Raw genomic sequence first — 57,671 nt, 5'->3', positions numbered from 1 at the left:
CAAAACGTATTCGCGGCGATTGAAGCGTCTGAAAAATCAACAGAACGTATTATTGAATCAAGTAAAATGTTTGTAAAAGAACTAGACACGTTCAACGATGAAATGAAAAAGAAGCTCATTCAGCGGTAGTCTAAATAGACTGCAATAGAGGAGGTGAAAACATGGGTTTCTTTGAATTTATTTTGTTACTTATCGGCATAGTCCTTTTGATAGGACTTACAGCAGTAATTTTACTTGCTTATTTTGGCCGGAAATTTTATGTATCATGGACAAAACCGTATAAACGAGCGACAGACTCAATGGAGCGTTTATCGCACAGCACAGTACCTTTCTTGCAAGAATTCACACAGCATCCGTTGTTTTACCGCTGGATTCGTACAGAAGGAAGCAGTAGTCAAAAAGCGTTCACCGTTCTTTTTTGTACAACTAACGCGCGCACAAAAGAACAAGTTTTTTCCATGCTACCGAAGGAAAAACAGAAAAAACTTCACTACACTGTAAAAACAACAAAGCAAGTTACAAGTGAAGATATGGAAATGACAACGATGAAAGTAAAAGAATTCTTGAAGCGAGAATTACAGCAGCCATCCAAACCACAAGATTTCTCGTTTTACAAGTTGTACTTTTATGACCGTTATCCAGATGCATTAAAACGTATTGAAATGTATAAACGTTCCGTAAATCCATCATTGCAAAGAAGTATTGATGATGTGACAATCTCTGTGCTGCAAGCGATTCCGTACTATCAAGAAAATCGTATGTTTGAACAGCAACATAAACTCGAAACTTTCTTAATGAAAGACTTAGTAGATATGTTATCACTCATTGCGCAAATACCACCGGCGCAGCGTTCAGAGAAAGAAGAAGAACTTACGATCTATCTAAAAGGATTTCAAAAAGAAATGGAAGCAGTAGAACGAAACATTCGCAACGCTGTCGATCACGATTTACAAGTGAAGATGCGAGCGGCTAAAGAAAAATTTAAGAACTAAAGAATCGAGCATTGATATGTCAATGCTCGATTCTTTAGTTTAGAAGCAAAAAAAATGTAAAATTTCATATACCGTAATGATGGTTAAATTTAAAAAACTACAGGTCACTTTAAAACTTTTACTGAAATAAAGTAAGGAGAAGATTTTCTATGGAGTATAGCCAACATTGCGGTAATGTATAAAATTCTGCATGTTTTATAATATCGGAGAGTGAGTGAATCCCTTGTTATAAAAGGATTCTAGACGATATTCAATTTTTTATTATGTTACGTTATGTCAACTTTACGTGAATATGATATTCATCAATCTTTTCTTTCATTAACCATGATAAAATTGTATTAAAAAGATATCGGAGGGATTTTATGAAACTAGTAGGGAAACAAATATATCTTCGACTTTACAAGATATCTGACGCCAGCGAGTTAGCTAAATTACATACCAGAAATCGCGAGTTTTTCCAACGAGTTTGCCCATTACTCCCAGAAGTCTTTTATACAGAAGAACATCAAAAAATACGCCTTGAACAGGCATTAAAAAAGACAGATGAAGGGCAAGTATATCCTTTTGGAATCTTTTTAAAAGCAACTGATAAACTTATCGGAGACATTTCATTAACTCAAATCGCTAGAGGAGACGTCCAAAGCTGTAATACGGGATTTACTTTAGATAAGGCGTATAATGCAAATGGCTATACAACAGAAGCCCTTCAACTTGTTGTAGACTTTGCCTTTAGAGAATTAAAATTACATAGAATTGAAGCAGGAGCTATGCCTGACAATATAGCATCTATTCGTGTATTAGAAAAAGTAGGGTTTAAAAAAGAAGAGATAGCTAAAGAAAATGTAAAGATTAATGGCAAATGGACAGATCATCAAATGTTAGCTATCATCAACAGTTTGGATGTGTAAGCTCATTCCACTTCCAACAATGGTACCTTATGTTAACCTCAAATAAATATGATATACAATGATGAAATAGAGATTAGAATTATTATGAGGGAGAATTTTTATGGGGAAAAATATAGCGTTCATAACAGATATACATGGAAATGCTGTAGCATTACAGGCTGTCCTACAGGAAATAGACAAACGAGAAGATATAGAACACATATACTGTCTAGGCGATATGATTGGTATTGGCCATCAAACAAACGAGGTTTTAGAAGCGCTATTTTCTCGCAATGATACCTCAATGATTACAGGTAATCATGATGAAGCTATATTGGCCTTAATTAACGGTGAGCAATATCCGGAAAGTCATAATATTGGGGAATTACGTAATCATCATGAATGGATTGCGCAAGATCTAGATAAATCCTTTGTTCTTAAATTAAATAAACTTTCAAGATATATACAAACAACCATTGAACAAACACCTACAGCATTAATTCACTACCATATTAACCATAACAAACTATCTGAACATATAAGTAAAGATCCTTTCAGTCAAATTGTTCAGCCGACGCAAGAACATCTTTTAGACTTATTTCATGACTATGGAGAAAAACTAATTTGTTTTGGGCATCATCATCCTGTTCATTTTTTTCAAGCAATGGACAAAACTTTTTTAAATCCAGGCTCACTAGGATGTAACCATGAACCATTCGCTCAATACGGTATTGTTAATTTTGATGCTGGGCAATTCTCTGTTGAATTGAAAAAAGTACCATATGATAACGAAAACTTTATAAATCAATACTTAAAGTTACAAATTCCAGATTATAAAACCATTTTAAAGATTTTTTATGACAAGAACATATAAGCTGATTAAACTAGGAGATTCATTGACTTCTGAGTTCACTGATTATATAAAAGGAACTAAGATTTTGCACTATCCATAAAGCAAAAAAGACGTTATCCTTTCTGTAGAATTATAGGAAAGGATGGCGTTTTTTTATGGGTCTTTCGATTCTTGACGAACTTTAATCGATTGCCGAAGAATTACAACGACATATGTTTCCTCATGCTCTAGAACACCTAGCTAAAGAAAAAAGATTCGTTCAGCAAAAGAAATAATTCATCAATATGCCACGGCCTTTAAACACATTCGGATTCTAGATTCTACAACATTTCAGCTTCCAGATAAGTTTTCTTCACATTATCAAGATTCAGGTGGAAGTAGCCATACGGCAGGAGTCAAAATTCAATTAGAGTATACCTTTACAGACATAATTGGTAAAATTATAATATTATCAGTCTTTGCAGAAAAGGAGCCAATTGATATTAAACAACGTCAAGCTGAAGGAATTGCTCTTGCCAGGAAGCAAGGTAAACGTTTAGGACGTCCGCCTGTCGAAATAACAGAAGAATTTATGGATGCTTACAAGGAATGGAAATCTGGTTCAATTACAGCCGTAGGAGCTATGAAAAAGTATGGCATCAAACGTTCCTCATTTTATAAACTTGCCAAACAGTATGAGGAAAATTAAATTGTATATGTTTTGACATATTTATTTTAAAATGTGGATGGGACCCCTTTTAACAAAACCGGAGTGGAAATGATGAGTATAAATAGTTTTGTGAGATTGATAAAGGACGAATTATTAAAAGAGGTAAGCATAAGAAGTGAGGATGAATTCGAGCCTGTAGTAGTTAAAGATATTCCTAGACTTTGGAAGTGTTTAGGGACAGGTAATTATGCTGCAGTATTTATGCACAAAGAATACAAAGATTGGGTAGTGAAAGTTTACGCACGAGAAGGAGAAGGAATTGAAAAAGAGTCAGAAGTATACCGAAGAATAGGAAATCATCCTTCTTATTCGAAGCTTATATATAAAGGAGAAAATTTCATAGTATTGAATCGTTTAAAAGAAATTACCTTATACGATGCTATTCATAAGGGTATTAAAATTCCTAAGCAGGTAATCCTTGACATCAATGAAGCTTTAGAGTATGCAAGGGAACGAGGATTAACTCCTTGTGATGTTCACGGGAAAAATGTGATGATGGAAAACGGAAGGGGATATGTAGTCGATGTATCTGATTTCTTAAAAACAAAAGAAGATAGTAAGTGGAGAGACCTAGAAAAGGCATATTTTACATTTTACTTACCTTTCATTTATAAATTGCCTTTCCCTGTTAAAATACCGTATTTCATGTTAAACATTGTTAGACGTTCATATAGAAAATATAAGAAGCTTAAAAAGAAATTCAAATTGTAAAAGGACCGTACATTTTAGATATGTCTAATATGTACGTTCCTAATTTTATAACTTCATGAAGTAATCAGTAAGCTTTTCGTTTTCTTTTTCACGCAATTGCTTATTTTCTTCTTCAAGCTCTGGTAAATAGGTTAATACAAAGTCATCTATACTTTTTATATAACCATAAAAAATGGCATATGCCACGGCAAATCCAATATAGCTTTTTCTTACCGAAGCTACATGAAACTGAGTATCAGGCTGTACAATTCTTGCATTAGGTTTATCTGATTGCTTTCCTATATATTCTTCTAACACAATAGAATCATTATGAATCACTATAGTTGAGGCTCCCGAACAAATTACTTGGGTGAATGTGTTTAAAACGTGATTTAATATAGGAGAAAAATCTGTATTACTATGATAATTAAGAAACAATGTAAACCCTCCAAAACTGATTAGATTTAGATAAGTTACAGTTCTGTAAATTCAAGTAATATTCCTTTTTCATAACATTGTATATAGGGAGCGGCACATTACTATCAAATTAAGATTTTGCACTATCCATAAAGCAAAAAAGACGTTATCCTTTCTGTATATTTCTACAAAAAGAATAACATTTTTTTGTATTTAAGGGTATTAAAATCTATTAAGTTAAGGAGCATATATGGTGATTCCTATTTCTTAAATTATGTTGCATTAGCGTCTGATTTTAGAAACATCAAGAATTTTTGTTTAGGATTAGGATTTTTTGGATAATTTCATTTCTTTCAGTACTTGTAAAAGTCTTTAATTTTGGAGCTGAAGGGAGGTTGAAATTTACATGAGAATGAGATAGTTCAAAAAGAAAAGTACCAATTAATTGTTTGTTTTGGTTTTTAATGACAATCCAAAAGATACGCTTTTCATGATCAGGCGTTCCCCATTTTGCTTTTTTAATAGAATTTCTAAAATTTAAGCACCCCGCAATAATAAAGTCATCTTCCTTTGTTTTTTCAGCAGATTGAAAACCAGCATTCTCAAGCTCTTTCCATGCTGGGGGAAGTAGTTTATCTAAGTACATACCATACGTAGCATCTTCATACTCAGGAAATAATTTTTGGAGTTCCTCAATAGGTATTTGCAAGAACTTCTTCCCAATGGTCCTTTAGATAATCAGATACTTTTTGTCCTAACTCTTCAATTGACATTTCGGGTTGGATGTTTAATTTTGACATTTAGATCCCTCCATCATTTTTTATTACTTACTCCTTAATCTTATAACATTAAAGCCAATTATAAAGTTTTCAATTGTATATACTTATTTTAGAGGGGATAAAATGATAAACTTTATAATAAATTTAATTGTTATATAATCAATATAATTGAAAGGTGAGTTCGTAAGACAAAAAAGATTAAAATATTGGTTTATTAGTAATCAAAATAAAAAGTTAAGAAATTTCTAGGCTGGCAATTTTTACACAGTTATAAATGGAGGCAATAGTTATGCAGCAAATTAAAAAAATAGGACATTCATTTTGGTATATGACACCTGTTTCTGAAACAGATAGACCTATCTTAGGAATGGTAGTTGGAAAAGAAAAGAATTTGATGATAGATGCAGGTAATTCAGAAGCACATATACATTTGTTTTTAGAAATGCTAAACGAACAGAACATCTCAAGTCCTGATTTCGTCGCATTAACACACTGGCATTGGGATCATATTTTTGGATTACCTGTATTAAAAAATGCTTTGTCTATCGCACATAGTGAAACAAAAAAAGAGATGAGTACACTCGTTTCTTATGAATGGACAGACGAGGCCTTGGACAGACGAGTAAAAGAAGGTACAGAAATTGAATTTTGTGCTAGTTGTATTAAAAAAGAATTCAGTGAACGACCAAGAAATATTCAAATTGTCTTACCGTCATTAACATTTAAGCAACAACTTGAATTAGATCTTGGTGATGTGACATGTGTGTTAAAGCATGTGGGAGGTGACCATTCACATGACTCCGTTGTTATTTATATTAAAGAAGAAAAGATATTGTTTTTAGGAGATTGTATCTATGCAGATATTTTTTCTACGAAGTGGAACTATACAACGAAACGAACGTTTGAATTAATACAAGAATTAGAGAAGTTTGATGCAAAGACCTATATTCTTTCACACGGGAAAGCAATTGATCGAAATGAGTTTTTGCAAGAGATTCGTTTGTTAAAAACAGTAGGTACCTACACGGAAACATATAAAGGCGATGCCGAAAAAATAAAAACAGCGTATAAACAAGAACTTGATAGAGAATTAAACGAAGATGAGTTAGAAACAATAGAGTACTTTGTAAATGGTTATGAAATGGTTAACTTGTAACATACTACTTCATTTCGAAGAACGACATTAAATACAAAAGAGCCACTCTTTTATACACATGAAAGTGAAATAGGGCGCGGCTGACAAATCCACGCTGATGATGAATGTATCATCTTTGTAAACGTCAAGTAACTCCAAAATATACAATGAAGATTGCTTTTGGAGTTGCTTGACGTTTACTACAAATCTATTTATCCTACCATTCTTATCTGTCTATAGCAAAACATATATCTAAGCAGAATTTGCCGTTCGCACTACCAGGTTGGATAAGACGAATTGTAACTGCTTTGATATTTTGAATTGTTTTAGAAACCGAATTTCCAGGGGGAATTTTGAAAAGAATAGGGTTTCCTGTATTTTGTTCCACATTAACTTCAACAAGTGAGCTTTGTATATCGTTATAAACTGTAACAGTACCAGTAATAGAATTATGAACTTTCTTTTCCCAAACTTCAAGAAAAGTAAAATGATCACTAAGTAAAAAGTTACCGCAAATGTCATTACATACAACTTTGCATTCTTCTTGCGGATTTTGAGGTGGATCATAAATCGGAACAGGAAAAGAACAAGGTATTCCAATTGGATAGTGAATTGGCATAGAATTACAAAGGTTTCTTGTCATGTACAATGCCTCATTTCTAAATAATATAAATACGTATTATATATAATATTTAAAAATCACATATACGTTTACAAATAATAGGGAATAATTAGTAAGAAATTTAGAAAAACACAGTGATTAAAAAAAGATATTAACCCAAAAATGGATTAATATCTTTTCGTAGGTTACGCTACTCGTCTAGAAGCATCAACACAAACTCTACCAGTAACAGGTTGACCAGCAGCACCGGAAAAAGCAACCAATGTTCCTATATTTGCTACATAAACAGTCTTGCTGTCTCCTTGGTTCAATGCGGATATAATGTTTGTACCATTGTTTGCTAAAAAAGTAGTACTACTGCTTGTAGAAAAGTTAGTTAAAGTAACGTAACCAGAAAGTATTGGCCCACCAGTATTATCAAATACAGTAACTCCACCAACTACATCAGCAGCAGTTGTAGTAAAATCATCACATGTAGAAAAAGTGACAAATTGAGGATCAGGGCAACAACCCATATATAACACCCTTTCATTAATTAGATTTGAGTAGTCTGAATAGTAGACAACCCTTACTTTATTACATGTATTTTAAATATAATTGGTCGCGGCTTTTAGGAAGTTAGTAGGAATATAAGAAGAGTTGTGTATTATATCGAGTACAATAAATAAGAACACCATTTTACAAATGCTCTTTTTAAGGAAGGTGCTATAAGAGGTACTTGGATGTTAAAGGTTACAAATTAAGACGAGCTTTCATAAAACGTATGGTTTAGCCCTTTAAAGGTGAGGGGGAATTGAAAAAACTTGACTCTCAATAATTAAATAAACAGATACAGGAAATATTTCATTACAGTATGCAAAAATAACTCAACTTGTATCTTCTTTATCACTATCACTTTTCATCTCTTCTAATAAGGCGTGATGATGATGTAATCTATAAATCACATATGCCCAAACATACCAGTCTAGATTTTGTTTTATATTTGCTAACTCGTTAAACCCATCCATAAAATTACCTTTACCTAAATAAAAAGAAAGAATAACAATTAGGGCTGTTGTTACCCTAAATTCAATACTAATCAAAAAACGAATGATTTGTAAATTCACCTACCTTTCCAAATGATTATTATGTATTTTACTGATAGAGGAAGTAGGTTATGAAAGTGGATTCCATTAATAGGTTATGAATGAGAATAGAAGGAGGCTTGTACTATTTCCTTAAACAAATAGGATTAAGTTGATGAAGAATTGTATCAATGAAACTTAGAGATGAAAATTTAGGATGATTAATATTTCTAAGCGATTCGTTTGTATCTATTCTTCCTGTTCTTGAAATGTATGTTTTAAGGGTTTTAAATCATTTTAATATTTTGAATGTTCGAACGTAGTGAAGTTAATATTTGGTATAATAATATGGGAACTTATAATTTATGGGAGGGGAAGTTCACTCATGAAAAATGAAACGTTACATAGTATGGATGATGTAATAACAATGTTAGATTCTCTATTAAGATCTCCTGAACCATTTTGGAATCAGTTCTATTCTAATCGCGATAAAGAAGTCCCTTTCTTTGCGGATGTGCCCGATGAAAATTTAGTTTCATATTTTGATAGAAAGATGATTCAGAAAGGAAAAGTGTTGGAGCTGGGTTGTGGTCCTGGCAGAAATGCTTTGTATTTAGCAAAAACAGGTTGTGAAGTAGATGCAGTTGATTTATCAGAAGAAGGGATAAAATGGGCGAAAGAAAGAGCGGCTGAGCAAAATGTGTCAGTTCATTTTATCTGTAAGTCTATATTCGATTTACAAGTCTGGAACCAATATGACTTCGTATATGATTCTGGTTGTTTACACCATATACCGCCTCACCGAAGAATCCATTATGTCGAATTAGTGAAGAAGGCATTAAAACCAAACGGGTATTTTGGTTTAACGTGCTTTGCTGCGGGAGAACTAGACGAAAAAAATGGTTCGGAAATATCAGATTGGGATGTATATCGAGGGTGGGGCTTGCAGGGAGGAATTGCGTATTTAGAAGAGAAACTGCGTAACGTTTTTCAAGATTTTGAAGTTATTGAGCTGCGTAAAATGAATGAAATTAAGCAACCGAATGATGTGTTTGGAGAAGCATTTCTTTGGACAGCGCTGTTTAGAAAGAGATTATAGTTATGATGCAAAGAACAATATTACTTTTTTTAAATAGTGATGATTTGTATGAAATTGAAGAAATAAGAAGAAAGCATGATCCTTTATTTGGTTTAATTCCTCCTCACATTACATTAGTATTTCCTTTCATAAGTGAAGTGTCAAACGAGCGTTTAAAAAAGCATATAATAACAAATGTAAGTAATATGAATTCTTTTCATATTACGTTAAGTTCATTGGTTACCAATGCAAAGGAATACTTATTTTTACTCATAGAAGAAGGAAAAGAAAACATAATTGAGCTACATAATAAGTTGTATTCAGATTTTCTTCAACCGTTTCTTTGTAAAGAGATCCCTTATCTTCCACATGTTACAGTAGGAAGAAAAAATGATAAAGAAATGGCCTTGCGTGTAATAAAAGATCTTCCTCCACTTCGAGATACTATGGAGTTTACAATTAATAAAATTACGGTAGAAAGTATAGGGGAAAACGGGGAATCTATTATAGAGTTTGAAGTACAGCTTACAACAGAATAGGGAAATTATTTTTATAAAAATCTTCATCGGAACAATTTTATCTAAAATAGGCGAGAACACTCCCACCTCAAGGAGTGTGAAGGGCGTAGCCCAATGAGTAGGTGTGGGATGAATCGCCTTCGGACAAGGGATGGCTATTTACCATCTCGACTGTCCGACTGCTACTTGTAATAAGTGAAAATAGCTTGTGTACGAGTGCCAAAACCCTTTTGCTCTTTGTATGTATCCACTCTCTCTAAAAGAATTTTGGGAAATCGTAATACTACTGTTTGTTTTTCCATGTCTTCACCTCTAAAATGACATATAAAATATATTAAAATTGGTATAATATGTATATTGTAACGTGTGAGGGGAAGGTCATGATTGTCAATAAAGCGTACAAATTCCGTATATACCCAAACAAAAAACAAGAAATTTTAATCGCTAAGACGATTGGTTGTTCTCGCTTCGTATTCAATCGATTTTTGGCACGTTGGAATGACACATACAAGGAAACAGGAAAAGGATTGACATATCATTCTTGTTCAGCAGAATTAACACAATTGAAAAAGGAATTCATGTGGTTAAAAGAAGTGGACAGTATTTCCTTGCAATCTGTACTCAAAAACCTTGCAGATGCGTTCACTCGTTTTTTAAAAAAACAAACAGAAGCACCTCGCTTTAAGTCTAAAAAGAATAAAATCCAATCCTATACAACAAAACAAACAAACGGAAATATTGCGATTGCAGGAGATAAAATAAAATTACCCAAACTTGGCTTTGTTCTTGTTGTGGTTACCAAAACAAAGACGTTAAGAATCTAAATCTTCGTGAATGGGATAGCCCTTCTTGTGGCACACATCATGACAGGGATATTAACGCAGGACAAAACCTTAAAAACGAAGCTGTAAGACTTCTAACCGTAGGAACTACGGGGATAGCCTACTAAGATAACTAAAGAATACTTTGGTGTTCGTAGGAATCCCCCACTTCAAACAGTCCACAAGGACGTTAAGTGGCGGGTAGTTCAAAAGTAATGTGATGTACCTTTACTTGATTTTGTACATATAGTATAATAATTCCATAATTTAGATTTCAATGAGAATAAAAAATAAATTAGACGAGGTGCTTTTTGTGAGTGGAGTAGTATCTAAATAGGCAAAAATTTAATGAAATAAATCTAATGCCATTGGGTATTTTTATATCAATTTATACCCTGTATTTGGTTGTGGATTTATTTAAGTTACCTATGAAGATACCTACAATACTTTATAAAGCATGTAGCGGTATTTGTTATTAAAGACCTAGACCTTTATTTTGAGAAGGTTTGTTTAATAATAAATATTTGTTTCTACACTTGTCTTGTAAATGTATGTAAAGCTGTGGTATCCCCGCAGCTTTTTTATTTTTTTACGGCTTTTGGATAGGAAGAGTTCTTCCAGATGGATGGGGACCGATCTTCACTGAGAGAAGTTTTTTCTTATATAAACTTATTGAAATCTGATTATTAGGTATCTTCATACATGATTCGATCAATAAATCATAGTGAGGAGAACAAAAAATGAATACAATGACTTTTGAAAAATTGCAGTATAACGAATTGAAGGAAATTGTGAAGTCATATTGTGTAAGTGGATTAGGAAAACAATTATTAGATAAACTACAACCAAGTTCGAATATAAAAGTGGTTAAAAATCGTTTAAATGAAACAACCGAAGCGAAAGAAATATTGAATACCGAAAGTCACGTTCCATTAGTTGGAATTTCCAATGTTGAAAGCATAATTGGGAAGCTGGAAAAAGGAATGATTTTGGAACCAGCTGAATTAGTGAACGTATCAGATTTTTTAAGAGGATGCAGAAAAATTAAGGGATATATGTTAAGTAAAGCATTTTTTGCACCTGTTTTAAGTTCTTACGCATACTCGATGTCAGAGTTCAAAAATATTGAGGAAGAGATTCATTTTTCAATTAAAGGGAATCGAGTTGATTCTGCGGCGAGTAAAGAATTAAAGCGAATTCGCAATCATATCGAAACAGCAGAAGGAAAGATTGGAGATCGCTTAAATAAATTTTTAAAAAGTAGTGCAAATAAGGAGTATATTCAAGAATTCTTTATTAGCAAAAAAGACGATCGATTTACTGTTCCTATTAAGGCTTCTTATAAAAATCAAGTTGCAGGAACCATTGTAGAGATGTCTTCTAAAGGTTCAACAGTCTTTATGGAACCAGCTGTTATTTCAAAATTAAGCGGTGAGTTAGCGAGTTTAAAAGCGGAAGAGGCGATAGAAGAGTATCAAATATTAGCCACTTTATCAGGAATGATTTTTGAGAATGTTAGTGATATCAAAATTAATATTGAGCTTATAAGTCAATACGATATGATTTTCGCGAAAGCTAAATTTAGTAAGAGTATAGGTGGAATCGCACCGAAATTAAATAGTCATGGATATATAAAACTAGTTGAATGTAAACATCCTCTTTTACAAGGTGAGATTATTCCATTACATTTTGAGATTGGAAAAGAATATCGCAGTTTAGTCATTACGGGACCAAATGCTGGAGGAAAAACAATTGTTTTGAAAACAATTGGATTATTAACTTTAGCAACAATGTCAGGGTTTCATATTCATGGTGATGAAGAGACTGAAATTGCCCTTTTTGATTCTATTTTTGTAGATATAGGTGACAATCAAAGTATTGAAAATGCTTTAAGTACGTTTTCTTCACATATGAAAAACATTTCAGAAATTATGAGAATATCTAACAATAATACGTTGTTGTTATTTGATGAAATTGGTAGTGGTACAGAACCGAATGAAGGTGCTGCACTTGCGATTGCCATTTTAGAAGAGTTTTATCAAATGGGTTGTATTACAGTTGCGACGACTCATTATGGTGAAATTAAACGATTCTCAGAAATTCACAGTGACTTTATGAATGCGGCTATGCAATTTCATAATGAAACATTAGAGCCGATGTATCAATTAATGATTGGAGAATCTGGGGATAGTAACGCACTTTGGATCTCTAGAAAGATGAATTTACGGGGACATGTTTTGGAGCGAGCACAGTGTTATATGGAAAATAAAGATTATAACTTAGAGCTTGTAAAAGAAAATAAAATAAAGAAGCCTGAAGTGAACGCGGTGAAAACGAAAGAAACTTATGAGTATGAGATTGGAGACAAAGTAACATTATTGGATCACAATGATTCTGGTATTGTATACAAGACAAAAGATAGTTTCAATAATATTGTAGTACTATACAAAGAAGAGTTTATTGAAGTAAATTATAAGCGTGTTATTTTGGAACTGAAAGCAGCAGAGTTGTATCCAGAAGGCTATGATTTAAATACTTTGTTTGTAAGTTATAAAGAGAGAAAGCTGCAACATGATATAGAACGAGGCTCTAAAAAAGCATTAAGAAAAATACAAAAAGAAATAAGAAAAAAATAATTCAATTGTTAGTAACCCTTCATTTAAATGGTAGTACGTTTTGAAGTGAGGGGTTATTTTATATTTGAAAAATAGAATGAATGTAATCTTATTTTTCATCTTTAGCAAAATAAATGGTACAATCAATATTTGATATGAAAAATAGTGAAAAGAAGTGATCGATTTGAAAAGTTTTTTAGAATTAGGAATTAGCACTACGTTAAATGATACATTAAGAGAAAATGGAATTGTGGAATCAACACCGATTCAAGAAAAAGCAATCCCAGTAGTACTAGCAGGAAAAGATATTATTGGACAAGCAAAAACAGGAACAGGAAAAACATTAGCATTTATTTTGCCGATATTAGAAAAAATAAATCCGCAGTCAAGTCATGTCCAGGCGTTAATTGTAGCGCCAACACGAGAATTAGCACTGCAAATCACAAGCGAAATTGAAAAAATGACTGTGCATGTAAATGATATTCATGTGCTTGCGGTATATGGCGGACAAGATGTCTCACAGCAAATGAAGAAATTACAAGGAAATACACATATTGTTGTCGCGACACCGGGCCGTTTATTAGATCATTTACGCCGCAGGACAATTGAATTATCGCATGTATCTATGCTCGTTTTAGATGAAGCAGATCAAATGCTGCATTTTGGTTTTTTACCAGAGGTAGAAGAAATTATTGAACAAACACCTGTTGAAAGACAAACGATGTTGTTTTCTGCGACGATGGCTAAACAAATTCAATCGCTTGCAAAGCGCTATATGAACAAACCTGAAATCATAAAAATTCAAAGTGCAGAGGTTACAGTAAATAATATTCAACAACGCGTTGTTGAAACGACAGACAGGGCAAAACAAGATACACTTCGTCAACTGATGGAACAAGATCAACCATTTTTAGCAGTTATTTTCTGCCGTACGAAACGAAGAGCTACTAATTTGTATGAGGCGCTGAAGGGATACGGATATAACTGTGATGAACTGCACGGTGATTTATCGCAAGCAAAACGCGAGCGTGTTATGAAGCGTTTTCGGGATGCTGAAAGTCAATATTTAATCGCAACAGACGTAGCAGCAAGAGGACTTGATGTAGAAGGTGTTACGCATGTATTTAACTACGACATTCCAGAAGATGTTGAAAGTTATATTCACCGCATTGGACGGACAGGCCGTGCTGGTGGAAGTGGATTGGCGATTACATTAGTTGCGCCAAAAGATAAAATGTATTTACAGCAAATTGAAAAAGGAATTAACGCATCCTTACAACGACAAGTAGTAGAACTACCTAACAAACAAGAATCTGAGAACAAAGAACAAAGATCGCAAAAGCCAAAAGAAAAGAAACCATTTAAAGAGAAGAAGCAATTTAGTCAATCTGGACGCCGTGATAGAAAAGAAGGACCGAAAACAGAGAAATCTGGTTTTGGTCAACCGAGCAAAAAGAAGCATAGTGCAAAGCCGGGACAGAAAAAGCGCGGACGATAGAAATATAGTAATTATTAAACATGAGTACCTTTTGAAAAGGGGACTCATGTTTTTTTTATGTGCATAAAAACTTTAGGACATACTAACAGGCGAGGTGATTTGATGAAGAAGTTTGTTGTAATCATTATTTTCACTTTATTTATGTTTTCTTTAACTAGCTTCGTACACGGTGAAGAAAAGAACAAAGTACAAGATTATTTTGATGTGAATATAAATGGATATCATTTGTATGTTCTAGACGATTTTGTCGAACTTATTAATGTAGGAAAAGTTACTTCCTTAACAAAAATATTTTTTGAAATTTTACGGAGAGAACAACAATGGGTATTAGAACCGAGAGTGTATGTAAAAGGGAATTTTGGATATGTTCATATTGTAAAACAAAATGGTGTGAATGCTCTTTATCATATGAAGAACATACATGAGAATTGGACGATTTTACGAAAAGAAAAGAAGACTATAAATAGAATACCTGTTCCGAAAGAATTGCTAAAGGAAGTTCTTATCGAACGACTTGTAGAGTATATCGGTGGTGCTGTAAAAGATTATTATGGTGAAAGTAGGCTATGGTACAGAGGAAGCGAAAGAATATTAAGTATTGAGAAAGATAAAGCGAGCTTTGAATTTTATGTTATTGTTCAAGTTATTACGTTTAAAGGGGCCCATAATCCGCCGTATGGAGAAGAGACGATGACATTTCGAGTAAAAGGTGGGGGCCAGGTTCAACTCATGGATTACAAACATCGCGACCTTTCTGACACTGAATTATCTAAATTGAAACTAAGAACAATATAAGAGTAGTGCGTGATAGATGTAAACATTTTATTCCTTGGAGGAGATATTGTTATGATTAAGCTTGTGCTTCTTCGTCACGGTCAAAGTGTGTGGAATGTGGAAAATAGGTTTACTGGATGGACCGATGTTGATATGTCGAAAAATGGATTACAGGAAGCAAGAGAAGCAGGACAAATTTTAAAGGCGAATGGCTATACGTTTGACGTAGCATACACTTCTGTATTAAAACGAGCAATTCGAACGCTTTGGATTATTCTTCATGAGATGGATCTTGCCTGGGTACCTGTCTATAAATCATGGTATTTAAATGAACGTCATTACGGTGCACTGCAAGGCTTAAATAAGGATGAAACGACGAAGAAGTACGGAGAAGAACAAGTACATATATGGCGCAGAAGTACAAATGTAAGACCGCCAGCACTTACGAAAGCCGATCCGCGTTATGAATTTTCAGACCCTAGATATAAACATTTAAAAGAAGGAGAATTTCCTCTTACCGAGTGCCTAGAAGATACAACAAAACGAGTTCTGACGTATTGGCATGAAGAAATTGTGCCAGTATTACAAAAGGGCGAGAAAGTAATTATTTCATCGCATGGGAATACAATCCGGTCGCTTGTAAAATATTTAGATCATTTATCCGATGATGGCGTTGTTACATTAAATATTCCTACGAGCATTCCGCTTGTTTATGAATTAGATGATAACTTAAAACCAATTCGGCATTATTATTTGAGCATGGATGGAGAAGTGCCAGAAGGGGAAATTCCGAAGCATATACAACTTTAATATAAAAAATGGATAGATGTGTCATAACGCACATCTATTTTGGGTTTTCTAGATGATTTATATTGTGAGTGCCCCCTATAGTATATTGAAAAATAACATTGCTTTAAAGGCTTTTTTATTTTATATGTAATGTGAATTTAGTTAGGCAGTGTAGTATTAAAAGGGTATAAATTATAAATCTTAATGGACAAAGTTACGAAATTTGTAAGAAGTACAAACCGGTCATATATCATTTGAAAATGATACAATACTTATATAAACCTACACCTTGTTACATGGTAATAAGGTGTAGGTAAAATCAAAATGCAATTTTATTTTAATGAAAAGAGGGGAAGCGTATGTATACAAGTGTAACGGAATTAGTTAAGCACCCTATATTTTATCATTTTGCAGAAATTTCAAAGATTCCAAGAGGATCAGGAAATGAGAAAGCAATTAGTGATTATTTAGTCAAATTTGCGCAAGAGAGAAATTTAGAAGTTGTACAAGATTATGCGTTAAATGTCATTATTAAGAAACCAGCGACAGCTGGATATGAGAATGTGCCAACGATTATTATTCAAGGGCATATGGATATGGTATGTGAAAAGAATCAAGCAACTGTTCATGATTTTGAGAAAGATCCAATTCAATTACGAATTGAGGAGGATATGCTGTATGCGAATCATACAACGTTAGGTGCGGATAATGGGATTGCAATTGCCTATGCATTATCATTATTAGACGCAACTGATATTCCACATCCTGCTCTTGAAGTTGTAATTACGACAGAAGAAGAGACAACAATGGGCGGCGCTTTTGCAGTTGATCCAAGTCATTTTAGCGGTAAAATCTTTATAAATCTTGATTCAGAAGAAGATCATAAATTATTAGTAAGTAGTGCGGGCGGCGCCAAAGCAGTTGAAACCATTTCTATTGTTTGGGAAGAAACGCCAGCTAACGTATTACCGTGTCGTCTTTTTGTTGGCGGATTAAAAGGTGGACATTCTGGTATGGAAATTGATAAAGAAAGAGGAAACGCCAATAAACTTTTAGGCAGAGTCCTTTATGATTTATCCAATGAAATTGCATTTTCTATGAGTGACGTTCATGGTGGATTAAAAACAAATGCAATCCCGCGTGAAAGTGCAGCAACAATTTTACTTTCTGAAAGTGATATGCAAAAAGTCGAAGAGAAAGTAAAAGAGTGGACAAGCACTTTACAAGAAGAACTGCGCGCTGTGGACCCAGATGTAACTGTTTCTCTTACGAAATTAGAAGAAACAGTTGAAAATGTATTTGCAAAAGAAACACAAAAACAACTCATTTCTTCATTATTCCTAATTCCTAACGGTATTCAAAGCATGAGCATGGAAATAAAAGGACTAGTGGAAAGTTCTACAAATTTAGGTGTTGTTGAAACGTTACATAATGAAATTAAATTAAGAAACGAAGTAAGAAGTTCTGTGAAAAGCTTAAAACAACATATTGTAGAGGAAATTAAGCATATTGCAGCAGTAGTGGGAGCGCAGTTTGAAAAAGAATCTGAATATCCAGAATGGCCATACAATCCAAATTCCTCAATTCGCAGCTTATTTGAAAAGGTGCATAAAGAAAAGTATGGCACAGATATAGAGATTTTTGCGGTTCATGCTGGAATTGAGTGTGGTGTATTTATGGAAAAAATCCCAGGATTAGATGCAATTTCTCTTGGACCAGATATGTTTCATGTTCATACACCAGATGAGCATGTAAACATCCCCTCTGTTGTGAATAACTGGGAGTATTTTATTGAAGTATTGCGAGAAACAAAGTCATTAGTTTAAACGTATGTAAGAGGGAAAAGAGATGCTTATTCATTGAAAGCATCTCTTTTGTTTGCTGCAGGAATAACAAGACTTCTTATAAAATTTCACATACCGTATTAAAAATTATATAAAAAAATAAAGAAATATAAAAAATGGATGCATAGCTGCAAGCGTGCTATATAGAACGTCTAATAAAATAGTTAAAAGGAAGGAATACTAATATTTGGTATAATTAAAAGCAGATTTCTAATGACCATAGAGGATTGAATTCTATCAAGGAACAGCTGCTTTTATTAAACGGTAAAATGACAATTTCAGAATATAATCCTTCTGGTGTATGTGTTGCTATTTCCTATGAAGGGAGATGATTCCTATGAATATTTTATTAATAGATGATCACGCTTTATTTTCCAAAAGTTTGGAGATAGCTTTGGAAGATTATCCTGAAATAGATCATTTTTATTCATTACTGGATTACGTTATTGGACATAATTCTTCCTCCCCTTAATCATTTATATGGCTGGTTCATATGACTCGAATCCTAACATAGAACGCACACGTTTCTTAATGAAACGGTGATCCTGTTTCACTATATTATTGAGATATTTAACTTGCCTTATTTGTATCCCTTCAGGCATACGCCGAAACTCCAACTTCTTCTGCTACTACATCTACTTCTACTTCACCTACAAAAAATATAAATCGCCCATCAGATACTGATAAAGTATTTATGCAGGAAATCGATCAAGACGGTAAGGTAGTTAAAACTTACTCTAAAACCGAGATAGAACAGATGCAACAACATAAACAGAACAACATTCTTTACAGCATGAATACTTATGATTTCGGTGCAATGTCCTTCAGAAGTAACATGTGGATTGGAAAAGGCACTAATTTTTATCGCCCTCAAAGTGTCTGGGTAGACGCAAAGTATAGAACTAGTGGATTAGGAGTTGCGGTGTATGCCGATGGTACTTTTATGTGTTAATTAATTACTTGTTTATCCTGGTTATATACTTTAATCATATAAGAATCAGCTTTAACCCAACTTTTAAGTTTCTCTGTGCTAAGAAACTCCTTTATATCATTTTCAACCTTTTTTGCATATGCATGTGCTTCTACATCTGAATTCTTTACAGGAGTATGAACACCTAGAGTAATAGGTTGATTCGAACTCATAGAAATTTGTTGAAGTGTAAACTCCTTATACCCTTTTGACTTAAATAATTCATTAAACAGGCTACTTTGAATTTCATCCCATCTATGTTCTTGTTTTACTTGCGCCATATTTTTCTGGTTAATATGAATTGTACGTGGTTGGATACCTTGTTTTTCTAATTGCTCGTTAATTTTGCTTCGTACCTTACTTGCGTTTTCAACGTCTGCTATTTCTAAATCGACTACTTTATCTTTTTCATCTATGGAAGCCCCAATAAAAGATTCTTTATCCACAACAAGAAGGACAGTGTCCATAACTTTTGAGTCTTCACTACTATTCTCCGTATCGGTCTGTTGGCAAGAACACAATAAAACAATAGGTAAAATTAACCCAAATACTCCTATTTTTATTTTCATCTCAATCCCCTTTCTTTTATTTAATAATTCTCCTTTAACATATAAAGATTTATTGAAAATCCCTCCAGTTTCAGTTGAATTCAAATTATAAAGAAATAGCTTACTTTAAATATACAACCAATGTTGGGGATCTTTTCCTTTGCTCTGTATAGTTTCACGTCTCAAAGCAAAAAGTAACGTTGGAGGTGAGCAAAATGGGTCGAAAAATTAAACAGAATCCTTCAAGAGCAGGTCTTGGCTCTTCTCAAGTTGAAGGTCAAGGAACGACTACGAGCGAAACGGGTTCCGCTAAAGTTCCTTCATCAAATAAGAGACAAAAACGTAGCTAATTATAATTTGTTATTTTTTCGTTGTTGAAAAAGTTTTTATGTTAAACAAGTGCAATTTTAATATGAAAATTGCACTTGTTTTCATGCCTAAAATATGGTTGACAATATTAGACTACAAATGTAATATATTCATTAGACTACATTTGTAATATCGGAAAGGAGAAAGCATAAATATGAAAGAAATTCCTAAAATATCTGAAGCTGAGTTGGAAATAATGAAAGTTCTTTGGTCAAAAGCGCCTCAAACAGCAAATGAAATTATTAAAGCCCTTGAAGGAAAAATGGATTGGAGTCCAAAAACAATTCGAACGTTGATTAACAGATTAGCGCAAAAAGAAGCAATATCAGCTCATCAAGAAATCGGAAAAATGTATACATATACTCCTTTAGTTTCTCAAGATCATTATTTGCAAGTAGAAACAAAGTCATTTCTTAAACGTTTTTATGGTGCAGCAATGAAACCATTGCTTGTAAACTTTTTAAAGGAAGAAAAGCTTTCACAAGAAGAAATTAATGAATTTAAACGTATTCTTGATGATAAAAGTGAAGCTGAGCAAAGAAAAGAACGATGAGTGTAGAAATCTTAAATAGTCAACTTACGCAAGTTTTCAATTGGATACTTGAATCTTCATTAATGGCTAGTATTTTAGTTGGAATCATTTTATTTATTAAACTTGTGCTTAAAAACAAGTTAACGCCGAGATGGCAGTATATAGTATGGATTATTGTTATTTTTCGGTTACTTTTACCGTCTGCACCTGAAAGCTCGTACAGTATATATAACATCTTCTTACCTAATCGTGAGATTCCTCCTACTGTCAATGTTTCTACTGTGAATTATGAAAAGACAAACGTTTCCGGTAAAGCAGTCACTATTGAAAGGGGAAAAGGATCATTTACCCAATCAAAATCGCACCATAAAAATTACAGTTCAGTTTACAAAATTGTACTATATGTGTGGTTGTTTGGCGTTGTTTGTTTTGGAATTTTTATGATTGTATTAAACAAGCGTGTCTATATGTATATAAAGAAACAACCACTTATTACTGAGAAAAGAATTATCAATCTTTTGGAGCATTGTAAACGTACAATGTCTATTAAACGAAATATTCCTATAGTTGTATCTGGTAACATCTCAAGTCCAACAGTTCTTGGGTTTATAAAACCGAGAATCTTGCTATCTGAAAATCATATGAGAATGCTAGATGATGATCAACTACGTTTTATTTTCTATCATGAATTAGCACATGTGAAACGAAAAGACGTTGGCATGAATTGCTTGATGAATAGTTTACTTATTTTGCATTGGTTTAATCCAATTCTTTGGTATGCATATTACCGAATGCGCGAAGATCAAGAAATTGCATGCGATGCACTTGCACTTACATATATCGATTTTAAACAGAGAATTAATTATGGGTATACAATTATCAATCTATTAGAAGACTATTCAGATCGTTATCAGATTCCTAGCTTAGCAAATTTAACAAGGAACAAGCTAGCACTAAAAAGGAGAATTGTGATGATTAAACAATTTCAAAAAAAATCGTATCGTTGGTCGCTATTGGGGCTTACTGCCGTTATTTCTATATCAGCGATTTCATTAGTGAATGCAGAAGAACCTACTCAAAAAGCTAAAAAGTTATTTGGAGAAAATCAAAACGACAGACAAATCAGTATGGATGAAGAAGCGCCAGACCCTGGACTTGATATCACAGACATTTCGAAGAAAACAAAGAAAGAGCGCCATACCGTTGTATTACCAACAGAAACTCATCGTAGTTTATTTAAAGAAGTATTTTGGAATCAATCGAAAAAAGGAGAACTTTATAAAGGACAAATTCAAACAAATGATATTGATATTGATCAAGCTTTCGCAAACGAAACAGTAGAAATAAGTCCACTCCCTAGTAAATATAAAATGGCTGCTTCTTTTAGTAGGAAAAACCCGTGGCCAGTTTTTATTTTAGGGAAGTTAAAAGATGAAAAAGGAAATACATATACCTGGAAACAACCTTATCAAAATGAGCATCCTTATCAAGACCCTATATTATATTTGGATCATGTAGTGGATTTGCCAAATTTTGAAGGAGAAACTGCGAAAGTAGCTCTTCGTTTTATTTGGTTAACTGATGAAGGGAAATGCTACGGAGTTGGCGATAAGTTATTTATGTTAAAAAAACAAGAAACATTGACTGCAAAAGATCAGGAATATTCAGCATTGCCGCCTGTAACGAAATAAGATAAGAATGAAACTCTTTAAAAGAAGAGAGTATGGATTAGTAAGATAAAGAGCGTATGTATATTATTATTTCATGTTAATAGAGAGATATTTTCAAGATGATTTTCCAAAAAAAATAATTATCCATAATAGACTTTGTGTAAACAGAGTCTATTTTTATTTACGTGATTCTTCTGGGATGAAACAACTATATTTACATCAAAATGATAAAACATATTATTTTTGTGCAGAGCAAGAATGTAATGTAGTGTACTTTAATGAAGAACAGCAAGTATTTATCAAAAACGATCTTAAAGTTCCTCTTTTTCAAAAAGATATAGAAGAAGATGTGCCTGCTTGTTACTGTTTTAATTGGACACGAGCACGTATTCGTGAAGAAATAAAGCAAACTGGTAAGAGCCAAGCTGTACAAGAGATATCGATGCATATTAAAGATGCGAAGTAAATAATCCTCAAGGATCTTGTTGTCTAGGAAACGTATCTGCGTTTATAAAGCAAGTTGAAAAATAGTATGATTAACTTCCGCTAACATTAGTTATGTGAATGGAGCAAAAATAGCTAGAGCTCGTAGTAGTTATATATTTCAACTCTAGCTATTTTCGTTTATTCAGAATCAATAAGGTTAACAGCCCTAATTTTCATGTCAGGTTGTTGAGCTAATATTTGTTGTTTTGCTTCTTTAACATCACTCGCTTGTACTTTTTTGTAATATACAACTCCTTTAGGACATTGATATTCAACATTATAGTCTTTCTGTTTAGAGTCCATTTTTATTCCTCCTTACATTATGTGAATTTTTTAGGGACTATCTCTTTTGATGTTTTAGATATATTTGTTAAAAATATCTCCTTATAATATTTCTACTTATAAAAATCTCAAAAAGAACGTTATATTTTCGATAGCTTACTTAGTTTTATAAAGTTACCTTGTTCCGTTTCCTTACCTGCCGTAGCACAAGATAACATAACAACCCAAGCGGGCCGAACATTAGGATAAGGAATAAGAGTATAGATTGCAAGGGTATAGATACATACCGATGTTCCATGTTATCCCTATAAACGTAATGGCCGATCGCCTGATCGAAACAAAGTAAATGAATCCAGGCGAGTAAGGCAAAGTCCGGTTTGGACAACAGTCGGATGACACCTTCCGCCGACCCGAAATCTTGAACGAATCCAAAGCCTGAACTTACGATAACCATGATGATTCCAGTAGCATAAAGTGCAGCAAGATACATAGGGAAAATGGCTATGCTCGCGAGAAACCTTGTGACTCGCCACGTCGGCAACAGTATTAGAAGAAGCCAGAGCAGTATAGCTATGCCTGCAAGAGAAAACAGCTTTTCATACATCGTTACAATTCTCCTCTCCAGGAAAATATTATTTTAATTTCTATGCGATGATGGATTGGCAGATATCGGTTTCGGTCTCAGCAATTTTAATACAGCGGAAACGAATATGGCAAACCAAATGAGCAGCATGGCGCCGGAAAGAACCGGCAGCACTGTCAGTTCAAAAACGGAACGTCCGAGAGTGGTTTGTAAACCAATCAGCATGATAGAAAGCGTCCAGGAGAAACTTCCAAAATGAATTCGCCGCAGGGCATGCCTACTACATGTATATGCCCGCTCCGATACCCATCCTAACAATGCTAGTGCCTGCAAAGCATGAAAGCTGAGTCCATGAAGGACAATTAAGTTTCCTGCCTCGCCCGTATATCGGCTTTGCAGCGCGATCATCCATATTCCTGAGATAAAGGCAATAATGGCCGAGAAAAGTGCATAGCGGATGCCCAATACTAACAGCGGACGTTCATTCGTCTGTCTTTTGCGATAAAACGGGATGGCAAGCAGTACAGTCACGATGATGATCAATAGTGAATCAAGCCCGAACAAAGTGCCAGCAATCGAATCAATAGCAGAGCCAGCGCGCGTAAACCGTGGATTAATCCCGCGAAAATGCTGGATCGTTTCGACGGCGTAGGCATATAGAGTTGTCAGTGCGAAAGTCCAACGAATAGCTGCCCGTTTGCGGGAACTCAGCCCTGCTATCGGTAAAATGGCTGCTATGGACAAAATAAATAATGCGATCGCGGCATTAAAAGAAAACGCTCGCTCCAAGTCGCCTTCTGGAAAAATGATTGCCCCGTATAGTTCAATATATACAGCAATACTAACTGCAAGCATAAAGCCAAGCATGGTAATAATTACGAGCAGCTTTTCTCCATCAAAGAGCTGCATCCCCGGTATTGTGTCGACCTTTTGATTGCCTGCCTTCATCAATTGATCATTCCTTTCTCATAATTTCTTTTAAGGGAAATGACTTTCATATTTTATTAACAAATAAGTAAAATATGAATAAAAAAGGCAGCACTGTTACTACTTGGGTTGAAGCAGTGTTTGTAACGAACAATCAAAAGAATCATTTGACATACATGAATAACAGTTTAAAATAAAAGTGAGTACTCACTCACAAATGTGAAGAGGAGGGAAATTTATGTCTCTAAAAAATGAGGCAGTATCGCTTAAAGGTGTTTCAAAGTATTTTGGAAAGAAACAAGTGATTCAAGATATTTCATTTTCTGTCCGCGAAGCTGAAATTTTTGGTTTAGTTGGCCCTTCGGGGTCTGGGAAGACGACTCTTATTAAGATGATCGCTGGTATTAGCGAAGCGACATCAGGAGAAGTAACGGCACTGCAAACAGTTATGCCGAATTTGAATGGCATGAAACATATTGGATATATGGCGCAAGCTGACGCATTGTACGAGGAGTTATCTGCTTATGAAAATGCTGATTTTATCGCGACAATGTATGGATTAAAGGGAAAACAAAAGAGAGAACGTATATTTGAAGTATTTGAGCTTGTACAATTATCTGATGATGCCAAAAAGCAAGTGCAACATTTTTCAGGTGGAATGAAGAAACGCTTATCACTTGCTATGTCACTTTTACATGAACCAAAGCTTCTCATTTTAGATGAACCGACTGTGGGGATTGATCCTGTTTTACGAAAATCAATTTGGGGTAAGTTTTATGAGCTAAAAAAACAAGGAACAACCATTATAGTGACAACGCACATTATGGATGAGGCAGAGTTTTGTGAACGTCTCGGTTTAATTCGTGAAGGGAAGTTAATCGCAACTGGTTCTCCTGTTGAATTAAAAGAGAGAACGACATCTGGACGCATTGAGGATGTCTTTTTACTGGAAGGAGCGGTGGAACGATGAGAGTATTTGGAGTTGTTATCCGTATTATTCGTCAGTTTTTCCGAGATAAACGGTCGCTTGCACTTATGTTCGGAGCACCGATGCTACTTCTTTGGCTGCTTTCACTTGTATTTACACAAAAAGACTACAAGCCTCATATTGCTTTAGTTGATGTGCCGGCACCAATTGTAGATGCAATGAAAAAACAAGATGCTTCTTTTTATGAGTACGATAAAGAAAAGACACAAGGTAAATTAGAAGGTCAAGTAATTGATGCAATCGTTGCTGTGGAGCATGGAAAGATGAAAGTAACGTTAGAAGGCAGTGATTCATCAAAAAATCGTGCGGTTATGCAAGTTATGCAAAAGAGTATGGAAAAATCAGAATCGGCAGTGATGAAACCGGATATTTCTTATTTACACGGCTCGGCTGATTTTACGATGTTTGATGGATTAGGGCCGGTATTGATTGGTTTCTTCACATTTTTCTTTGTCTTTATTTTATCAGGTGTTTCATTTGTAAGGGAGCGTTTAAGCGGTACATTGGAACGTTTATTATCAACTCCAATTCGGCGCTGGGAAATTGTTGCGGGTTATATAATTGGATTTGGCATCTTTGCGTTTTTCCAATCCGTACTAATTGTTAGTTTTTCTGTGTATGTTCTTGATTTATATGTTGCGGGTTCACCTTGGCTCACGCTACTCATTACATGCATGCTTTCATTAACAGCGTTAACGCTTGGAACATTTTTATCGGCTTATGCAAACAATGAATTTCAAATGATTCAGTTTATCCCATTAGTTATCGTACCGCAAATTTTCTTTTCTGGTTTATTTCCGATTGAGTCTATGAATAAGTGGTTACAACTATTAGGAAAGTTATTTCCATTAACATACGGTGCAGATGCGATGCGACAAGTTATGATTCGAAATCAAGGATTTAGCGAAATTGCTGGCGATCTTGGTGTTTTATTATTATTTGCGATTGTATTTACATTAGGTAACGTGTTTGCTTTGAAGAAGCATAGAAGAATATAATGGAAAGAAAAAAGGAGTATGTTATGAAAGAGGATTGGCTAGAAGAACTAATTGCCGCAACAGGAACAGATAAGCGCAATGAACGGCAGATGCGCATTTTAGAAGCGGCAGTAGACATGTTTAGTGAAAAAGGATATTCGGCAACTTCAACAAGCGAAATTGCGAAGCGTGCTGGTGTAGCAGAAGGAACGATTTTCCGCTATTATAAAACGAAAAAAGATTTGTTGTTTGCTGTTGTGATGCCAACGTTAACGAAGTTTGCTGCTCCGTTCTTCGTGCAAACTTTCGCGAAAGAAATATTTGAAAATACGTATGATTCATATGAAAATTTCTTACGTACGATGATCCGAAATCGCTTTGAATTTGCGAGAAAACATTTTCCAATGCTGAAAATTTTAATTCAAGAAGTACCGTTTCAACCTGAATTGAAAGATGAAATCCAGCAGTTACTCGCAAAGGAAATTTACTCTCGTTTTGAAAACATTGTGAATCACTTTCAGAAACAAGGACAAATTATTGAACTCCCAACACCAGCAGTATTACGATTCACTTTATCAGCTGTTATTGGCTTAATTTTAACTCGTTTTTTATTATTACCAGAAGAACAATGGGATGATGAGGCAGAGATCGAATCTACCGTTCAATTCATTTTATACGGGCTAACACCTCGGAGGTAATCATATGAGGCAATTTGTAAAACCAACAGTTGTCGTAAGTAAATGTTTAGAATTTGAAGCATGTCGTTATAACGGCGATAAGCTTTCCGATGCAACAGTACGTAATTTACAGCCATATGTAGAATTCATTCCAGTTTGTCCAGAAGTGGAGATTGGACTTGGTATTCCAAGAGAAACGATTCGTATTGTGGAACATGATGGAACACAAAAATTAGTGCAACCATCAACAGGTGCTGATTTAACGGAGAAAATGCAGCAATTTTCAAATGTATTTTTATCTTCTCTACCGGATGTGGATGGTTTTATATTGAAAAATAGGTCGCCAAGCTGCGGAACGCGTGATGTGAAAATATATGCTGGATTAGGAAAGGCACCCACAAAAGGCAAGGGAGCCGGGTTATTTGGTAGTGCAGTTTTAGCGGGATTTTCACATTTAGCAATTGAGGAAGAAGGAAGGTTGTCGAATTTTATCATCCGCGAACATTTTTTGACGCAACTATTTACAATTGCGCATTTTAAAACACTGAAGAAAAATAAGAACATGAAAGCATTAATTGAATTTCAGTCTGATCAAAAGTATTTATTCATGGCATATAATCAAACGAAGCAAAAAGAATTAGGGCGTATCATCGCGAATAAGGAAAAGCATTCGATTGATGAAGTGTTTGCAAAATATGAGGAGATATTGTACGTATTGTTAAATCGTACACCGCGGTATACATCAAATATCAACGTATGTCAGCATATTTTCGGGTATTTTAAAAATAAATTGAAGAAAGAAGAAAAAGATCATTTTCTTTCTTTACTCAGTAAGTATGCGGAAAAGAAAATACCATTAAGCAGTTTACTGATTATTTTAAAATCATGGGCAATCCGATTTGAAGAAACATATTTACTGAGACAAACATATTTTGAACCATATCCAGAAATGTTAGTAGAAATCACAGATTCTGGAAAAGGTCGGGATTATTAAACAAAAAACCGCATAATTCGACTTTTTTATTCCTATGTTGTTGTAGAACAATGTAGGAATTTTTTTGTGCATTAGTACAAATTCTGTTTTACAATTAAATTGTGACAGAATTGTAGCAATTATCTTACTACTATTCATTCTTTTTTAGAGTAATGTTTGTACTATATACGCGCACGCTGTCGAAATAACGAATTCGATAAGGGGTGTGACAAATGGAATTTACTCTTACTAGAGAAAAACAAATGATCAAAGAAATGGTGCGCGACTTTGCTGAAAAGGAAATCGCTCCGAAGGCTGTGTATTACGATAAAACGGCAGAATTCCCATATGAAACGTTTCAAAAGATGGGCGAACTTGGTTTGTTAGGAATCCCATTCCCTGAAGAATACGGTGGTTCTGGCGGCGATACGTTATCGTACGCACTAGCAGTTGAAGAAGTTGGCCGTGCTTGTGGTGGCACAGGGTTAAGTTATGCGGCAACAATTTCACTTGGTGCTTCTCCTATTTATTATTTTGGTACAGAAGAACAAAAACAAAAATATTTAGTTCCAATGGCATCTGGAAAGACACTTGGTGCATTCGGATTAACGGAGCCAAATGCTGGGTCTGATGCTGGTGGTACACAAACGAAAGCGGTATTGGATGGAGATGAATATGTCATTAGCGGCGAGAAGTGCTGGATTACAAACGCTGAGTATGCAAATACAATCATTGTAACCGCTATCAATGGCGTGGAGGAAAGTGGTAAAAAACGAATCTCTGCTTTTATCGTTCCGACAAATAGCGAAGGATTAACAATTTCTAGTCCATACGATAAAATGGGCGTTCGTGCTTCCAATACATGTGAAATAGTTTTAGATGGTGTTCGTGTACCAAAAGAAAATATTCTTGGGGATGTAAATAAAGGATTTAAACAATTTTTATATACGTTAGATGGTGGTCGTATTTCGATTGCTGCATTAGCAGTAGGAATCGCTCAATCTGCATTTGAGCGTGCACTGCAATATGCGAAAGAGCGTAAACAATTTGGTCGTTCTCTATCAAACTTTCAAGCAATTCAATTTAAATTAGCAGATATGGCAACAGAAATTGAATTAGCACGCAATATGGTGCATAAGGCTGCTTGGCTAAAAGATAATGATAAACCATTTGGAAAAGAAGCTGCGATGGCAAAACTTTTTGCATCTGAAACAGCAAGCCGTGTATCTAACCAAGCGGTGCAAATTCATGGCGGTTATGGATATATGCGTGAGTATGAAGTAGAGCGTCATATTCGTGATGCAAAGCTACTAGAAATTGGTGAAGGTACTTCTGAAATTCAACGTCTCGTTATTTCAAGACATTTAGGATGTCGCTAAAGGGAGGGTTCACTATGTTTCGGAAAATATTAATTGCTAACCGCGGTGAAATTGCTGTTCGTATTATAAAAACGTGTGAAAAACTGGGGATTCAAACTGTAGCAATTTATTCAGAAGCTGATGAGTCTGCCCTTCATGTGAAGATGGCAAGCGAAGCGTATCCTGTCGGTGGACCACGCGTTCAAGATAGTTATCTAAATCTCGAAAAAATTATTGAAATTGCCAAAGAAACAAAAGCAGAGGCAATTCATCCAGGTTACGGATTGTTGTCAGAAAACACAACATTTGCAGCTCGTTGTGAAGAAGAAGGCATTGTCTTTATCGGTCCTTCAAAAGATGTCATTGCAAAGATGGGAAGCAAAATTGAGTCTCGCAAAGCAATGTTAGCGGCTGAAGTTCCGATTGTACCTGGTATTTCATCAAGCATTCCGACAGTTGAAGAAGCAAAAGAAATTGCAGGTCAAATTGGCTATCCACTTATGTTAAAGGCATCTGCTGGCGGCGGCGGTATTGGTATGCAAGTGATCGAAACTGAACAAGCGCTCACTCAAGCGTTTGAAAGTAATCAAACGCGTGCTAAAAATTTCTTCGGCAATGGAGAAATGTATATGGAACGATTGATTACAAACGCGCATCATATTGAGATTCAAGTTCTTGCTGATAAACAAGGTAATACGGTGTATTTGTGGGAACGTGAATGTTCAGTGCAGCGCCGTAATCAAAAAGTAATTGAAGAGGCTCCGTCTCCATTTTTAGATGAGGCAACACGCAAAGCAATGGGGGAGGTTGCAGTAAAAGCGGCGAAAGCGCTCGGTTATACAAATGCAGGAACGATTGAATTTCTTGTTGATGATGAGAAAAATTTCTATTTCTTAGAAATGAATACGAGATTACAAGTAGAACATCCGGTAACAGAAGAAATTACTGGTCTTGATTTAGTTGAGCAGCAATTGCGAATTGCATCAGGCGAAACCCTTTCGTTTACACAGAATGAAGTAAAACGTAGTGGTCATGCCATTGAAGCACGCATTTATGCTGAAGATCCAAAAACATTTTTCCCATCACCAGGGAAAATTACCTCCCTGTCTCTTCCGACATCAGTGCGCATTGATCATTTCCTAGAGGATGGTGTAGCAATTACACCGTTTTATGATCCGATGATTGCAAAGGTAATTGCACATGGGGAAACGCGAGAAGAAGCAATTCAAAAGCTGCAAGCAGCACTTGGAAAACTAAAAGTAGAGGGTATTAAAACAAATACGCCGATGCTTCTGCAAGTTTTAGAAGATGAAGTATTCCAAAGTGGTATTTACACAACAAGCTTTGTAACGAAGCAGCTTGTGAAAAAATAAAGGTTACGAAATGTAAAGGGGGAAATAAATGATGACAAAAGTATATGCATCGATGGCAGGAAATGTTTGGAAAATTGTGGTGGGTGTAGGAGATACAGTAGAGGAAGATCAAGATGTCGTCATTTTAGAATCTATGAAAATGGAGATTCCAATCGCTGCAGAAGAAGGTGGCACTGTTATGAAAATTCTTGTGCAAGAAGGCGATTTTGTTAATGAGGGAGATGTATTAGTAGAAATCGAATAGTAAGAAATGGGGTGCAATCGATTGAAATTACCTTCTTTTGCTTCTATTAAAGAAGTCGGGCCGCGTGATGGTTTGCAAAATGAAAAGAAAGTTGTTGGTACAAAAGATAAAGTGCAATGGATTCATATGTTGGCAGACGCAGGTCTTTCTTATATTGAAGTCTCATCTTTCGTTCACCCTAAATGGATTCCTGCTTTAGCCGATGCACAAGATGTGTTTACTGCGCTTGAGCGGAAATCGCATGTTACATATGCAGCTCTCGTTCCAAATCAAAATGGTTTGGAACGGGCACTGCTGCAAGATGTAGATGAGGTGAACGTCTTTTTATCCGCTAGTGAAACACATAATAAGAAAAATATTAATAAATCAATTGATGAAGCGCTTTCTGTTATTGAAGAGGTAACGAAACAATCATTATTTGCTGGGAAAAAAGTACGTGGTTACGTGTCGACTGTATTTAGTTGCCCATACGAAGGCGAAGTAAACGTTCATACGGTTGATGAACTTTGTAACAAATTATTTTCATATGGCATTTATGAAGTATCGCTTGGGGATACGATCGGGGTGGCAAATCCGGTGCAAGTAGAGCGTGTACTAGAGCGCCTGCTCCCAAATTATGATTCTTCTAAGTTCGCGATGCATTTCCATAACACGTACGGTATGGCACTTGCGAATGTAGTAAAGTCATTAGAATGCGGTATTACAACTTTTGATAGCTCATGTGGTGGTCTTGGTGGATGTCCATATGCACCAGGCGCATCTGGGAATGTCGCAACAAATGATTTAGTTCACATGCTTCATAAAATGGGTGTACAAACAAATGTAAATGAAGAAAAGCTATTACAAGCAACAAAATTTATCCAAAGCAAGCTAGGTACGCAGATTCCGAGTCATGTATACCGCGCTTTGCAACATAAAACTGTGAGTAGGTGATCTTATGTTACAGCTGCAAAATATTTCAGTTGATTATGTAACACCTCATATTGTGAAAATCACATTGAATCGTGAAGGTCAAGCAAATGCTTTATCACTCGCTCTTTTAGAAGAACTACAAGATACACTAAGTCGTATTAATGAAGAAAACGATGTTCGTGTCGTAATGATTACAGGGGCAGGTACAAAAGCATTTTGTGCAGGTGCAGATTTAAAAGAGCGCGCTACTATGAATGAAGAACAAGTGCGAGAAGCGGTAGGAATGATTCGCTCTACTATGGATATGGTAGAACAATTGTCACAACCTGTACTTGCAGTTATTAATGGAATTGCGCTTGGAGGCGGTACAGAATTAAGCCTTGCTTGTGATATTCGCATCGCTTCAGAAACAGCAAGTCTCGGTTTAACAGAAACTTCGCTTGCGATTATTCCAGGAGCCGGCGGAACGCAGCGTCTTCCGCGTTTAATTGGAATGGGACGCGCAAAGGAATTAATTTATACAGCAAGACGTATATCAGCCCAAGAAGCAAAGGAATACGGACTTGTTGAATATGTTACTCCTACTCAAGAATTAGAAGAAAAAGCAATTGAAATTGCCAAGAAAATTGCAGCGAATGGTCCAATTGCAGTTTGCCGTGCAAAAGAAGCAATTACAAATGGGATGCAAGTTGACTTGCAGACAGGTTTACAAATGGAAAAGCAAGCGTACGAAGGTGTTATTCATACGAAAGACCGCTTAGAAGGATTACAAGCATTTCGCGAAAAACGGAAGCCGATTTATAAGGGGGAATGAATATGCTAGATCAAAAACAACAATCTCGTACATTAGAAGAGCGTGTAGAAACGATAAAGCAGGGCGGGGCGCCTAAATATCATGAGCAAAATGCAGCAAAAGGGAAATTATTTGTTCGTGAGCGTCTTGCACTTTTGTTTGATAACGGTGAATACGTAGAAGATGCATTATTTGCAAACTGTGAACAAGAAGGATTGCCTGCAGATGGGGTTGTTACCGCAACTGGTAAAGTAAGCGGACGCACAGTTTGTGTAATGGCAAATGATTCTACTGTAAAGGCAGGATCATGGGGCTCTCGTACAGTAGAAAAAATTTTACGTATTCAAGAAACAGCTGAAAAATTACGTGTACCACTCTTTTATCTTGTTGACTCTGCTGGTGCTCGTATTACAGATCAAGTTGAAATGTTCCCAGGAAGACGCGGAGCAGGGCGCATTTTTTATAACCAAGTAAAATTATCAGGAAAGGTACCGCAAGTTTGTTTATTATTTGGTCCATCTGCTGCAGGCGGTGCATACATTCCAGCCTTTTGTGACGTTGTAATGATGGTAGAAGGAAATGCATCTATGTATCTTGGTTCGCCTCGTATGGCTGAAATGGTCATCGGTGAAAAAGTGACATTAGAAGAAATGGGCGGAGCACGTATGCATTGCTCTGTATCTGGCTGCGGAGATGTACTTTGCAAAACAGAAGAAGATGCCATTTCAAAAGCACGTCAATATATTTCTTACTTTCCAAGTAACTACTTAGAAAAAGCTCCAATGACAGAACCTCAAGAACCGAAAGAATTCGAAAAAACATTAGAACAAATTATCCCAGAAAATCAAAATGCACCTTTTAATATGCACGATTTAATTAAACGTGTAATTGATGAAGACTCTTTCTTTGAAGTGAAAAAGCTATTTGCACAAGAACTTATTACTGGATTTGCGCGTATTAACGGTATTCCAATTGGGATTATTGCGAATCAGCCTCGTATGAAAGGCGGCGTATTATTCCATGACTCTGCTGATAAAGCAGCGAAATTTATAACACTATGCGATGCTTACCACATTCCGCTTTTATTCTTAGCTGATGTACCAGGCTTTATGATTGGTACGAAGGTAGAGCGAGCTGGTATTATTCGTCACGGTGCGAAAATGATTTCCGCTATGAGTGAAGCAACTGTGCCGAAAATCTCTATCGTTGTACGAAAAGCATATGGAGCTGGTTTATATGCGATGGCAGGCCCTGCATTTGAACCTGATTGCTGCCTTGCTCTTCCAACAGCTTCAATTGCGGTAATGGGACCGGAAGCCGCGGTAAACGCAGTGTATGCAAATAAAATTGCAGCACTGCCAGAAGAAGAGCGCCCAGCCTTTATCGCGCAAAAGCGTGAAGAGTATAAGCAAGACATTGATATTTATCGTCTTGCATCAGAGATGGTTATTGATGGTATCGTTCATCCAAATCAATTACGCACTGAATTGAAGCAACGTTTTGAAATGTATATGAGTAAATATCAAGTATTTACAGATCGTAAGCATCCAGTTTATCCGGTATAAAAATCATAAAAACCTTTTCTTTTTAGATGGGCGAGAGCGTCTGGCCGTGCATAGAAGCGGTCAGATCCTTTTTCTGCCACGTGCGATATGAAAACAAAGAGAGAAAACGAGTGCAGGTCACTTTTGTTTTGTATAGTAGTGACTTATATGTTGAACCATCGAAATAGATTTATATATGCGTGAGATTGCCCTGCCAAAGGGCCTTCTTTTTCGAAAAAATAAGGAGGGACAAATCGTGAAGCAAGCAGTTTGGTTTCCGGACGAGGAATATAAAGCAAATACGCGTTTATTTCAATGGATGCAATCGCTAGGGTTTGATGATTATGAAACATTTTATGAAAAGTCTATTGAAGATCCGGCGTGGCTTTGGGGAGAAGCAGAGCGTGCGGTAGGTTATCAATGGATGCGTCCATACACAGAAGTGTTAGATTTAGCAAACGGTATTCCATTTGCTAAGTGGTATGTCGATGGAACTTGCAATGTTGCTGAATCTGCACTATCTCGTTGGATTGCGGAAGATGATACGAAAACAAAGCAGGCTCTTATATGGGAAGGTGAAAACGGTACATCAAAATCATTTACATATGAAGAGTTAGATGATTGGGTAAGCCGCGTTGCAAATGGCTTAAAACATTTAGGAATTGAAAAAGGAGATCGTGTAACCATTTACATGCCAATGATTCCAGAAACAGTAGTTGCTATGTTAGCTGTCATGAAAATTGGTGCAATCATGTCTCCTATTTTCTCAGGATTTGCTTCTGATGCAGTGATGACACGTGTACAAGCAGCGGGATCTAAAATGATTATTACCGCAGATGGATTTGCTCGCCGCGGTAAAACCGTTTCTTTAAAAGACGAAGTAGACAAAGCATGTGAGCATTGCAAGGGTGTGGAAAAGGTCGTAATTGTTCGTCATGCGGGTAATAAATTTACACCGCAGGATTATGACATTTCATGGAGTGTTCTTGAAAAAGATAAACCATTTACGCACGCAGAAGAAATGAAAAGTGATGATCCGCTTATGCTTATTTATACATCTGGTACAACTGGGAAGCCGAAAGGAACGGTGCATACGCACGCAGGATTTCCTCTAAAAGCTGCATTTGATGCTGGTTTTGGTATGAATGTGAAACAAGGTGACCGTGTGTTATGGATTACGGATATGGGCTGGATGATGGGACCGTTTTTACTATTTGGTTCACTTCTTAACGGTGCGACGATGGTAATGTATGAAGGTGTTCCTGATTTTCCAGAACCAGATCGTTTGTGGGAAATGGTGGATCGTTATGAAGTAACGCACCTCGGTATTTCGCCAACGTTAATTCGTTCATTAATGGCAAAAGGTGATTCGTGGGTAGAAAAACATTCCCTGCAAAGTTTAGAAGTAATCGGTTCAACAGGTGAGCCATGGAATCCAGATCCATGGATGTGGCTCTTTGAAACAGTTTGCAAAAAAAGAGTGCCAATTTGTAACTACTCAGGTGGCACTGAAATTTCTGGTGGTATTTTTGGCAACGTCCTCATTAAACCAATTGCGCCAATTAGTTTTAACGCATCGCTGCCAGGAATGGCCGCTGTTGTATTAGATGAAAACGGTGCACCAGTTCAAAATGAAGTCGGAGAATTATGTCTTGAAAAGCCGTGGGTCGGTATGACGAAAAGCTTCTGGGAAGAAGACGATCGCTATGTAAGTACATACTGGTCCCGTTTTGAAAACAAATGGGTGCATGGTGATTGGGTATTATATGATGGAGAACAATACATCATCACAGGTCGCTCTGATGACACGTTAAATATTGCTGGAAAACGTATTGGACCTGCGGAGTATGAGTCCATTCTAGTAAAACACCATGATGTCGTCGAAGCCGGAGCAATTGGAGTTCCAGATGAAGTGAAAGGTGAAGTATGCCATTGCTTTGTTGTATTACGGGAAGGCACTTTGTTTACATCAGAACTGAAAAAAGAATTACTAAGCCTAGTAAACACTCATATTGGGAAGGCGTTGTGCCCGAAAGATATTCATGTTGTCGAAGATTTACCGAAAACACGTAATTCAAAAGTGATGCGCCGCGTTATAAAGGCAGCGTTTCTAGGAAGAGAACTTGGAGATTTATCTTCACTTGTCAATCCTGAAGTTGTAGCATATATTCAAGGGATACAATCGCAGAAACAATTGTAATTTTAATAGTTATAAAAACAGTATAATTATACAATGTTACACAGTATTTAATTATTAGTACATCACTTGTTGGAAAGTGGTGTACTTTTTTCTTTGTAGACTTCTACACGGTTGCATTTATTAAAGTATTTATTTTACGTAAAATAAAAATGGGTTGTTTTATAAGTTTAAAAACAGTAATCCAAAAAGTGGATTATAAGAATAGGAGGGGTACTATGACTCGCTGTACGAATTGTAAAACAAAGTGGAAAGCAAAAGATGTGTGGTCACTTTTTATGAAAAATGACGGGAAAGATTGTCCGTACTGTAATAAAAGACAATATTTTCCAGATGAAACCTTTCGCTTTTCCAGTGAAATTTTACGTTGCCTCTTTTTATTACTTTTTCCTTTCTTCGTCGAATTAAGTGATAAGAGTCCTTTAAGAAATTTTAAGAAGAAATAATATAGATTTACCCTGTTTTATCTAGCAACCTCTTTTATGTACGAGTATTAATTGTGAAATAGAGATTTACAGAAAATATCATTTCCTAAATATAGAAAATTTAGTGTGTTTATGACAAAATGAGATGTGGATATGAAGCTAGTTAAGGGAGGAGGAACACTGTGGGTATTTTAACAGCAATTTTAGTGACAGGATCGATTTTATTTCTTGCGTGGAAGGTAGGAAGAAGTGAAGAGCGTGCATGATAATAGAGAGTTAAAAGAGGTTTTCATGAGAACTATACTTGTCTTTTAATAAAAATTTGGAGGAAAAAAGTATGGTAGTTAAACAGCCGATTCTTCAAGTACAGGGAGTAAAGAAAAATTATGAAACAGAAGCAGGAATCATCTGTATTTTAAAGGGAATTGATACACAAATTTACCGCGGAGAAGTGGTTAGTATTATAGGCCCTAGCGGAAGCGGAAAGTCTACATTACTTGGTTTACTAGGTTCTTTAGATATTCCTAGCGAAGGACATATTATAATCGATAATGAGGATATCACGTCCCTATCTGAAGAAAATTTAGCAGATTTTCGTGCGAAAAAAATTGGTTTTGTTTTTCAATCCTATAATTTAGTGACAACAATGACAGCCGAGGAAAATGTAATGATGGCGCTTATGTGCGCTGGGATGAAGAGTCGAAAGGAAATGATCCAAAAAACAAGAGAGATGCTCGATCTTGTTGGGATGAAAGAACGTTATCACCATTTACCAAGTCAACTGTCAGGAGGTCAGCAGCAGCGCGTGGCTATTGCCCGTGCATTAGTAAATAATCCCGCTATTGTTATTGCGGATGAACCTACCGGTAATTTAGATACGAAAACAGGACAAACTATTTTGAATTTAATCTTTCAACTACGTGATCGATTCAACATGACTTTTATTATTGCTACACATGATTCTTACGTAGCAAAGCTTTCAGATCGTATTTTACAAATAGAAGATGGACTGCTAATTAAAGAAGGTGAAACAACGTCATGTTATTAAAATCGGCATTACGTAGTTTAGTGAGAAATCGTTTGAGAACCCTCTTTACTGTGTTTAGTATTGTAGTTGGAGTAGCTAGCTTTTTCTCAATGTCAATGTTAGTCGAATTAGTACCTCGTTCTATTCACGAATCTTCCAAAATTCTTCTAGGAGGAGACGTAGCTATTCAATCCTACTTAAACCCTATTAATCGCGATACATTGATCTCTTCTATTCCTAAAGAGGAGCAAAAAGCACTTACAACTTCTTTATTAGGCCAAAGTATGGTGAAATCTGATAAAAAAACAACAAGTTTAATCATAAAAGGGATAGAGCCAAAGCAATATCCGCTGTATGGAGATAAACAGTTTCCTAACGTTCGCAATTTACAAAAAAATGAAGTCCTTCTATCAAAAAGTACTGCGGATCGTTTACAAGTGAAAGTCGGAGATAAAGTGGAGACTCCGAATCGTTCTACTGGAGAAATGTCTTCTTATAAAATTCGTGGTTTCGTTGAAGGTGTGCAAGAATCTTACGGTGACGCTTCTATCTTCGGAACAGCGTATTTGCATTTAGATCAAGCTCAAAAGCTCTTACATGTACCAGCAAATACAGTTAATGAAGCTTTAATTGGATTGGATGATAAAGTTAACGTCTCTACTTTCAAAAATAAAGTGCAAGAACAATTACCGCAAAGCAGTGTAATTGACATTCATGATAAAGAATTAGAAAAACAAAAAGATTTGCATATGTTACTTCCATTTCTTCAACTATTTAGCGTATTAGCTCTTGGAATCGCAGCAATCACAACTTCAAATACAATGAAAGTAATCATTGCTTCGCGTACACATGATATCGCTGTCATGAAATCGGTAGGAATGAAAACGAGATCTATTATTCGCTATTTTTTGCTAGAAGCATTCTGGCTAGCAATTCTCGGAACAGCTGGTGGAATTGGAATTGGATTATTAGCAAGTAGTTGGCTCACCTCATATTTATCAAGTGTACTTTCCTTGCCTCTTACGTGGGGAATGTCATGGTCTGTTGTTGGTACTACAATCATCGTCGGATTTGTCGTAACCTTTTTAGCATCATGGATACCAGTAAAAAGTGGAATGCGTGTGTCACCTCTTCAAATGTTACGAGATACAGAGAATACTAGTGTTAATTATTCGTTACCTTTTAGGAAAAAACTTCAACTTTTTATTTTAGTTTGTGGTATTCTTTCTGTTTATGTTTACAAAATAGCATTTACAGCAAGTGCGAATGGTAGTGTGATGTTTAAGTCGCTCCTTGCTTTCCTCCTTACAACTGGAGTTGTGTTATGTCTTGTTGCTTTCGTTCGTTTGATTGGGTTTATATACGCTTTATTATTCCGAATGATTGGCGCTTTGAAAAATAGGGTGCCACAAAGTCTTTTTCTTGCCCTGCATAATATAGCTGCTACGAATAAACGAAATGGATTATTAGCAGTTACCTTAACAATAGGGGTTGTTTCTGTTGTTTCTAGTCACGTATTTGCTGATAATTTAATTGAATCTGTGCAAGGGCAATTAGAAAAAGAAGCAATGGGAAATCTTCTTATTACAAGTTCAGTTAACGACGAAGAAAAAGTTGAAAAACAAATTCAATCGATGAAGGAAATAAAAGCATGGAAAAAGGGTTATCAATTAGATGGAAGACTTCAAAATATTAACGGTGAAGAAGCGGCAACGAAATATGCTCAAAAAGTAAAAGAAGATAAATTTTTTAGTTCAACTAAAATTTCAGTAGAAGGTATAGATACCGCTCTTACTTCCAAAGCATATACCATATCTGAAGGGCGCGATTTAACATCGGCGGATGCAGGAGGGAAAAAAGCAATCCTGTTGGATAGTTATAAAAAGCTTGGGGTAAAAACAGGTGATACAGTTGATATTCAAATAGGAAATGAATTGGTAAATTGTGAAATTGTCGGTTTCTTTCAATCAGGTATTGTAAAAACGGTTGGTATTCGTATTCCAGCAAAAACATTAGCTACATATGGAAAGCCGAATCGCATTACCTATTCATTAGATAGCGATCCAAAACAAACGAATACGATTCTAACAGAGTTAAATAATAAACTTCCTAATTCAGCAATGGCCTATTCGATTGCTGCTACAGCAATCGATAGTCTACAATACATCATTCATATGCAAAGTACTTTCTTTTCTATCGTAGCGTTATTTGCATTTTTGACCGCTGTTCTGACAATTGGAAATCAAGTGGTCATTCGCTTACTTCAACAAACACGGGATGTGGCCATTATGAAAACTGTTGGTATGTCTTCGAGTAATTTAATGAAATCCATTTTATTAGAAAATACGATCATTTCCTTATCGGCTGGGTTCGTTGGGGCTGGAATTGCATTAGCTTTTTCAGGTGTTGTTTTACGATTCTTATTTCAAATGCCAATGAAAATCGATGTAACTTGGTCTATTTTTGGCATTCTGTTATCTGTTTTAACAACAGCGACTGTTGTTTGGATTGCAGCAAAACAATCGTTATCAGCTAAACCAATTCATCTGTTGCAAAGTAAATAGAAGTATATAACGAATACGAAAGCATAGTTTGATAATTTCATCAAACTATGCTTTTTCATTTCCCTTCTTGTTTACTTAGTATGAATTCACCAGAATATTTGAGGGAATGGATGTCAATATTATAATTGTTAACCGAAAAGGAGGTTTATAATTATGAACACACAACGTGCACAAGAGATTGCTGCTTCACCAGTAATGGCGAATGTAACCTATAACGGGGCGCAAATCTACATACAAAATGTAGATGAAACGAACGAAACAGCAAGAATTTACCCTCTCAATGAGCCGAATAATGAACAAGAAGTTCCAGTATCCAGTTTAAATGAGTATTAAATCAAAAATTTTGGCAGTATCTTTTAAATAAAATCTGATTTTTTATAAAAGGAGTGAAATCCTGTATTATTAATACAGGATTTCACTCCTTTTATTGTTATATGGACATAATTTAAGTGAAACTAATAGGAAAATGGTAACAATTGTATTATATTAGCGTACAGAATAGAAAATTTAACGCTATAGATGGTATAATTGTTAGAGAATATAAGTTAATACTGATTATAAAACTCCTCAAGTAGTAGAGGATTAAGTTAGATTTCAATTTTTTGCGTCTATGAAATCTAGTAATTTAAACAGATAGGCTATACTCAAAAGGGGAGAAAGAAATGAATAAGATCGAAAAGAGCAGTAATACATTAGATAATACCGTTACGTTATATATTACTAGACACGGTAAAACAATGTTAAATGCTAGTGGACGAGTGCAAGGCTGGGCAGATTCTCCATTAGTAGAAACGGGTGTTGAAGTAGCTAAAAATTTAGGAAATGGCTTAAAAGATATTCATTTTGTTAATGCATATAGTAGTGATAGTGGGCGTGCAATTGAAACTGCTAACTTAGTATTAAAATATAGTGAGCAATCAACGTTAAAACTTGAACAAAGGAAAGACTTACGTGAATTAAATTTTGGGATTTTTGAAGGCGATAAGAATGAAAATATGCAAAAAATGATTGGGGCTGTTGCTGGTGTGAAATCAGCAGATGAACTAATGGGGTTATCACTTAAAGAAATTGTAAACTTCATTGTAGCGGCAGACGATACGAAGCAAGCTGAAGATTGGAACACCTTTTCCACCCGTATAAAAAGAGAACTTGATAAAATTAGTGAAGAGACTGCCCAAAATGGTGGAGGTAACGTTTTAATCGTATCTCATGGAATTACAATCACAGCATTAGTAGACATGATTGATAATAGTAAAATAAAACTTGGACTAGAAAATGCAAGTGTAACTAAAATTCTCTATAAAGATGGAGAGTATAAAATCGAATCTGTCGGTGATATGAGTTATGTTGAAAAAGGAAAAGAAAGTGCAAAGGTATAAAAGATATATAAAGTAATAGAATGAGAAAAAGGTGAATTTCTTACGAGAGTAAGGGTCCGCCTTTTTTCTTGTGTGAATTTTGTCGAATAAGGAAGGAAAAGTAGTTAATGAAAAGGAAATAAATAGAAGGTGTATAACAAATTCATGAAAGTAGGATGAATCAATGAAAGAAAAAATGGGAGCAGGAATTACTGCAGAAATTTATTTATGGAATGACAAAGAAATTGTAAAAATATTTCATAACCACATTCAAGAATCACTTATTGAAAGGGAATTTTTTGTAAGTAAAGAAGTCCAAAACCTTGGGTTACCCGTGCCTAAAGTAGCGGAGAAGATATCTTATCAAAATAGAACAGGGATTATTTATGAGAAAATTGATGGCGTGACTTTAACTGAGCAATTAGCTAAAAACCCGATGAATGTAAAGAAAGAAGCAAAAAGGTTTGCTGAATTGCATTCTCAAATCCATAGCCAGAAATCTAATGCATTTTCGGATATTCGTGAAACTTTAACGTCGCATGTAAATCATTGTAATCGTTTTACGTCAGAGCAAAAAGAAAAGATCGTAACCTATATGACAACATTACCAACGGATCAAGTAGTGTGTCATATGGATTTTCATCCTGATAATATCTTAATCTCAGAGCAGGGACCGATTGTTATCGATTGGATGACAGCGGGCTTTGGTAATCGATTTGCCGATGTAGCACGTACGGTTATTATATTAAAATATGCCCATCTACCGACAAGTATACCAGAATCAGTGAAACAAGGTATTATGGCGCTGCGCCATGCATTTTGTGAGGAATACGTAAACGAATATTTAACTTTATCAAAAGGTACGTGGAAAGATATAGAAATGTGGTTTTTACCAATTATGGCAGCAAGATTAATTGAAGGTATACCTGAGGGTGAGAAAGATGATTTATATAAGCAAGTAATATCTCTTCTACAGAACCAAATTAAAAATTAATGAAGGGAGGTCACAATATAATATGTGGCATACATTATCTGGGCCATGGAAAGAATGTTTGAATCAAGCTTGGTTATCGTATTGTAACGGTTCATTTCCCATTGGTGCTGTAATTGTAGATGAAAGTGGAAATATCATTTCAAAAGGTAGAAATACAGTTTACGAGACAGAAGCGGTGCCGAATGAAATATGTAATAACAAAATTGCTCATGCAGAAATAAATGCGATTTTAAAAATAAACAATTTAGAGACAAACGAAACGCGTAAGGAATATGAACTGTATTCTACGATGGAACCATGTCCTTTATGTTTTGGGGCTATTGTTATGTCTGGGATTAGAAATATTCATTATGCAGCAAGAGATAAGGTGGTCGGAGCAACCAATTTAAAAGATGGAAATGCCTATTTACAAGGGAAAAATATGAAGGTTTCAGGTCCGCATAAAGAACTTGAAATTGTACAATTTGTTCTGAAGACAGATTTTGTGTTGCGGAGAGGACATGATGTAGTTCGATTACTACAATCGTGGGAGCAAGATTGTCCGATTGGCATTGCTGTAGGGCGAAAATGGTATGAGTCAAATAAGTTAGTACAAGCGAAACAAGAAAAGACAGATATTTCAATGATTGTAGATAAAATTATAAGTGAAGTAACAGTTTTTTAGGAAGGGGTGTAAGAAAAGAATGGATGTAAATTTTGAAGAAAGAAAATATACTTTTGATGATATTGCCGAAGAATATGAAAAAATAAGACCGACATATCCAAAGGAACTTTTTCAAGATTTGTTCATGTATGCAAATATTGAGAAGGAAGATCGAATTCTTGAAATTGGTTGTGGTACAGGTAAAGCAACGGAAGGACTTGTTAAATTAGGATATAAGCAGATTGATTGTATTGAGCTAGGAGAACGATTAGCTCAATTTACAGCTTCTAAATTTCAAAGTGAGAATGGTATACACGTGTATCAAGGGAATTTTGAAAATTGGGATCGGCAAGATGATTCATACTCACTTGCTATTTCAGCAACAGCGTTTCATTTTATTAATCCGGAAATTGGCTATCCGAAAATAGCAAATTTGCTGCGTGAAAATGGAACAATGGCCTTCTTTTGGACATATCACATACAACCTAGTGCAGATGTTTTTCGGGAGATTGCAAATTGTTATGAAAAGTATGCACCGCATTTACATCCCAACAAATTACCGACGCCAGAAGACCTAATTGAAGAACGAAAAAAACTTACAATGCAGCATGATTTGTTCCAAGATTTAGTTGTAAAAACTTATAAATGGACTGATACATATACAAGTGACGATTACATTGCATTATTACACACGCAATCTGCACATCGTTTGCTTTCACAAGAGGTAAAAGAAAAATTGTTTCATAGTATTCAAAACGTCATTGAAAAACATGGTGGAAAAATTGAAAAACCACAGTTTGTTGCGTTATATTTAGCGAGAAAAAGATGATAAGGGATTTTTTTATAATATATTTTTCAGCAATGAATTCACATAAGGGAGGAAATTTTTGATGAGTAATTTTGAATGCAAAATGTTAACGATGTGTATGGTGCAAGATGGGGACAAAGTTTTACTAATGAATCGTCCAGATCGTTTAGGTTTTCCTGGGTACATTGCTCCTGGTGGTAAAGTCGACTTTCCAGAAAGTATTGTAGACGGAGCGATCCGGGAAGTACGTGAAGAAACAGGTTTAATCGTAAAAGACATAATCTTTAAAGGGATCACCGAGTTTTGTGAGCCAAACACAAAGTTACGTTATATGGTATTTAATTATTTGGCAACATCTTTTGAAGGAAAGCTACTTGAAGAGCCACCTGAAGGAGAGTTAGTATGGGTGGATATAAAAGATGCATTAAATTTACCGATGCAAGATTGGTTTAAAAAAAGGTTTCCGCTATTCTTTGAACAGGGAACATTTGAGTGGCATTCGGTATGGGATAAAGAACGGGATGTTGTATTAAATAGGGTGGAAAAACATTATAAAGAATCAGAGTTTCATAAAGTGTAAATGTACGTGCTTTTAACAGTTTGGACTCACAACTTGGATTCGATAGTTTAGAAGATACAAGGAAATTTGGCAGTTTAGTTATGCAGAGACGTTGAAGAATTATTTTAGAAAGGGAGCAAAAACTCATTTTTATAACCTTACCCCCTCTATTTATTTTTTGAAAAGGATATATTTCCCTGAATATCATAATACATTATAGAAAAATGTCGAGAGGGGTGTATGAGATGGGTTTCCCTCCTCAACAACAAAATAAACCTGGTATTGAATCATTAATGATACCCAGACCTATATTTGATAACCCTAATTACAAACCAGCCGGCAAGCTTATAAATAAGGTAGCGCTTATAACTGGTGGGGATAGTGGAATTGGGAGGGCGGTCGCTGTAGCCTTCGCGAAAGAGGGTGCAGACATCGCGATCTCATATTTAAATGAACATAGCGATGCAAAAGAAACGGAGTTCTATGTCAAAAAATACGGCCGTAGTTGCATTACCATTTCAGGTGATATTGGGTATGAGCAGCATTGCCAACAAGTTGTCATGCGGACGATTCAACAATTTGGTCGTATTGACATTTTGGTGAATAATGCCGGTGTATTATACATAAGAAACAGTCTGCTTGATGTAGATTCGAATCAACGAGAAAGCACCTTTCACACAAATGTTTTTTCGCAGTTTATTTTAACGAAAACTGCTTTGCCATACATGAATTCAGGGAGCTCCATAATAAATACAACATCTCTAAGTGCATATGATGGGGATCAAGATGCAATTGACTACTCGGCATCTAAAGGGATTCGAGTTAATGGTGTGGCCCCAGGGCCAATTTGGACTCCATTAATTCCATCTTCCTTACCTCCAGAATGGCTTGCGACATTTGGAGACCATGTTCCTATGAAGCGAGCCGGTCAACCGTTTGAAGTAGCGCCTGCATATGTATTTTTGGCCTCTGATGATGCATCTTACATATCCGGGCAAATTCTTCATGTGAATGGCGGGAGAATTGTAAACGGCTAAATAATTGCGGGAAACTATGGGAGATACCTGTTAAGTAAATTATTATTTAGTTAACAGGAGTTTTTAATAGAGCCTACATATATAGTAAAAAACGCTTGGTTTTCCAAGCGTTTTTATTTGCTATTAGCTTCTATTTTTGAAATAAAGAATAACTCGTTATTTTGTTCAATAGATTCATTTTCATAATTCGGTAGTGGACAAATAGTGCCATAGATACGCCAAGGATTATACCTGCCAATACATCAAGAGGGTAATGAACGCCAACCCAAACTCTTGAAAAAGCAATACAAATTCCAAAAATGACCCACATAAATGTCTTTCCTCTACTACAAAGCCAGATTGTTACAGTAATGACTAAAGCAGCTGTAGCATGATCACTTGGGAAAGAAGAATTTGCAGCGTGATCAACCAATTGTTTAATGTGATGGGAAACGAATGGTCGATCGCGATAGAAAAATAATTCAATCACTCGATTCATAGTAAATGCTAAGGAACAGGCGAATAAAGCTTGAAAAACCGGCACTCTATTTTCTTTATTTGTAATCCATAAAATGAATAAAGCAACAATCAATATGTACTGGGCATACTCAGCGAAAAAAATCATCATTTTATCTAGGAAAGAGTATTTGTAAACATACGAGTTGATCCACTGAAAGATTTCATAATCGATAGAATTTAAAACCATTGACTAAAAACACATCCTAACATTGAATAAAGCATTTCTCTATTTTTACATAATATCAATTACTGAATAGTGTTTAAAGGACTGATTGTAAAAATAAATGACATATGAGTCCTAATTTTTACAGCAAATAAAAAGAAATATACATTTGTTAGTGTGTAGGAGACTTACTCTCCATTTTAAAATTTCATGTAACGTATTAAAAAGGATAAATTTTATATTTCTAGAATAAAAAAGTAAGAAACTATAAGCAATTTTTTAGGGGAAGTAGAGAATGAACCAAATGATAAATTCCATTTCTCTAACAGGAAATTGGGAGCTAGACATTCAACATATGCTAGAACAATATAATAAACCTCACACTTATGAGCACTCTGTTAGGGTTGCAAATGAAGCGAAAAGAATTAACAAGAGATTTGGATTAGATGAAGAAGAAGCAGTGATTGCTGGCTATCTCCATGATATTAGTGCTATTATTCCAAATGATGAACGTATCGAAGTAGCAGAGAAAATGCAAATTGAAGTGTTACAAGAAGAAAGAATATTTCCGATGATTATTCATCAAAAACTATCCAAAAGAATTGCACAAGATTTTTTTGAAGTGGAAAACGAAACGATATTAGATGCAATTAGCTGTCATACAACATTAAGAAAAAATGCAACACCTTTAGATATGGTGTTATTTGTTGCAGATAAAATTGAATGGGACCAAAGTGGAACACCTCCATATATTACAGAAATTAAAGAAGCGTTAGAATTATCATTAGAACACGCTTGTTTTGCTTATATTTCATACTTATGGGAGCGAAAACAGAATTTAAAAGTTGTTCATCCATGGTTACAGGATTCTTATTTTGATCTAAAAGAGAAACTAGGAGTTGAGTAAACAATGTTATGTATTCCTTCATCTTTCAAAACAACTATCCAAGATGTTCACCAAGAACGAGGACAGAAATGGGTTGAAAATCTTCCAAATACGATTCAAGAACTGGAAGTTAAATTATCGTTACAATTCATTCGGACGTTCCCAAATCTTTCTTATAACTATGTTAGTTTAGCTCGAAAGGAAAATGGACAAGAGGTTGTATTAAAACTCGGTGTACCTTGCGAGGAATTGAACAATGAAATCGAAGCGCTTCGTTATTTTCAAGGAGAAGGGGTGGTGACACTACTTGATTCAGATGCTGACTATGGATTCTTACTATTAGAATATATAAAACCAGGTATGTCACTTGCACATATAGACAATGAAGAAAAAGCAACGACTATTATAGGACAAACGATGAAAAAACTTTGGAAACCAGTTCCTGCTCAGCATACATTCCCTTCTATTGAACAATGGTCAAATGGATTGCAGCGAATACGAGTACATTTTGATGGTGATACAGGACCTTTTCCAAAAGATCTTGTCGATAAAGCAGAAGATTTATTTCCGCAATTAATTAAAACAATTTCCAAACCGCTTTTGCTTCATGGTGATTTACATCATGACAACGTGTTATGTATGGGAGAGGAGCAATGGCTTGCAATTGATCCAAAGGGAGTTATCGGTGAAGCAGAATATGAAACTATTGCGTATTTAAGAAATCACTTATTCAATAAAACAAATCCCAAGCAGATATTAGCAAATCGTGTGCAACAATTGGCAGAGAAACTTCAACTCGACAAAGAAAGAATCATCGCGTGGGGATTATCTCACTGTATCCTTTCATCTTGGTGGTACTTTGAAAGTCATGGACGAATACATAAAGAAACAATGGCTTGTGCTCGCTGGTTTGATGAATTAAGGGTTAGTTTGAAATAAAAATAGAACTTTAAAAAATGAGGAGTGATTTTCGGTGAGCAATGTTGAGATAAGGAGACCTCGCATTGAGGACATGGAAGACATAAATCAATCTTTTGAATGGGAAGATTAGAAGCAATATCTGCTTCATGAATTCCTAAAGTATTGGCGATTATATGTTTACTTATTAACGGTGAAATGAATTTAGGAGAGCTTTGTTTCATTTTTACAAGTACTTGATTTTTAATGATTTCAATAACAACTTCACGTAGTCCATTTTGCGTTTCAATTTGATATATACTCTGTTTATAAGGATCAATTTTCTTGGCGTTCACTAATGCGATACACGCTGCTATTGTTGGATGTCCAGCAAGCGATACTTCTTTATGAGGAGTAAAATAACGAAATAGAAAGTCCGCATTATCAGATGGATAGACAAATACTGTTTCCACAAGATTTATCTGCTTTGCGATGTTTTGTAAAGTATGATTTTCTAAACCGCTAGGATCAAAAAAAACAGCAGCAGGATTTCCAGTTAAATTTTCACCAGAGAAGCTATTAATTACTAAGAATTCTTTTTCCAATTTAATTCAACACCTCCAATAATTAGTGTACATACACTAATTTTAATATAAACCAATTTTTAATTTGATGGTCTTTTTTTTGTGAGATAGGTCATGTTGAAAAGGAAAAAGAAGGTTATTGATTACAAAAAGCGAAGTAAATGATTGTGTATATCATTAGTCTCTATGAAAAAAGTTACATTATGATATTAAAAATACATAATTATATTATCGTTAACTATATTTAAGAAAAAATAGTAGGAAAGGACATCGATCTATGAAGCGGATTGCTATTGTGGCGGCATGGGAGCCAGAGCTTACATATTTACATAAATATTACCCAAGCTATAAAAAAGAAAAACGAGCAGCTTGGGAATTTCATTTTCATAATCTGAGCGGTGTTGAATTGATTTCTGTTATAACTGGAGTCGGAAAGGTACAATGTACAAGTTGTGTTCAGCTTCTGATTAGTGAATTTCAACCAAAAGAGCTATTTATGACAGGGATTTGCGGAAGTTTATCAAACAAGTTGAAAAACGGTGATATTGTTGTCGCTACTAAAGTTATGCAACATGATGTAACAGGGGCAGGAATGGAAACGGATCCGTTTGATTTATATACAGGAAGAGCAGCAAGTATTCATCCTTCAAAACAGTTGATTAAAGAAATGAAAAAGTTGCAATTCGTTTATCCTTCTCATTATGGTACTGTTGTTTCAGGTGACCAGCGTATTCGTAGTTCAGAAACGAGAGAATTACTTCAGACAGTATACGGAGCGCTTGCAGTAGATCAAGAAATTGCAGCATTTTCTTACGTTTGTTATGTGAATGAAAAACCGTTTCTTTGTTTAAAAGCCGCTTCAGATCAAGCGGATGATAAAACAGTCGAAGAACAAAGAGTGTTTAAAATGTTAGCTTGTGAGAAAGCATGCGAATATATGATTGCATTTTTACTGCGTGTCTCAAAAGAAATGAAAGTGTAGAGATTTCACTTCCGGTATTCCAACTGTTTGTTAATAGCTTTTTTAGAAAAGGCATTTTAGGTGATGGAGATGAACAACGGTATAAAAATAGCTGGAATAATTGTAGTTTTTGTAATGATTTTTATGGTTACTTTAATGTGGAAGGCAAATACAAGTAATGAGTTAAACCAATCTATAACAAAAATAGATAATAATGCGGTTTCTAATAGAATAGATGGCTATATTTTACTAAAGGGAGATACTGTGTTTTTCATTGAAGAGAAACATATAAAAGATGATTACGATAGAAAAAACTTAGAAGAGAGATTAAAAAGGAGAATTCCTGCTGACGCTATTTTACACTTTAATTATCTAAATATAGAAAAGGAATTACAAACAGGTGACAAAGTTAGAATAGAATGTAGTGAAATACTTGAATCTTATCCTGCGAAGGTACGGGTTACAAAGCTGGAAAAAATTCAGGATTAAAAGCGAGAAATATTTTACTCAACATTTGAGAATGTAGATGTAGCTTTGAAATAAAGTTTGATAAAATGGTTTACTTAGTAAAATGGAGGAGTGTATTGTGGCTAAGAGTTTATTAGAAATGTCACTTGAAGAATTGTGGGAACTGTTTCCAATAATATTGAAAGAACATAATCCAATATGGAAAGATTGGTATTTACAAGAAGAAAAACTATTTAACAATATAATCGGTAATCAATATATCGAACGAATACATCACATAGGAAGTACTTCTGTTAACGGATTATTAGCAAAGCCAACGATTGATATATTGCTTGAAATAACTAAGGACTGTAATTTGAAACTTTTAGTGAATGCACTAGAAAAAAACGGATATATCTTAGAAAAGCAACCACAAAAACCAGCGCCTCATATGATGTTTATGAAAGGTTATACAGAGAGAGGATTTGCTGAAAAAGTATTTCATCTTCATGTTAGGTATATGGGGAACTGGAATGAATTGTATTTTAGAGATTTTTTACAATTACATAAAGATGTTGCCCAAGAATATGGTAACTTAAAAATGAGCTTAATAGATAAATATAAACATGACAGAGACGGATATATGAAAGCAAAAACAGAATTTGTTAACAAATATACTAAAATTGCAAAAATGGAATTTGAAAATAAATACAATCAGAACTAATGTTATGAGATGTTTTTTCTCAAATTCTTTCCAAAGTTACTGTATTTTTTGTAGAATATAGATAAAAACTCAGTTATCAATTAAAAGAAAGAATGAGGAATATATGCAACTTATCCAATGTACAAAAAAATTAGCCGATGAAATGAAAATAAAAGTTCAAAAGGTAGATGCTGCTGATTTCAATCCGCTATATTGTTGGCATGCGAATCTTTTTAAGATTGGCCGAAAAAAATGTGTAATGTTTATGAATAATGTTACAAGGTATCACTTTGTTGTTTATGGTGTACTAAAGAAGGATTTAGAAAACTTACACCTTGTATTTAAGAAGAATTTAACAACAAATTTATTATTAGATGGCGTTGATCCTGAAATAATTGAACAATACTTAAATCAAGATTCAACTGTACAATATGCAGCAACAAATAATCGTAGTATTATTTCACAAATAAATGAGTCTATTTTCGCTGTAGATCATTATTTTTATTATGAGTTAGTAGAAAAGAAGGAAGAGTTTATAGATTTAGCAGCAATGAATCAATGGCTGAACGAGCAAATTATGCTGAAGTTACCGAAGTATCCAGTGGAAATGATGAGAGAGGCGCTTATTGAAAGAGAGTAGTTATCCTATAAATTTGCAATACATTCAAAGTAGAGTACACGGAAAGAGACTGATGTAGAATATATTCACTGCAATAATTGATTGTTTTCACAAAATATTTAGGTCTTTCCTAACCATAAACTATTATTTGAATCTTTTTAAAAATAATACTTTAGTCTTTTTGAATTGAAATGCATTATAATGGATAGGACAGATTCTAGGTAAAGAGGTTATAGAAATGGATAAAGTATACAACGATTTATTAAATATATTAGATGATAATAAAGTTAAAAAAGATGAGCCGTTAAAACGATATACTTTCACTAAGACGGGTGGAAATGCAGATTACTTTGTTTTACCTACTACGTATCAAGAGGTACAAGATGTAGTAAAATATGCAAATCAAAATGATGTTGATTTTACTATTTTAGGTAATGGTTCAAATTTAATTATTAAAGATGGCGGCATAAGAGGGATTGTTCTGAATTTAACCAAGTTAACTGATATTTTATTAAAAGATAATAAGGTTATTGTTCAAAGCGGAGCAACTATTATTGATACTTCTAAATTTGCACTTGAAAATCATCTAACTGGATTAGAATTTGCTTGTGGCATTCCAGGAACAGTTGGCGGAGCAGTATATATGAATGCAGGAGCATATGGTGGCGAAGTATCACACGTTATTGAAAGTGTGTTAGTTCTAACTAGAGATGGCGAAATTCTTAATCTAAATAAAAATGATTTAGAATTAGAATACAGAAACAGTTCCATTTCTAGAGAAGGGTACCTTGTGTTAGAAGCGACATTTGCTTTACAAGAAGGAGATTACAATAAAATCAAAGAACAAATGGATGAATTGACATTTTTACGTGAATCAAAACAGCCATTAGAATATCCTTCTTGTGGAAGTGTTTTTAAACGTCCTCCAGGTATGTTTGCGGGTAAGTTAATTCAAGATAGCGGGTTGCAAGGTAAACAAATAGGTGGTGTCCAAGTATCTACGAAGCATGCTGGATTTATGGTGAATGTAGGTGGAGGTACAGCGAGTGATTATGTAAAACTTATCAGATATGTGCAAGAAACGGTAAAATCTAAATTTAACGTAGAATTAGAAACAGAAGTGAAAATTATTGGAGAAGAAGTAAAGTCTTAATAGTAAGAACCACTTGAGATGTTTGTGTCAATGCGTGAAATATACAAAAAGGCTAGTTATATACTAAATAAGTACGTAAGAAGTTTGAACAAAATGGACAGTTTTAATTGGGATAACTAGCTACAGAGGAGCAAGAAGAGAGATATGAATGTATATCTCTTTTCTTTATATACAATAGATCAGTAAGCGTCAAACTCTGTGCTCCTCTTCAAAACCTTCTTCGATAATAGTCATTCGATGCAAAAGCTCCGAGCGTAAAAAGCATTAAAGCAAAAGAAATCAGAAACTTAATGACTGCAAATGAAATTATAACTGTAATCATCAATAGCTTTAAAATTACCCTAAGAATCAACTTAATAAACTTTAAAATAATCATAAATAATCGCTCCTTTATAGCTCAGTATCATGACTTTTTTCTTTTTCTAATCTTCATTATTTTTAGTACTGCGATTTTTCTTTCAACCACATTTTTTAATGCTTTTTCGATTATTTTTAATCTCTTGTATTAACAAATTTATTAACATAAATTAATACACAAACTACAAGTAATAGTTCACAAATTCTAGTAATTAGACTAATAGTAGGGTTGAAATCAAGACCGAAAATAATGTGAATTAGTGTATATATCCCAAATATTAAAATCGCATTTCGCAAAAATCCCTTCATTTTACCCTCATCTAATTCAAACAATTATAGTAAAAATGTAACAATTGCTCTTGCTACAATATCAGCTAACCAAGCAGGACATCCCATTTTTAAGCTGCTTATATAAACCATCTGTTATCGTTCCTTCAAAATTAATAACAACGTTCAAAGTTTTCATAACAGCTTCATAAGCTAAATATGCTTTTACTGTTTTGCCGCTATTTTAGCAGCAATTCCTTCCTTTACATTGAATGCAAGAGGTGCTGAAACTCCAAATAAAAATGTTCCTGCTAAAACACTACTACTAATTTTTTCTTATTTTCCACCCGGAAATTACTCTATCCTACTTTATTATTCCATGCCTACTTATAATATACTGAAAGTTTAGAGTTTTGTAAATATTATGAAGTTAATCGAAATATTGTAAACTATAAAATCCACTTTGAGTTCTCGACATATAAATTTTTGGTAACTACTCAGCTACTTTGTAAAAAAGGAAGAAAAGCATTTTTTTAGATGGTAGAGAGGGACTAGCGATGCATAGAAGCAGTCAGGGCCTTTTCCTGCCACACGCAACGTTTAAAACAAAGAATGGCAGCGAGAGGTGTAGGTCCATTTTTACCTTCATGGCAGCAATTATAAGTAAGCGTATTTTCGCTGGAATTATACCCCTTCCTAAACTTTTAAATGCAATGTATGGCTGAGTAGTTACAATTTTTGTATCTTATCATATCCTTTTATTGTAAAATCTATTTAGATAGGAGGAATATATATGAAGTTTGAAGATAACAGAGTACTAGGAATTCAGCTTGGTTCTTTACTAATCACAGAGGATCATAGATATTTAGTGATTAAGAAAAATGATCATTATTCTCTGCTTAATGTGGAAACGATGGAGTGCTGCATATTAGAAGTCGCTTTGGAACATATTGAAGAAGTGTTGGCAGAGGATTTGCAGGAAACAGTAAAACAAATTATTCCTGCTGGGCATTTGAAACTTGTTGCGAAGAATATCGTATGAAAGGATGTCTTACGTATGGATAATACTGAATATTTCGTTATTAATAATTTGGAAACGTTGCAAAAACAATTTATAGATTTATTAGAAACAGAGATTCAATGTAGCGAAGAACTTGAAAATTGGTTGAAAAGGAAGTCGCGTCTTTTAGATGAAGTGGAAGAACAACTTAAACAACATTATATTCAATTTCAATGTAACACTGATAACCAGCAAGTGAAAGAAACTTCTGACTTCGATCAAAAGCATGTGCAACCATTAGTGAAACGATATAAAAGTTTACTAGACAATAAGTACTACGAATCTCCATTTCGTTTGCAGCTAGATCCTAACTTTTACGGTTTATTGAATAAAAAAGTAGAAAGTGCAATTCATTTGTTCAATGCGAGAAATATAGATTTAGAAATTGCCGAAGATGAGTTAGTAACAAAATATTTCGAGATTACAGGTAACTTAACGGTAATGTGGGAAGATGAAGAAAAGTCGTTAAGCGACATGCAGGTGTATCTTCAAAATCCTGAACGTACGGTTAGACAAAATGCAATGACTCTTATTCATGAAAGTATGTTATCGGTTGAAGAGGATCTTCAGATTATTATGGATAAGTTAATTGCGTTGCGACATCAAAAAGCTCAAAATGTAGGCTTGCAAAATTATCGTGATTATATGTTTAAAAAGTATGAACGGTTTGATTATACAGCAGCGGATTGTTTTGATTTAGCAGAAGCAATGCGTCAATATGTTGTTCCTTTACAGAAGAAGCTTCAAGAAAAACAGCAAAAACTTTTAGGATTACATACTTTTAGACCTTGGGATATGAGAGCAGTTCCAATAAACGACAAGCCTTTACAACCAGTACAAAATGTCGACGAGTTAGTAAAAGGTACTTTTCATATTTTAGAAAATGTTGATTCTCGTTTTTCGGCATTACTACATGATATGAAAGAAAAGAATCTCTTAGATTTAGAGAGTCGTAAAGGAAAAGCTCCGGGTGGTTTTTGTGAATTCTTACCTACTTCTAAACAATCGTTTATATTTATGAATTGTTGTAACACACAAGACGATGTCGTGGTTCTGTTACATGAAATGGGTCATTGTATACATAATGAACTTATGAAAGACATTGAACTAGGGCCATATCGAAATATCCCAATGGAATCAGCAGAACTTGCCAGCATGACAATGGAACTTCTAACGATGGAGTATTGGAATACATTTTATCCAAGTGGGGAAGATTTCAAAAGGGCAAAGCGTGAGCAACTCCGATTGATAATACAATACTTGCCTATAATTACTGTAGTCGATCAATTCCAACATTGGATGTACGAAAATCCAAACCATACACATGCCGAAAGAAAAGAAAAATTTAAAGAACTAGCAAGAACATATGACTCTAACTTTGTGAATTGGGAAGGGTATGAAAGTTGGTTAGAGACAAAGTGGTTGTCTATTTTACATATTTTCGAAGCTCCTTTTTACTATATCGAGTACGCAATTGCACAAATAGGCGCACTGCAGATGTATAAGCAGTATAAAGAAAGTCCAAAACAAACTTTAATCAATTATAAAGGAGCGCTATCTTTAGGAAGTGCAAAATCAGTAAAAGAAGTGTATGAGGCGGCAGGCATTCGTTTTGATTTTTCGGCACAAACAATTAAAGAGTTGCTGGAATTTGTGGAGAAAGAGTTGGAGTTATTAGAGGAAAAGTAATAATGTATTGAGATTTTAATTTACAATAAATGTTATATTATTAACTAATAAAGGAAGAACGTAATGTACTCTATAGGAAAATTTTCGAAAATATGTAATGTCCCTGTTAAAACATTACGCTATTATGATGATATTGGTTTACTAACACCTTCATACATAGATCCTATAACAAATTATCGGTATTACGATTATGAAAAAATTCAGGTCATGAAAAAAATTATACTTTTTAAAAATTTTCAATTCCCATTAACTACTATTAAGGAATTAATTGAAAGCGCTAATCAATTGCAATGGACAAGCGTATTAGAGCATAAAATTTGTGACCTTGAATGTCAAAAAGAGCAAATTTCTAAACAAATAGAAGAAATGAAAATGTTAAAAATGCAAATAGAAAAAGAAACTTCTATAATCCCAGGACCTGTTTTATCTAGCTGTTATATTGAAAAGCGAAAGGAAATAACAGTCTATGCTATTCGTGAGAAAATAAAGATAAAATTTATAGATCAATTCGTTAAAAGTTTATTTGATCGAGTTTATGCTTTTAATCTTGTAGTTAACGGAAAGTTAATGTCCACCTTTCACGAAAGAGATTTGAATCAAAAAGAGGCAGATGTAGAACTACTTCTGCCAGTAAAAGATGCAAACAAGATAGATGGATGTAAAATTTTGGCTAGTGGTATATACGCGTGCGCGACAGTTAAAGGTTCTTATTCAGAATTGGATGTAGGATATAAAATGTTGGAAAGTTGGATAAGAGAACAGAATCTAACCCAGATAGGAAAAGGGATAGAGATTTATGAAAAAGGACTTGTTCCGTCCAATTCTAATATAAGAGATATAAGGCCAAATTTAAACAGACATCCTTCAGAATTTATCACCAAAATATGTATACCAGTTAACAAGAATTAGAGTTAACTAGCAATTTTTTTACAAAAACAGGGTAAACCCTCCAGTTAATGGAGGGTTTATTATTTATATATACAAAGAAATGCACAATGGAGGGATTTATTATGTATCATCCGAGATTAAAAGGAAATGCTTATGAAGCTGGAAAGCATTATGCAGAAATCCTTTATAAAAATGGATTTCGATTTCCAAAGGTAACTAAAGAAAAATTAAAATTTGGAGAGGCATGCAAACCTATACTTACTGAATTTGATCCTAATGTTGTGAAGGAAATACAAGGATTTGCTGAGGGCTGCCATTCTTCTTTTGAAGAGATCAGTTCTTTTCTGTTAAGTATAGGAGTGTTTGAATTGAATGGTCAATGTAGTTGTAAACGCTAAAATAAAATTGACAGTTTTCGCTAAGAAACCTTTTACACTTTAGCTCATTAAAACCAATTTTCTAGTAAACTGAAAGTATCTGTTTATTGGAGGTTGGGGATTTGGAGGAGAAGTTAATGCTATACTTGAAAATTCGTCAATTACATGAGAAGAAATTTAAAGTTGCACAAATTGCAGAAGAGCTAAAAATCTCACGAC

General features: G+C 34.7%; 60 protein-coding genes and 5 pseudogenes (1 of these 65 running past the window's edge). 53 read left to right on the top strand and 12 right to left on the bottom strand.

From position 1 onward, the window contains the following. The 7 genes and pseudogenes from H280_RS0111860 to H280_RS0111835 form a co-directional block, all read left to right on the top strand. On the top strand, positions 1-129 hold the 3' portion of the coding sequence (locus H280_RS0111860; RefSeq protein WP_020061348.1) for a toxic anion resistance protein. The gene continues 966 nt to the left of window position 1, outside the view; the window shows 129 of its 1,095 coding nt (coding positions 967-1,095); its start codon lies off the left edge, out of view; it ends in the stop codon at positions 127-129. A gap of 32 nt (positions 130-161) precedes the next feature. Then, on the top strand, positions 162-992 hold the full coding sequence (locus H280_RS0111855) for a DUF3974 domain-containing protein (RefSeq protein ID WP_020061347.1): 831 nt from the start codon (positions 162-164) through the stop codon (positions 990-992). A gap of 362 nt (positions 993-1,354) precedes the next feature. Continuing rightward, the gene (locus tag H280_RS0111850) at positions 1,355-1,900 is read left to right on the top strand and encodes a GNAT family N-acetyltransferase (RefSeq protein WP_020061346.1); all 546 of its coding nucleotides are present in this window, start codon (positions 1,355-1,357) and stop codon (positions 1,898-1,900) included. 100 nt (positions 1,901-2,000) lie between these two features. Beyond that, on the top strand, positions 2,001-2,753 hold the full coding sequence (locus H280_RS0111845) for a metallophosphoesterase family protein (RefSeq protein WP_020061345.1): 753 nt from the start codon (positions 2,001-2,003) through the stop codon (positions 2,751-2,753). A 191-nt stretch (positions 2,754-2,944) separates the two neighbouring features. Next, a pseudogene (locus H280_RS27010) lies at positions 2,945-3,147 on the top strand (IS4 family transposase); the annotation flags it as partial. A 24-nt stretch (positions 3,148-3,171) separates the two neighbouring features. Then, a pseudogene (locus H280_RS26465) lies at positions 3,172-3,420 on the top strand (recombinase family protein); the annotation flags it as partial. Positions 3,421-3,483: 63 nt separating this feature from the next. Further along, positions 3,484-4,152 carry a serine/threonine protein kinase gene (locus tag H280_RS0111835; RefSeq protein ID WP_081625651.1) on the top strand — a complete coding sequence of 223 codons (669 nt, stop codon included), beginning with the start codon at positions 3,484-3,486 and terminating at the stop codon, positions 4,150-4,152. A gap of 45 nt (positions 4,153-4,197) precedes the next feature. Here the strand turns inward: H280_RS0111835 and H280_RS23545 are convergent, their stop codons facing one another. Next, positions 4,198-4,569 (bottom strand): beta-lactamase family protein, encoded by a 372-nt coding sequence (locus H280_RS23545; RefSeq protein WP_231401780.1) that lies wholly within the window; start codon positions 4,567-4,569, stop codon positions 4,198-4,200. Between the two features lie 283 nt (positions 4,570-4,852). After that, on the bottom strand, positions 4,853-5,257 hold the full coding sequence (locus H280_RS23540) for a DUF6022 family protein (RefSeq protein ID WP_020061341.1): 405 nt from the start codon (positions 5,255-5,257) through the stop codon (positions 4,853-4,855). Positions 5,258-5,616: 359 nt separating this feature from the next. Here H280_RS23540 and H280_RS0111820 point away from each other — a divergent pair, with 359 nt between their 5' ends. Continuing rightward, entirely contained in the window at positions 5,617-6,483 is an 867-nt protein-coding gene (locus H280_RS0111820) for an MBL fold metallo-hydrolase (RefSeq protein ID WP_020061339.1), read from the top strand. 205 nt (positions 6,484-6,688) lie between these two features. Here H280_RS0111820 and H280_RS0111815 read toward each other — a convergent pair whose 3' ends face one another. The 3 genes from H280_RS0111815 to H280_RS25765 all read right to left on the bottom strand — a co-directional run bounded on the left by H280_RS0111815 (position 6,689) and on the right by H280_RS25765 (position 8,091). Then, positions 6,689-7,105, bottom strand: coding sequence for an S-Ena type endospore appendage (locus H280_RS0111815; protein ID WP_020061338.1), 417 nt, complete (start codon positions 7,103-7,105; stop codon positions 6,689-6,691). Between the two features lie 164 nt (positions 7,106-7,269). Continuing rightward, positions 7,270-7,599: an S-Ena type endospore appendage gene (locus H280_RS0111810; RefSeq protein ID WP_020061337.1), complete on the bottom strand. Its 330-nt coding sequence runs from the start codon at positions 7,597-7,599 to the stop codon at positions 7,270-7,272. A gap of 351 nt (positions 7,600-7,950) precedes the next feature. Continuing rightward, positions 7,951-8,091 (bottom strand): hypothetical protein, encoded by a 141-nt coding sequence (locus tag H280_RS25765; protein WP_155895000.1) that lies wholly within the window; start codon positions 8,089-8,091, stop codon positions 7,951-7,953. Between the two features lie 442 nt (positions 8,092-8,533). Between H280_RS25765 and H280_RS0111800 the strand changes: the two genes are divergently transcribed. The 9 genes and pseudogenes from H280_RS0111800 to H280_RS26745 form a co-directional block, all read left to right on the top strand. Next, on the top strand, positions 8,534-9,247 hold the full coding sequence (locus H280_RS0111800) for a class I SAM-dependent methyltransferase (RefSeq protein WP_020061335.1): 714 nt from the start codon (positions 8,534-8,536) through the stop codon (positions 9,245-9,247). A gap of 2 nt (positions 9,248-9,249) precedes the next feature. After that, positions 9,250-9,765 (top strand): 2'-5' RNA ligase family protein, encoded by a 516-nt coding sequence (locus H280_RS0111795; RefSeq protein ID WP_020061334.1) that lies wholly within the window; start codon positions 9,250-9,252, stop codon positions 9,763-9,765. Between the two features lie 359 nt (positions 9,766-10,124). Next, positions 10,125-10,693 (top strand): annotated as a pseudogene (locus H280_RS23535) (RNA-guided endonuclease TnpB family protein). Positions 10,694-11,305: 612 nt separating this feature from the next. Then, entirely contained in the window at positions 11,306-13,201 is a 1,896-nt protein-coding gene (locus H280_RS0111780) for an endonuclease MutS2 (RefSeq protein WP_020061331.1), read from the top strand. Between the two features lie 154 nt (positions 13,202-13,355). Next, on the top strand, positions 13,356-14,678 hold the full coding sequence (locus tag H280_RS0111775; RefSeq protein ID WP_028411206.1) for a DEAD/DEAH box helicase: 1,323 nt from the start codon (positions 13,356-13,358) through the stop codon (positions 14,676-14,678). A 102-nt stretch (positions 14,679-14,780) separates the two neighbouring features. After that, on the top strand, positions 14,781-15,473 hold the full coding sequence (locus H280_RS0111770) for a DUF3888 domain-containing protein (protein ID WP_020061329.1): 693 nt from the start codon (positions 14,781-14,783) through the stop codon (positions 15,471-15,473). Positions 15,474-15,524: 51 nt separating this feature from the next. Beyond that, positions 15,525-16,262, top strand: coding sequence for a 2,3-diphosphoglycerate-dependent phosphoglycerate mutase (gene gpmA, locus H280_RS0111765; RefSeq protein ID WP_020061328.1), 738 nt, complete (start codon positions 15,525-15,527; stop codon positions 16,260-16,262). 338 nt (positions 16,263-16,600) lie between these two features. Then, the gene (locus H280_RS0111760; protein ID WP_020061327.1) at positions 16,601-18,067 is read left to right on the top strand and encodes an aminoacyl-histidine dipeptidase; all 1,467 of its coding nucleotides are present in this window, start codon (positions 16,601-16,603) and stop codon (positions 18,065-18,067) included. Positions 18,068-18,413: 346 nt separating this feature from the next. Next, positions 18,414-18,518, top strand: a pseudogene (locus tag H280_RS26745) (DNA-binding response regulator); the annotation flags it as partial. A 49-nt stretch (positions 18,519-18,567) separates the two neighbouring features. Here the strand turns inward: H280_RS26745 and H280_RS0111750 are convergent. Then, positions 18,568-18,693, bottom strand: a pseudogene (locus H280_RS0111750) (IS6 family transposase); the annotation flags it as partial. A 340-nt stretch (positions 18,694-19,033) separates the two neighbouring features. Then, a complete protein-coding gene (locus H280_RS0111740) occupies positions 19,034-19,624 on the bottom strand; it encodes a DUF4030 domain-containing protein (protein ID WP_020061323.1) in 591 nt (196 codons plus the stop codon). A gap of 194 nt (positions 19,625-19,818) precedes the next feature. On the opposite strand from H280_RS0111740, the gene H280_RS25040 reads away from it, so the two are divergent. From H280_RS25040 to H280_RS24430, 4 genes are all read left to right on the top strand, one after another. Beyond that, entirely contained in the window at positions 19,819-19,953 is a 135-nt protein-coding gene (locus H280_RS25040) for a YuzL family protein (protein WP_020061322.1), read from the top strand. A 173-nt stretch (positions 19,954-20,126) separates the two neighbouring features. Then, a complete protein-coding gene (locus H280_RS0111730) occupies positions 20,127-20,525 on the top strand; it encodes a BlaI/MecI/CopY family transcriptional regulator (protein ID WP_020061321.1) in 399 nt (132 codons plus the stop codon). Beyond that, complete coding sequence (locus H280_RS24435; RefSeq protein ID WP_020061320.1) at positions 20,522-22,195, top strand: M56 family metallopeptidase; 1,674 nt, start codon at positions 20,522-20,524, stop codon at positions 22,193-22,195. The genes H280_RS0111730 and H280_RS24435 overlap by 4 nt, the downstream gene beginning before the upstream one ends. A gap of 178 nt (positions 22,196-22,373) precedes the next feature. Then, the gene (locus tag H280_RS24430; protein ID WP_155894999.1) at positions 22,374-22,640 is read left to right on the top strand and encodes a hypothetical protein; all 267 of its coding nucleotides are present in this window, start codon (positions 22,374-22,376) and stop codon (positions 22,638-22,640) included. A gap of 158 nt (positions 22,641-22,798) precedes the next feature. Here H280_RS24430 and H280_RS26120 read toward each other — a convergent pair whose 3' ends face one another. The 3 genes from H280_RS26120 to H280_RS0111705 all read right to left on the bottom strand — a co-directional run bounded on the left by H280_RS26120 (position 22,799) and on the right by H280_RS0111705 (position 24,473). Then, entirely contained in the window at positions 22,799-22,963 is a 165-nt protein-coding gene (locus H280_RS26120; RefSeq protein ID WP_020061318.1) for a hypothetical protein, read from the bottom strand. Positions 22,964-23,108: 145 nt separating this feature from the next. Further along, complete coding sequence (locus H280_RS0111710) at positions 23,109-23,546, bottom strand: ABA4-like family protein (RefSeq protein ID WP_020061317.1); 438 nt, start codon at positions 23,544-23,546, stop codon at positions 23,109-23,111. A gap of 33 nt (positions 23,547-23,579) precedes the next feature. Beyond that, entirely contained in the window at positions 23,580-24,473 is an 894-nt protein-coding gene (locus H280_RS0111705) for a hypothetical protein (protein WP_020061316.1), read from the bottom strand. A 217-nt stretch (positions 24,474-24,690) separates the two neighbouring features. Here H280_RS0111705 and H280_RS0111700 point away from each other — a divergent pair, with 217 nt between their 5' ends. The 21 genes from H280_RS0111700 to H280_RS0111595 all read left to right on the top strand — a co-directional run bounded on the left by H280_RS0111700 (position 24,691) and on the right by H280_RS0111595 (position 45,903). Next, entirely contained in the window at positions 24,691-25,422 is a 732-nt protein-coding gene (locus tag H280_RS0111700) for an ABC transporter ATP-binding protein (RefSeq protein WP_020061315.1), read from the top strand. After that, entirely contained in the window at positions 25,419-26,438 is a 1,020-nt protein-coding gene (locus H280_RS0111695) for an ABC transporter permease (RefSeq protein WP_020061314.1), read from the top strand. Before H280_RS0111700 ends, H280_RS0111695 begins: the two co-directional genes overlap by 4 nt. Before the next feature lie 23 nt (positions 26,439-26,461). Next, positions 26,462-27,115, top strand: a complete 654-nt coding sequence (locus H280_RS0111690; protein WP_028411205.1) for a TetR/AcrR family transcriptional regulator — start codon at positions 26,462-26,464, stop codon at positions 27,113-27,115. A gap of 4 nt (positions 27,116-27,119) precedes the next feature. Then, complete coding sequence (locus H280_RS0111685; protein WP_020061312.1) at positions 27,120-28,088, top strand: YbgA family protein; 969 nt, start codon at positions 27,120-27,122, stop codon at positions 28,086-28,088. A 212-nt stretch (positions 28,089-28,300) separates the two neighbouring features. Beyond that, complete coding sequence (locus tag H280_RS0111680; protein WP_020061311.1) at positions 28,301-29,446, top strand: acyl-CoA dehydrogenase; 1,146 nt, start codon at positions 28,301-28,303, stop codon at positions 29,444-29,446. Between the two features lie 14 nt (positions 29,447-29,460). After that, on the top strand, positions 29,461-30,798 hold the full coding sequence (locus tag H280_RS0111675; RefSeq protein ID WP_020061310.1) for an acetyl-CoA carboxylase biotin carboxylase subunit: 1,338 nt from the start codon (positions 29,461-29,463) through the stop codon (positions 30,796-30,798). A 28-nt stretch (positions 30,799-30,826) separates the two neighbouring features. After that, complete coding sequence (locus H280_RS0111670) at positions 30,827-31,042, top strand: acetyl-CoA carboxylase biotin carboxyl carrier protein subunit (RefSeq protein WP_020061309.1); 216 nt, start codon at positions 30,827-30,829, stop codon at positions 31,040-31,042. A 21-nt stretch (positions 31,043-31,063) separates the two neighbouring features. Continuing rightward, positions 31,064-31,975, top strand: coding sequence for a hydroxymethylglutaryl-CoA lyase (locus tag H280_RS0111665; RefSeq protein ID WP_020061308.1), 912 nt, complete (start codon positions 31,064-31,066; stop codon positions 31,973-31,975). 4 nt (positions 31,976-31,979) lie between these two features. Further along, positions 31,980-32,768, top strand: coding sequence for an enoyl-CoA hydratase (locus H280_RS0111660; protein WP_020061307.1), 789 nt, complete (start codon positions 31,980-31,982; stop codon positions 32,766-32,768). Positions 32,769-32,770: 2 nt separating this feature from the next. Then, the gene (locus tag H280_RS0111655) at positions 32,771-34,312 is read left to right on the top strand and encodes an acyl-CoA carboxylase subunit beta (RefSeq protein ID WP_020061306.1); all 1,542 of its coding nucleotides are present in this window, start codon (positions 32,771-32,773) and stop codon (positions 34,310-34,312) included. Between the two features lie 235 nt (positions 34,313-34,547). Next, on the top strand, positions 34,548-36,491 hold the full coding sequence (locus H280_RS0111650; protein WP_020061305.1) for an AMP-binding protein: 1,944 nt from the start codon (positions 34,548-34,550) through the stop codon (positions 36,489-36,491). A gap of 215 nt (positions 36,492-36,706) precedes the next feature. Beyond that, positions 36,707-36,934, top strand: coding sequence for a hypothetical protein (locus H280_RS26460; RefSeq protein ID WP_020061304.1), 228 nt, complete (start codon positions 36,707-36,709; stop codon positions 36,932-36,934). Between the two features lie 316 nt (positions 36,935-37,250). After that, on the top strand, positions 37,251-37,961 hold the full coding sequence (locus H280_RS0111635) for an ABC transporter ATP-binding protein (RefSeq protein WP_020061303.1): 711 nt from the start codon (positions 37,251-37,253) through the stop codon (positions 37,959-37,961). After that, positions 37,952-40,504, top strand: coding sequence for an ABC transporter permease (locus H280_RS0111630; RefSeq protein WP_020061302.1), 2,553 nt, complete (start codon positions 37,952-37,954; stop codon positions 40,502-40,504). The genes H280_RS0111635 and H280_RS0111630 overlap by 10 nt, the downstream gene beginning before the upstream one ends. Positions 40,505-40,657: 153 nt before the next feature. Next, a complete protein-coding gene (locus H280_RS0111625; protein ID WP_020061301.1) occupies positions 40,658-40,837 on the top strand; it encodes a small acid-soluble spore protein H in 180 nt (59 codons plus the stop codon). 329 nt (positions 40,838-41,166) lie between these two features. Next, positions 41,167-41,883, top strand: a complete 717-nt coding sequence (locus H280_RS0111620; protein WP_020061300.1) for a histidine phosphatase family protein — start codon at positions 41,167-41,169, stop codon at positions 41,881-41,883. Positions 41,884-42,046: 163 nt separating this feature from the next. Continuing rightward, positions 42,047-42,856 (top strand): phosphotransferase, encoded by an 810-nt coding sequence (locus tag H280_RS23515; RefSeq protein WP_020061299.1) that lies wholly within the window; start codon positions 42,047-42,049, stop codon positions 42,854-42,856. A 22-nt stretch (positions 42,857-42,878) separates the two neighbouring features. After that, positions 42,879-43,520 (top strand): nucleoside deaminase, encoded by a 642-nt coding sequence (locus tag H280_RS0111610; protein WP_020061298.1) that lies wholly within the window; start codon positions 42,879-42,881, stop codon positions 43,518-43,520. A gap of 19 nt (positions 43,521-43,539) precedes the next feature. Further along, on the top strand, positions 43,540-44,328 hold the full coding sequence (locus H280_RS0111605) for a class I SAM-dependent DNA methyltransferase (protein WP_020061297.1): 789 nt from the start codon (positions 43,540-43,542) through the stop codon (positions 44,326-44,328). Between the two features lie 61 nt (positions 44,329-44,389). After that, entirely contained in the window at positions 44,390-44,887 is a 498-nt protein-coding gene (locus tag H280_RS0111600; protein ID WP_020061296.1) for an 8-oxo-dGTP diphosphatase, read from the top strand. Positions 44,888-45,111: 224 nt separating this feature from the next. Further along, positions 45,112-45,903, top strand: a complete 792-nt coding sequence (locus H280_RS0111595; RefSeq protein ID WP_020061295.1) for an SDR family oxidoreductase — start codon at positions 45,112-45,114, stop codon at positions 45,901-45,903. A 130-nt stretch (positions 45,904-46,033) separates the two neighbouring features. On the opposite strand, the gene H280_RS0111590 is transcribed toward H280_RS0111595, so the two are convergent. After that, positions 46,034-46,588, bottom strand: coding sequence for an undecaprenyl-diphosphatase (locus H280_RS0111590; protein WP_020061294.1), 555 nt, complete (start codon positions 46,586-46,588; stop codon positions 46,034-46,036). 271 nt (positions 46,589-46,859) lie between these two features. Between H280_RS0111590 and yqeK the strand changes: the two genes are divergently transcribed. Both yqeK and H280_RS0111580 read left to right on the top strand, forming a co-directional pair. Beyond that, positions 46,860-47,471 (top strand): bis(5'-nucleosyl)-tetraphosphatase (symmetrical) YqeK, encoded by a 612-nt coding sequence (yqeK, locus tag H280_RS0111585; protein ID WP_020061293.1) that lies wholly within the window; start codon positions 46,860-46,862, stop codon positions 47,469-47,471. A gap of 3 nt (positions 47,472-47,474) precedes the next feature. Continuing rightward, complete coding sequence (locus tag H280_RS0111580) at positions 47,475-48,389, top strand: aminoglycoside phosphotransferase family protein (protein ID WP_020061292.1); 915 nt, start codon at positions 47,475-47,477, stop codon at positions 48,387-48,389. Here H280_RS0111580 and H280_RS23510 read toward each other — a convergent pair. Beyond that, positions 48,317-48,952, bottom strand: coding sequence for a PhzF family phenazine biosynthesis protein (locus H280_RS23510; protein WP_020061291.1), 636 nt, complete (start codon positions 48,950-48,952; stop codon positions 48,317-48,319). The genes H280_RS0111580 and H280_RS23510 overlap by 73 nt on opposite strands. 256 nt (positions 48,953-49,208) lie before the next feature. Between H280_RS23510 and mtnN the strand changes: the two genes are divergently transcribed. The 9 genes from mtnN (at position 49,209) to H280_RS0111520 (ending at position 57,473) form a co-directional block, all read left to right on the top strand. Beyond that, complete coding sequence (gene mtnN / locus H280_RS0111570) at positions 49,209-49,913, top strand: 5'-methylthioadenosine/S-adenosylhomocysteine nucleosidase (RefSeq protein WP_020061290.1); 705 nt, start codon at positions 49,209-49,211, stop codon at positions 49,911-49,913. 69 nt (positions 49,914-49,982) lie between these two features. Then, positions 49,983-50,381 carry a DUF3221 domain-containing protein gene (locus H280_RS24425; protein WP_020061289.1) on the top strand — a complete coding sequence of 133 codons (399 nt, stop codon included), beginning with the start codon at positions 49,983-49,985 and terminating at the stop codon, positions 50,379-50,381. 97 nt (positions 50,382-50,478) lie between these two features. Next, positions 50,479-51,063 (top strand): GrpB family protein, encoded by a 585-nt coding sequence (locus H280_RS0111560; RefSeq protein ID WP_020061288.1) that lies wholly within the window; start codon positions 50,479-50,481, stop codon positions 51,061-51,063. Positions 51,064-51,166: 103 nt separating this feature from the next. Then, on the top strand, positions 51,167-51,682 hold the full coding sequence (locus H280_RS0111555) for a DUF6933 domain-containing protein (protein WP_020061287.1): 516 nt from the start codon (positions 51,167-51,169) through the stop codon (positions 51,680-51,682). A gap of 217 nt (positions 51,683-51,899) precedes the next feature. Then, positions 51,900-52,814, top strand: coding sequence for a UDP-N-acetylmuramate dehydrogenase (murB, locus tag H280_RS0111550; RefSeq protein ID WP_020061286.1), 915 nt, complete (start codon positions 51,900-51,902; stop codon positions 52,812-52,814). Between the two features lie 1,417 nt (positions 52,815-54,231). After that, the gene (locus H280_RS0111535; protein WP_020061283.1) at positions 54,232-54,480 is read left to right on the top strand and encodes a hypothetical protein; all 249 of its coding nucleotides are present in this window, start codon (positions 54,232-54,234) and stop codon (positions 54,478-54,480) included. A gap of 15 nt (positions 54,481-54,495) precedes the next feature. After that, positions 54,496-56,187, top strand: a complete 1,692-nt coding sequence (locus tag H280_RS0111530; protein WP_020061282.1) for a M3 family oligoendopeptidase — start codon at positions 54,496-54,498, stop codon at positions 56,185-56,187. Positions 56,188-56,250: 63 nt separating this feature from the next. Next, positions 56,251-57,096 carry a MerR family transcriptional regulator gene (locus tag H280_RS0111525; protein WP_020061281.1) on the top strand — a complete coding sequence of 282 codons (846 nt, stop codon included), beginning with the start codon at positions 56,251-56,253 and terminating at the stop codon, positions 57,094-57,096. Positions 57,097-57,197: 101 nt separating this feature from the next. Continuing rightward, positions 57,198-57,473 carry a hypothetical protein gene (locus tag H280_RS0111520; protein ID WP_020061280.1) on the top strand — a complete coding sequence of 92 codons (276 nt, stop codon included), beginning with the start codon at positions 57,198-57,200 and terminating at the stop codon, positions 57,471-57,473. Positions 57,474-57,671 lie beyond the last annotated feature (198 nt).

Origin of the sequence: Bacillus sp. 123MFChir2 (assembly GCF_000383235.1) — a bacterium.
Taxonomy (GTDB): domain Bacteria; phylum Bacillota; class Bacilli; order Bacillales; family Bacillaceae_G; genus Bacillus_A.
This window is presented reverse-complemented; position numbering and strand designations above follow the sequence as displayed.

Bases quoted from the DNA above. Each gene is read 5' to 3' on its own strand.
- H280_RS0111855 (WP_020061347.1), top strand. From the start codon at position 162: ATGGGTTTCTTTGAATTTATTTTGTTACTTATCGGCATAGTCCTTTTG.
- H280_RS0111850 (WP_020061346.1), top strand. From the start codon at position 1,355: ATGAAACTAGTAGGGAAACAAATATATCTTCGACTTTACAAGATATCT.
- H280_RS0111845 (WP_020061345.1), top strand. From the start codon at position 2,001: ATGGGGAAAAATATAGCGTTCATAACAGATATACATGGAAATGCTGTA.
- H280_RS0111820 (WP_020061339.1), top strand. From the start codon at position 5,617: ATGCAGCAAATTAAAAAAATAGGACATTCATTTTGGTATATGACACCT.
- H280_RS0111815 (WP_020061338.1), bottom strand. From the start codon at position 7,105: ATGACAAGAAACCTTTGTAATTCTATGCCAATTCACTATCCAATTGGA.
- H280_RS0111810 (WP_020061337.1), bottom strand. From the start codon at position 7,599: ATGGGTTGTTGCCCTGATCCTCAATTTGTCACTTTTTCTACATGTGAT.
- H280_RS25765 (WP_155895000.1), bottom strand. From the start codon at position 8,091: ATGGATGGGTTTAACGAGTTAGCAAATATAAAACAAAATCTAGACTGG.
- H280_RS0111800 (WP_020061335.1), top strand. From the start codon at position 8,534: ATGAAAAATGAAACGTTACATAGTATGGATGATGTAATAACAATGTTA.
- H280_RS0111795 (WP_020061334.1), top strand. From the start codon at position 9,250: ATGATGCAAAGAACAATATTACTTTTTTTAAATAGTGATGATTTGTAT.
- H280_RS0111780 (WP_020061331.1), top strand. From the start codon at position 11,306: ATGAATACAATGACTTTTGAAAAATTGCAGTATAACGAATTGAAGGAA.
- H280_RS0111770 (WP_020061329.1), top strand. From the start codon at position 14,781: ATGAAGAAGTTTGTTGTAATCATTATTTTCACTTTATTTATGTTTTCT.
- gpmA (WP_020061328.1), top strand. From the start codon at position 15,525: ATGATTAAGCTTGTGCTTCTTCGTCACGGTCAAAGTGTGTGGAATGTG.
- H280_RS0111760 (WP_020061327.1), top strand. From the start codon at position 16,601: ATGTATACAAGTGTAACGGAATTAGTTAAGCACCCTATATTTTATCAT.
- H280_RS0111740 (WP_020061323.1), bottom strand. From the start codon at position 19,624: ATGAAAATAAAAATAGGAGTATTTGGGTTAATTTTACCTATTGTTTTA.
- H280_RS25040 (WP_020061322.1), top strand. From the start codon at position 19,819: ATGGGTCGAAAAATTAAACAGAATCCTTCAAGAGCAGGTCTTGGCTCT.
- H280_RS0111730 (WP_020061321.1), top strand. From the start codon at position 20,127: ATGAAAGAAATTCCTAAAATATCTGAAGCTGAGTTGGAAATAATGAAA.
- H280_RS24435 (WP_020061320.1), top strand. From the start codon at position 20,522: ATGAGTGTAGAAATCTTAAATAGTCAACTTACGCAAGTTTTCAATTGG.
- H280_RS24430 (WP_155894999.1), top strand. From the start codon at position 22,374: ATGAAACAACTATATTTACATCAAAATGATAAAACATATTATTTTTGT.
- H280_RS26120 (WP_020061318.1), bottom strand. From the start codon at position 22,963: ATGGACTCTAAACAGAAAGACTATAATGTTGAATATCAATGTCCTAAA.
- H280_RS0111710 (WP_020061317.1), bottom strand. From the start codon at position 23,546: ATGTATGAAAAGCTGTTTTCTCTTGCAGGCATAGCTATACTGCTCTGG.
- H280_RS0111705 (WP_020061316.1), bottom strand. From the start codon at position 24,473: ATGAAGGCAGGCAATCAAAAGGTCGACACAATACCGGGGATGCAGCTC.
- H280_RS0111700 (WP_020061315.1), top strand. From the start codon at position 24,691: ATGTCTCTAAAAAATGAGGCAGTATCGCTTAAAGGTGTTTCAAAGTAT.
- H280_RS0111695 (WP_020061314.1), top strand. From the start codon at position 25,419: ATGAGAGTATTTGGAGTTGTTATCCGTATTATTCGTCAGTTTTTCCGA.
- H280_RS0111690 (WP_028411205.1), top strand. From the start codon at position 26,462: ATGAAAGAGGATTGGCTAGAAGAACTAATTGCCGCAACAGGAACAGAT.
- H280_RS0111685 (WP_020061312.1), top strand. From the start codon at position 27,120: ATGAGGCAATTTGTAAAACCAACAGTTGTCGTAAGTAAATGTTTAGAA.
- H280_RS0111680 (WP_020061311.1), top strand. From the start codon at position 28,301: ATGGAATTTACTCTTACTAGAGAAAAACAAATGATCAAAGAAATGGTG.
- H280_RS0111675 (WP_020061310.1), top strand. From the start codon at position 29,461: ATGTTTCGGAAAATATTAATTGCTAACCGCGGTGAAATTGCTGTTCGT.
- H280_RS0111670 (WP_020061309.1), top strand. From the start codon at position 30,827: ATGATGACAAAAGTATATGCATCGATGGCAGGAAATGTTTGGAAAATT.
- H280_RS0111660 (WP_020061307.1), top strand. From the start codon at position 31,980: ATGTTACAGCTGCAAAATATTTCAGTTGATTATGTAACACCTCATATT.
- H280_RS0111655 (WP_020061306.1), top strand. From the start codon at position 32,771: ATGCTAGATCAAAAACAACAATCTCGTACATTAGAAGAGCGTGTAGAA.
- H280_RS26460 (WP_020061304.1), top strand. From the start codon at position 36,707: ATGACTCGCTGTACGAATTGTAAAACAAAGTGGAAAGCAAAAGATGTG.
- H280_RS0111635 (WP_020061303.1), top strand. From the start codon at position 37,251: ATGGTAGTTAAACAGCCGATTCTTCAAGTACAGGGAGTAAAGAAAAAT.
- H280_RS0111630 (WP_020061302.1), top strand. From the start codon at position 37,952: ATGTTATTAAAATCGGCATTACGTAGTTTAGTGAGAAATCGTTTGAGA.
- H280_RS0111625 (WP_020061301.1), top strand. From the start codon at position 40,658: ATGAACACACAACGTGCACAAGAGATTGCTGCTTCACCAGTAATGGCG.
- H280_RS0111620 (WP_020061300.1), top strand. From the start codon at position 41,167: ATGAATAAGATCGAAAAGAGCAGTAATACATTAGATAATACCGTTACG.
- H280_RS23515 (WP_020061299.1), top strand. From the start codon at position 42,047: ATGAAAGAAAAAATGGGAGCAGGAATTACTGCAGAAATTTATTTATGG.
- H280_RS0111610 (WP_020061298.1), top strand. From the start codon at position 42,879: ATGTGGCATACATTATCTGGGCCATGGAAAGAATGTTTGAATCAAGCT.
- H280_RS0111605 (WP_020061297.1), top strand. From the start codon at position 43,540: ATGGATGTAAATTTTGAAGAAAGAAAATATACTTTTGATGATATTGCC.
- H280_RS0111600 (WP_020061296.1), top strand. From the start codon at position 44,390: ATGAGTAATTTTGAATGCAAAATGTTAACGATGTGTATGGTGCAAGAT.
- H280_RS0111595 (WP_020061295.1), top strand. From the start codon at position 45,112: ATGGGTTTCCCTCCTCAACAACAAAATAAACCTGGTATTGAATCATTA.
- H280_RS0111590 (WP_020061294.1), bottom strand. From the start codon at position 46,588: ATGGTTTTAAATTCTATCGATTATGAAATCTTTCAGTGGATCAACTCG.
- yqeK (WP_020061293.1), top strand. From the start codon at position 46,860: ATGAACCAAATGATAAATTCCATTTCTCTAACAGGAAATTGGGAGCTA.
- H280_RS0111580 (WP_020061292.1), top strand. From the start codon at position 47,475: ATGTTATGTATTCCTTCATCTTTCAAAACAACTATCCAAGATGTTCAC.
- mtnN (WP_020061290.1), top strand. From the start codon at position 49,209: ATGAAGCGGATTGCTATTGTGGCGGCATGGGAGCCAGAGCTTACATAT.
- H280_RS24425 (WP_020061289.1), top strand. From the start codon at position 49,983: ATGAACAACGGTATAAAAATAGCTGGAATAATTGTAGTTTTTGTAATG.
- H280_RS0111555 (WP_020061287.1), top strand. From the start codon at position 51,167: ATGCAACTTATCCAATGTACAAAAAAATTAGCCGATGAAATGAAAATA.
- murB (WP_020061286.1), top strand. From the start codon at position 51,900: ATGGATAAAGTATACAACGATTTATTAAATATATTAGATGATAATAAA.
- H280_RS0111535 (WP_020061283.1), top strand. From the start codon at position 54,232: ATGAAGTTTGAAGATAACAGAGTACTAGGAATTCAGCTTGGTTCTTTA.
- H280_RS0111530 (WP_020061282.1), top strand. From the start codon at position 54,496: ATGGATAATACTGAATATTTCGTTATTAATAATTTGGAAACGTTGCAA.
- H280_RS0111525 (WP_020061281.1), top strand. From the start codon at position 56,251: ATGTACTCTATAGGAAAATTTTCGAAAATATGTAATGTCCCTGTTAAA.
- H280_RS0111520 (WP_020061280.1), top strand. From the start codon at position 57,198: ATGTATCATCCGAGATTAAAAGGAAATGCTTATGAAGCTGGAAAGCAT.